The 41134-nt window shown below is 65.0% G+C and carries 36 protein-coding genes and 1 other RNA gene; 28 read left to right on the top strand and 9 right to left on the bottom strand.

Annotated features, from left to right (window positions below):
* The 3 genes from K678_RS08820 to K678_RS08815 form a co-directional block, all read right to left on the bottom strand.
* Nucleotides 1-1322, bottom strand: a 1322-nt coding sequence (locus tag K678_RS08820) for an ABC transporter permease (protein ID WP_331270949.1), incomplete at its 3' end; no start/stop codon positions are given.
* Nucleotides 1322-1891, bottom strand: a complete 570-nt coding sequence (locus tag K678_RS19475) for an ABC transporter permease (protein ID WP_051185881.1) — start codon at nucleotides 1889-1891, stop codon at nucleotides 1322-1324. The genes K678_RS08820 and K678_RS19475, both read right to left, overlap by 1 nt.
* A complete protein-coding gene (locus K678_RS08815; RefSeq protein WP_021132113.1) occupies nucleotides 1888-2577 on the bottom strand; it encodes an ABC transporter ATP-binding protein in 690 nt (229 codons plus the stop codon). Before K678_RS08815 ends, K678_RS19475 begins: the two co-directional genes overlap by 4 nt.
* Before the next feature lie 335 nt (nucleotides 2578-2912).
* On the opposite strand from K678_RS08815, the gene K678_RS08810 reads away from it, so the two are divergent.
* The 19 genes from K678_RS08810 to K678_RS08730 all read left to right on the top strand — a co-directional run bounded on the left by K678_RS08810 (nucleotide 2913) and on the right by K678_RS08730 (nucleotide 19889).
* Nucleotides 2913-5720 carry an ATP-dependent DNA helicase gene (locus K678_RS08810; RefSeq protein WP_039852585.1) on the top strand — a complete coding sequence of 936 codons (2808 nt, stop codon included), beginning with the start codon at nucleotides 2913-2915 and terminating at the stop codon, nucleotides 5718-5720.
* Between the two features lie 205 nt (nucleotides 5721-5925).
* Nucleotides 5926-6057, top strand: coding sequence for a hypothetical protein (locus K678_RS19750; RefSeq protein WP_269210510.1), 132 nt, complete (start codon nucleotides 5926-5928; stop codon nucleotides 6055-6057).
* A 119-nt stretch (nucleotides 6058-6176) separates the two neighbouring features.
* On the top strand, nucleotides 6177-6389 hold the full coding sequence (locus tag K678_RS08805) for a hypothetical protein (protein ID WP_231376237.1): 213 nt from the start codon (nucleotides 6177-6179) through the stop codon (nucleotides 6387-6389).
* 3 nt (nucleotides 6390-6392) lie between these two features.
* The gene (locus K678_RS08800; protein ID WP_021132110.1) at nucleotides 6393-6719 is read left to right on the top strand and encodes a cell division protein ZapA; all 327 of its coding nucleotides are present in this window, start codon (nucleotides 6393-6395) and stop codon (nucleotides 6717-6719) included.
* Nucleotides 6720-6734: 15 nt separating this feature from the next.
* A non-coding RNA gene (gene ssrS / locus K678_RS18180) (6S RNA) lies at nucleotides 6735-6892 on the top strand.
* 19 nt (nucleotides 6893-6911) lie between these two features.
* Nucleotides 6912-7505, top strand: coding sequence for a 5-formyltetrahydrofolate cyclo-ligase (locus K678_RS08795; protein WP_021132109.1), 594 nt, complete (start codon nucleotides 6912-6914; stop codon nucleotides 7503-7505).
* Nucleotides 7502-8317, top strand: a complete 816-nt coding sequence (locus K678_RS08790; RefSeq protein WP_021132108.1) for a TIGR00282 family metallophosphoesterase — start codon at nucleotides 7502-7504, stop codon at nucleotides 8315-8317. The genes K678_RS08795 and K678_RS08790 overlap by 4 nt, the downstream gene beginning before the upstream one ends.
* A gap of 137 nt (nucleotides 8318-8454) precedes the next feature.
* Complete coding sequence (locus K678_RS08785) at nucleotides 8455-9207, top strand: YebC/PmpR family DNA-binding transcriptional regulator (RefSeq protein ID WP_021132107.1); 753 nt, start codon at nucleotides 8455-8457, stop codon at nucleotides 9205-9207.
* Nucleotides 9208-9237: 30 nt separating this feature from the next.
* The gene (gene ruvC, locus K678_RS08780; RefSeq protein ID WP_021132106.1) at nucleotides 9238-9738 is read left to right on the top strand and encodes a crossover junction endodeoxyribonuclease RuvC; all 501 of its coding nucleotides are present in this window, start codon (nucleotides 9238-9240) and stop codon (nucleotides 9736-9738) included.
* Complete coding sequence (gene ruvA, locus K678_RS08775; RefSeq protein WP_021132105.1) at nucleotides 9735-10367, top strand: Holliday junction branch migration protein RuvA; 633 nt, start codon at nucleotides 9735-9737, stop codon at nucleotides 10365-10367. Before ruvC ends, ruvA begins: the two co-directional genes overlap by 4 nt.
* Nucleotides 10364-11407, top strand: a complete 1044-nt coding sequence (gene ruvB / locus K678_RS08770) for a Holliday junction branch migration DNA helicase RuvB (RefSeq protein WP_039852580.1) — start codon at nucleotides 10364-10366, stop codon at nucleotides 11405-11407. Before ruvA ends, ruvB begins: the two co-directional genes overlap by 4 nt.
* Entirely contained in the window at nucleotides 11407-11823 is a 417-nt protein-coding gene (ybgC, locus tag K678_RS08765) for a tol-pal system-associated acyl-CoA thioesterase (protein ID WP_021132103.1), read from the top strand. Before ruvB ends, ybgC begins: the two co-directional genes overlap by 1 nt.
* Nucleotides 11824-11829: 6 nt before the next feature.
* Entirely contained in the window at nucleotides 11830-12555 is a 726-nt protein-coding gene (tolQ, locus tag K678_RS08760) for a protein TolQ (RefSeq protein WP_021132102.1), read from the top strand.
* Nucleotides 12555-13004: a protein TolR gene (tolR, locus tag K678_RS08755; RefSeq protein WP_021132101.1), complete on the top strand. Its 450-nt coding sequence runs from the start codon at nucleotides 12555-12557 to the stop codon at nucleotides 13002-13004. The genes tolQ and tolR overlap by 1 nt, the downstream gene beginning before the upstream one ends.
* An 8-nt stretch (nucleotides 13005-13012) precedes the next feature.
* Nucleotides 13013-13969 carry a TonB C-terminal domain-containing protein gene (locus K678_RS08750; RefSeq protein ID WP_021132100.1) on the top strand — a complete coding sequence of 319 codons (957 nt, stop codon included), beginning with the start codon at nucleotides 13013-13015 and terminating at the stop codon, nucleotides 13967-13969.
* Nucleotides 13966-15312 carry a Tol-Pal system beta propeller repeat protein TolB gene (gene tolB / locus K678_RS08745; RefSeq protein ID WP_039852578.1) on the top strand — a complete coding sequence of 449 codons (1347 nt, stop codon included), beginning with the start codon at nucleotides 13966-13968 and terminating at the stop codon, nucleotides 15310-15312. Before K678_RS08750 ends, tolB begins: the two co-directional genes overlap by 4 nt.
* A gap of 163 nt (nucleotides 15313-15475) precedes the next feature.
* Nucleotides 15476-15973 carry a peptidoglycan-associated lipoprotein Pal gene (gene pal, locus K678_RS08740; protein WP_021132098.1) on the top strand — a complete coding sequence of 166 codons (498 nt, stop codon included), beginning with the start codon at nucleotides 15476-15478 and terminating at the stop codon, nucleotides 15971-15973.
* Nucleotides 15974-16165: 192 nt separating this feature from the next.
* Nucleotides 16166-17119, top strand: a complete 954-nt coding sequence (ybgF, locus tag K678_RS08735; RefSeq protein ID WP_021132097.1) for a tol-pal system protein YbgF — start codon at nucleotides 16166-16168, stop codon at nucleotides 17117-17119.
* 211 nt (nucleotides 17120-17330) lie between these two features.
* On the top strand, nucleotides 17331-19889 hold the full coding sequence (locus tag K678_RS08730; RefSeq protein ID WP_021132096.1) for a penicillin-binding protein 1A: 2559 nt from the start codon (nucleotides 17331-17333) through the stop codon (nucleotides 19887-19889).
* A gap of 120 nt (nucleotides 19890-20009) precedes the next feature.
* Here K678_RS08730 and pyk read toward each other — a convergent pair whose 3' ends face one another.
* Nucleotides 20010-21452, bottom strand: a complete 1443-nt coding sequence (gene pyk / locus K678_RS08725) for a pyruvate kinase (RefSeq protein WP_021132095.1) — start codon at nucleotides 21450-21452, stop codon at nucleotides 20010-20012.
* Nucleotides 21453-21566: 114 nt separating this feature from the next.
* Between pyk and K678_RS08720 the strand changes: the two genes are divergently transcribed.
* Nucleotides 21567-22037, top strand: a complete 471-nt coding sequence (locus K678_RS08720; protein ID WP_021132094.1) for a hypothetical protein — start codon at nucleotides 21567-21569, stop codon at nucleotides 22035-22037.
* Here K678_RS08720 and K678_RS08715 read toward each other — a convergent pair.
* Nucleotides 22015-22242 (bottom strand): hypothetical protein, encoded by a 228-nt coding sequence (locus K678_RS08715; protein WP_021132093.1) that lies wholly within the window; start codon nucleotides 22240-22242, stop codon nucleotides 22015-22017. The two genes, K678_RS08720 and K678_RS08715, sit on opposite strands and share 23 nt — an antisense overlap.
* 316 nt (nucleotides 22243-22558) lie before the next feature.
* Between K678_RS08715 and K678_RS08705 the strand changes: the two genes are divergently transcribed.
* Nucleotides 22559-23404 (top strand): hypothetical protein, encoded by an 846-nt coding sequence (locus K678_RS08705; RefSeq protein WP_021132092.1) that lies wholly within the window; start codon nucleotides 22559-22561, stop codon nucleotides 23402-23404.
* A 165-nt stretch (nucleotides 23405-23569) separates the two neighbouring features.
* Here the strand turns inward: K678_RS08705 and K678_RS08700 are convergent, their stop codons facing one another.
* From K678_RS08700 to murA, 3 genes are all read right to left on the bottom strand, one after another.
* Entirely contained in the window at nucleotides 23570-27205 is a 3636-nt protein-coding gene (locus K678_RS08700; RefSeq protein WP_021132091.1) for a vitamin B12-dependent ribonucleotide reductase, read from the bottom strand.
* Nucleotides 27206-27324: 119 nt separating this feature from the next.
* Nucleotides 27325-28245, bottom strand: a complete 921-nt coding sequence (gene rarD / locus K678_RS08695; protein WP_021132090.1) for an EamA family transporter RarD — start codon at nucleotides 28243-28245, stop codon at nucleotides 27325-27327.
* A 215-nt stretch (nucleotides 28246-28460) separates the two neighbouring features.
* Nucleotides 28461-29759, bottom strand: coding sequence for a UDP-N-acetylglucosamine 1-carboxyvinyltransferase (gene murA / locus K678_RS08690; protein WP_021132089.1), 1299 nt, complete (start codon nucleotides 29757-29759; stop codon nucleotides 28461-28463).
* Nucleotides 29760-29912: 153 nt separating this feature from the next.
* Between murA and K678_RS08685 the strand changes: the two genes are divergently transcribed.
* Complete coding sequence (locus tag K678_RS08685) at nucleotides 29913-30578, top strand: hypothetical protein (RefSeq protein WP_021132088.1); 666 nt, start codon at nucleotides 29913-29915, stop codon at nucleotides 30576-30578.
* A 103-nt stretch (nucleotides 30579-30681) separates the two neighbouring features.
* On the opposite strand, the gene nifJ is transcribed toward K678_RS08685, so the two are convergent.
* Nucleotides 30682-34272 (bottom strand): pyruvate:ferredoxin (flavodoxin) oxidoreductase, encoded by a 3591-nt coding sequence (nifJ, locus tag K678_RS08680; RefSeq protein ID WP_039852568.1) that lies wholly within the window; start codon nucleotides 34270-34272, stop codon nucleotides 30682-30684.
* 307 nt (nucleotides 34273-34579) lie between these two features.
* On the opposite strand from nifJ, the gene K678_RS08675 reads away from it, so the two are divergent.
* From K678_RS08675 to K678_RS19030, 6 genes are all read left to right on the top strand, one after another.
* Entirely contained in the window at nucleotides 34580-36556 is a 1977-nt protein-coding gene (locus K678_RS08675) for a lytic transglycosylase domain-containing protein (RefSeq protein ID WP_021132086.1), read from the top strand.
* A complete protein-coding gene (locus tag K678_RS08670) occupies nucleotides 36553-37242 on the top strand; it encodes a haloacid dehalogenase type II (protein ID WP_051185880.1) in 690 nt (229 codons plus the stop codon). Before K678_RS08675 ends, K678_RS08670 begins: the two co-directional genes overlap by 4 nt.
* Nucleotides 37243-37247: 5 nt before the next feature.
* Nucleotides 37248-37595, top strand: coding sequence for a hypothetical protein (locus tag K678_RS08665; protein ID WP_021132084.1), 348 nt, complete (start codon nucleotides 37248-37250; stop codon nucleotides 37593-37595).
* A 76-nt stretch (nucleotides 37596-37671) separates the two neighbouring features.
* Nucleotides 37672-39513: a dihydroxy-acid dehydratase gene (gene ilvD / locus K678_RS08660; RefSeq protein ID WP_021132083.1), complete on the top strand. Its 1842-nt coding sequence runs from the start codon at nucleotides 37672-37674 to the stop codon at nucleotides 39511-39513.
* Nucleotides 39514-39522: 9 nt separating this feature from the next.
* Nucleotides 39523-40392, top strand: coding sequence for a bacteriohemerythrin (locus tag K678_RS08655; RefSeq protein WP_021132082.1), 870 nt, complete (start codon nucleotides 39523-39525; stop codon nucleotides 40390-40392).
* Nucleotides 40389-40550, top strand: coding sequence for a hypothetical protein (locus K678_RS19030; protein WP_196802559.1), 162 nt, complete (start codon nucleotides 40389-40391; stop codon nucleotides 40548-40550). The genes K678_RS08655 and K678_RS19030 overlap by 4 nt, the downstream gene beginning before the upstream one ends.
* Nucleotides 40551-41134: the final 584 nt, after the last annotated feature.

Raw genomic sequence — 41134 nt, 5'->3', positions numbered from 1 at the left:
TCGCCGACCGACAGGCCAAAGCCCTTGGCAACGGCGCGGTCGACCGAGACCAGCGGTGGGCCGTTATAATCGGACGGCCACCATGTCCCGGCCACCAGACGGGTGCCGGGCGGCGGCACGATCGCGGTGGACAGGCCGCGATCGCCCCGGGCCGCCCAGGCGACGTCGGGGGCGATGTGGGCGGCCTCGACCGGGACGCCCTTGATCGCGGTCAAGCGGCCCCGCACCATCGGCGCGGTCTCCAGTGTCGCGGTGGGATCGGCGGCGGCGACGGTCTGGCGCAACGGCTCGACCTGATCGGGCTGGACGTCGATAAAGAAATAGCTGGGGGCGATCCGGGGCAGGCGACGGCCGAACTGGTCGGCCAGATTGCCCTCGACCAGGGCAATCGTCACCAGCACCGACAGACCCAGCCCCAGCGACAGCACCATCCCCACCACCGCCGAGCCGGGCCGGTGCAGGTTGGACAGAGCCATCCGCCAATCCGGTCCGATCAGACGGCCATGGTGCTGGGTCAGCCTTGCCGCGATGTGAGACAGCGCCCAGGCCAGGGCACGGAACAGGGCCAGGACAGCGATGGCGATGACGACGAATCCGGCGGCCAGCGGCTTGCTCCCCGACGACAGCACCGTCAGCGCCGCCAGTCCGACCGAAGCCAGCCCCAGCGCCAGCAGGGTGGGGCGGTCGGACCACAGCGAGGTGCTTGCCCCGTCCGGCGCGATCCGCTGGCGAAACAGAAGCGCGGCGGGGATACGGCGGGCGCGGCCAAGCGGAGCCAGGGTGAACACCAGCGCCGACAGCACGCCAAATCCGGCGGCGACGATCAGCGGAACCGGGAACAGCCCGGCCTTGGCGGGGAGGGGGAGGGAGTCTCCGGCAAAGGCGATCGCCAGCGGCACCAACGCGGCTCCGGCGGCCAGTCCGATCACAATGCCGATCAGGGCCATCAGCCCGACCAGCAGCAGATAGGTCAGCAAGATCAGCCGGACGGGGGCTCCCAGGCATTTCAGGGTGGCGATGGTGTCGGTGCGGCTGTCGAGATAAGCGCGGACGGCATTGGCGATGCCGATGCCGCCGACCAACAGCGCGGTCAGCCCGACCAGGGTCATGAAGGCGGCTACGGTGTCGAGAAAGCGGCCCAGACCGGGTGCCGGTTCGGCGGTGTCGCGAATTTGCCAGGGGGCGTCGGGAAAGCGCTCGGCCAGATGGCGGCGTAGATCGCTGGGGTCGTTGCCGGGGAACAGCGCCACCCGCAGCGTATGGCGGATCAGGCTGCCGGGCCGGATCAGCCCGGTCTCGCCCAGGGCCTCGTCGGCGACCATCAGGCGGGGCCAAATCCCATCGCATTGGCAATGCGGTCGGGTTCGCGCACCAGGATGGCGCGGACCTCAAGCTCGGCATCACCGAGATGAAGGCGATCGCCGGGCGCCAACCCCAGCCGGGTCAGCAAATTGGGGTCGGCGACCGCGCCCCAATGGCCGTCGCGCAACGCCAGCGCCTCGGCCAGCGGCTGGGCAGGCGACAGGTCGACCTGACCGACCAGGGGATAGGCGGCATCGACTCCCTTGACCTCGACCAGGGTACGGTCGCGGTTGTTGTCCAGGCTTGCCATCCCGCGCATTTCGATCCCGGCGGTCACCGCTCCGACCGAGGATAACAGCGCGACCTGTTCGGGTGTCGGCGGCTGGGCCGGTTGGGCAAAGGCGAGATCGCCGCCGATCAGGGTGCGCGATTGCTCGGACAAAGCGGTTTCGAACGCGGCGCGCAGGCTCCCGGCGGCGGCGATTGCGGCAACTCCCAGGGCCAGACAGGCGACCAGCAGGCGAAAGCCCTTGAGGCCGCCGCGCACGTCGCGCCGGGCGAAGCGCAAGGCGAGGCGCAGCGTGCTCATGCGCTGATCCGACCGTCTTCGACCCGGACGGTGCGATGGCAGCGCGCCGCCAGCCCGTCATCGTGGGTGACCAGAATCAAGGTAGTGCCAAGACGGGTGTTGAGGTCGAACATCAACTCGATGATCGCCCGTCCGGTCGCGCCGTCGAGATTGCCCGTCGGCTCATCGGCCAGCAACAGGCGGGGACGGGCGACGATGGCGCGGGCCAGCGCCACCCGTTGCTGCTCGCCGCCCGACATCTGACCGGGATAGTGTCCCTGGCGGGCGGCCAGACCAACGAGGTCGAGCGCGGCGGCGGCGGCGTCGAACGCATCGCGCCGTCCGGCCAGTTCGAGCGGCACCGCGACGTTTTCCAGCGCGGTCATCGTCGGGATCAGGTGAAAGGCCTGGAAAACGATGCCGATATGGTCGCGGCGCAGCCGGGCCAGCCCGTCTTCGTCCAGGGTGGCGAACTCCTGCCCGGCGACGGCGACCCGCCCCGAACTGGGCCGTTCCAGCCCGGCCAGGATCATCAGTAGGGTCGATTTGCCCGATCCCGAGGGGCCGACGATGCCCAGACTTTCCCCGGCGGTAACCGATAGATCGATCCCGCGCAGAATATCGACTTGGCCCGCAGCACCGTTGAGGCTGAGAGTAACCTTGTCCACAACGACAAGTGGCTGGTCGGCAAGGGTGGTCTCGGTCATGGCGGGGAGGGTGCTTTCGAAACGGGACGGACGTTGTTCGGATATGGGACTCGCACCGCGAGAGTCAATCGACCCGGAGTGAGCGCCCGGTGCGTTGCCGAATATCATCGACTTGGGGGCTATGCGCCCCCAATCCCCGCATCGGAAGGCTCCGCCTCCCGAACCCTCCCTCTCATTGAAAATAAACAGATGGGGAGGCTTGGAGGCGATGCCTCCAAATCGGTCTGGGCGATAGCCCAGTTGAACAACTGGCGTACCCTGCGCCCTGCATTTGAGGGGCATATACCCCCGGTAACCACGGTGACAAACCGGGAACATCCGGGTAGTGTCTGGGGATGACACCTTCTCCCCGCATCCTCATGCCCCAGGTTCCGGTGCTGGTCGCCGGGCTGCGCGGCTCCGTCCTGCTTGAACCCGATGGCGAGTGTCTGCGCCTGTCGCCTGCCCAGGCGGCACAGCGGGCGCGGGGCGACATGCCGCTGGTCTGTCACGGCCCTTCGGTGGCGGCGCGGCTTCGGATCGAATCGTTCGAACGCTATGACATCTTGGAATTGTTCGCCTTTGTCCGTCCGGCGCGGTTCTGCCTGCCGACGCCGCGCGGGGTGGCCGAGGCGCTGGGTCTGGTCGCCCCACTCGATCCCGAGGACGAGGCCGAGACGCTGCGGGTTGCCTGTCGCCGCCTGCTGGAAGATTTGTCGGCGGGTCTGGCGGTTGCCTCGGCACGGCGGGTCGCCGAAGTGCGCGGGCTGGCCTGGATGATGGCGCGCGGCGGCTGGAGCTGGGGCGCTCCGGTGCTGGCGGCGCTGGGAGTCGAAGGCGAGGGCGGACGGGGTGTCGCCGCGATCCGGGTGTGGGAGCGGCTGCCGGAATGGAGCGAGTCCGCTCCCGAGCCTCCGGCCGGAAGTCTGCCGGTCGCCCCGGCCGAGGCGCGGGCGCGGCTGGCGTTGATGCTAGGCGAGGGGGCGGAGCAGCGCTCGGGGCAGGCCGATTACGCTTCGGCGGTGTCGCAGGCGTTCCTGCCCCGCGACGAGGCGGGCGACCCGCATCTGGTGCTGGCCGAGGCCGGGACCGGCACCGGCAAGACCCTGGGCTATATCGCTCCGGCCAGCCTGTGGGCCGAACGCAACGGCGCGCCGGTGTGGATTTCGACCCACACCCGCAATCTGCAACGCCAGCTTGATGTCGAACTCGACCGGCTCTATCCCGATCCGGCGGAAAAAGCCCGCAAGGTGGTGATCCGCAAGGGGCGCGAGAATTACGTCTGCCTGCTGAATTACGAGGAATTCGCCCTGCGCGACAATGCCCGCGCCGCAATCGCGGTCGGGCTGGTGGCGCGCTGGGTCGGCGCGACCCGCGACGGCGACATGGTCGGCGGTGACTTTCCCGGCTGGCTGGTCGATCTGCTGGGGCGTGGTCCGACCCTGGGACTAACCGACCGGCGCGGCGAGTGTGTGTTCTCGGCCTGCTTCCATTACCGCAAATGCTTCATCGAGCGGGCGGTGCGCCGTGCCCGCAAGGCCGACATCGTCGTTGCCAACCATGCCCTGGTGATGATCCAGGCGGCCTTGGGCGGGCTGGACGATGGCGCGGTGCCGACCCGGCTGGTCTTTGACGAAGGCCACCACGTTTTCGATGTCGCCGATTCGGCTTTTTCGCTGCATTTGACCGGGCAGGAAGGGGCCGAGATGCGGCGCTGGCTGCTGGGGCCGGAAGGCGATGGCGGCCGGTCGCGGGCGCGCGGGCTTTACCGCCGCGCCGAGGATCTGGTCGGCGGATCGGAAGAGGCGGCGCTGGCGCTTGATCAGGCCTTAGCCGCCGCCCGGCTGCTGCCCGGACCCGGCTGGGTGCAGCGGCTGGCAGTCGAGGAACCCCAGGGTCCGGCCGAAAAATTCCTCGCCCAGGTCCGTCGTCAGGTGATGGCCCGCTCCGAAGCGCCGGATTCCCCCTACAGCCTGGAAACGCCGACCCGGCCGCCGGTCGAAGGGCTGGCGGCGGCGGCGATTGATCTGGCGACGGCGCTGGTCGGACTGGAGCAGCCGTTGCAGGTGCTGGCCAAGGCCCTGGCGGCGCTGCTCGATGACGAGGCGGCGGAACTCGACAGTTCGACCCGGTCGCGGATCGAGGGGATTTGCCGGGGTATCCAGCGCCGAGTGGTGATGCCGCTGGCGGGCTGGAAGAACATGCTGGCGACGATTGCGACCGATCCGGCCAGTCTCGATGCCGCTCCGGTCGTTGCGGCGGGAGAGGAGGGCGAGGCCGCCCCGGTTTATCCCGACCGTTACGTCGATTGGCTGGCGGTCGAGCGGTTCGAGGGGCGCGAGATTGATATCGGGCTGCACCGCCACTGGCTCGACCCGTCGTTCCCCTTTGCCCGCGCGGTGATGGCTCCGGCCCACGGGGTGGTGATTACCTCGGCGACCCTGCGCGACGGCTCGGGCGAACCCGAGGCCGATTGGCGCGCCGCTGAACGTCGCACCGGCGGCTCTCATCTGCCCGGCCCGCCGCTGCGGGCGGCGGTGACCTCGCCGTTCGATTATCCCGCCAGTACCCGCGTGCTGATCGTCACCGATGTCCGCAAGGACGACATGGATCAGGTGGCGGCGGCCTATCGCGAGTTGTTCCTGGCGGCAGGCGGCGGTGGGCTGGGCCTGTTCACCGCGATTTCGCGGCTGCGCGAGGTGCATCGTCGCATCGGCGGGCCGCTCGAAGATGCCGGTCTGCCGCTGCTGGCCCAGCATGTCGATGCGATGGACAGCGCCACCCTGGTCGATATCTTCCGTGCCGAACAGGAATCCTGTCTGCTGGGCACCGATGCGATGCGGGACGGAGTCGATGTGCCCGGCCGCTCGCTGCGGCTGATCGTGTTCGACCGGGTGCCGTGGCCGCGTCCCGACATCTTGCACCGGGCCCGGCGCGATTGCTTCGGCGGCCGGTTCTATGATGACCGCATCACCCGGTTGCGGCTGAAGCAGGCGTTCGGGCGGCTGGTCCGCCGCGCCGACGATCACGGCGTGTTCGTGCTGCTCGACCCGATGATGCCGTCGCGGCTGTTCGGAGCTTTTCCCAAGGGCGTGGTGCCGGAACGGGTCGGTCTGGCCGAAGCGGTCCGACGCACCGCCGCCTTTCTCGCGCCTCGGGGATAGGGTGTATTTTCTAGGGTCATCACCCGTTATGTCTATTGAACCGCTCCGGATGTTTTTCTACCATTGCGGATTAACGCAGCGGTCCTGATTTCGAGGTTGACGCTGCAAAATCGTTGCGGCGTTTGAGATTATGAACTTCACAGACGAGGAATGTTCGTTCCAAACCGTCTCGGAACTTGAGTGGGGGGCAAGCGTAGAGGGGGACATGTCGCGTCTGTCCAGCCTGGCCAAGGAAATTTTGCGCTGCCGCAGACGACGCGAATGCCGCGATTCCGATTGCTGCACCATTCTGGGGGCGGGCATGTTGGCCAGATCGGGGTGCGGCACCGATCTGTGAGGCCAGGACTCGGTCCGGCGCGAGCAAGGCGCGTTGACTTGCCAGGACTTCGGCCATACCCTCGGGACCAATCCGAACGGAAAGGGAAACCGGGCGTGGAACAGCGTCGGGGAACGGGCTTGCAACGAACCGAAGAAGCGATGCAGCGGTTGGGGGCGGCCATTGATCGCCTGGAAGGGGCCGCGGCGCGGGTCGGCGCGGGAGATCTTCTGCTGGCTGGCGAGCTGCGCGAGTCCCGCGAGGATTACGAGCGCCTGGACGAGACTGTCCGCATCGTCGCCGGTCGTCTTGACGACACCATCGACCGTTTGCGCGGCCTGCTGGAGGAATAAGGTTTGGCCGTCGTCACCATCACCATCAATGGCCGTCTGTACGATATCGCCTGCGAGGACGATCAGTCCGCTCGGGTTCAGGCGCTGGGGCGCGAAATCGACACCCGCGCCCAATCCTTGCTGTCCTCCGTCGGCGTCGTCAGCGATTCCCGTCTGCTGGTGATGCTGTGCCTGCTGCTGGCCGATGAATTGTCCGACGCCCGCGACAACGTTTCCGGACTGGATCGGGTTGCCGCCGCGACCGATGATGGCGATGCCCGACTGGCGGCAATTGTCGAGCAATTGGCCGGGCGTATCGAGGCCATTGCGACCCGTCTGGAAAGGGCCTAGTCTGCCACTGGGAGCGGTTTGCTGCGCGGTGCGTCAGACAGCCTACGTCCCTGGGGCCAATAACGACCTCTCGGGGGCTGTCCCTGCCGGAATCGTGGTTCCGGCATATGGCCACCCACCTGCGTAAGCAGGCCACAGAGGACATGCACGTCAACGGCCGAGGTGGCGCCGCTCCCGCTTGAAGCTTCTTTCATGACGTCTTCTTCTTTCCCTGACTCTTCCCTGAAACAGTCCCTGCGCCGCGAGGCGCTGAGGCTGCGTCGTGCCGAATCCGACCGGCTGGGTCCGGCTGCCGCCCAAGCGGTCGCCGCCCGGGCCGATCATTTGACCGTCGGGGAAGGGAGTGTGGTCGGCGGCTATTGGCCGCTGCCGGGGGAACTCGATCCCCGCCCGCTGATGGAAGCCCTGGCCGCGCGCGGGGCCGCCCTGGCCCTGCCGGTGGTGGTCGCGCCCGATGCGCCGCTGGCCTTTCGCGGCTGGAGTTCGGGCGACCGGCTCGAGTCCGGACCGCACGGCACCGTCCACCCCACTCAGGCCGCGCCGCTGCTGGTTCCGACCCTGCTGCTGGTGCCTTTGCTGGCGTTCGACGCAAAAGGGTTCCGTCTCGGCTTCGGGGGCGGCTACTATGACCGCACCCTGGACGCGTTGCGCCGGGGCGGCGGCGTGGTTGCCGTCGGTCTGGCCTTTGCCGCCCAGCAGAGTCCGGCTTTACCGTCGGACCCGTGGGATCAGCCGCTGGACATCGTCTTCACCGAGGAGGGATTGCTCACCGTGGTGCGCGCATGAGATTGCTTTTCCTGGGTGACGTGGTCGGCCGCGCCGGCCGTGACGCCATTTTGGCGCGGATGAAGGACATCCGGGCTCGTCTGTCGCCTGATTTCGTTGTGCTGAACGGCGAAAACGCCGCCCATGGCTTCGGACTGACCCCCAAGGTCTGCGACGAATTCTATGCCGCCGGGGTCGATGTGGTGACGCTGGGCAATCATGCCTGGGACCATCGCGAGATCCTGCCTTATATCGATTCGGAACCCCGGCTGTTGCGGGCGCTGAACTTTCCCGCCGGGACTCCGGGCAAGGGAAGCGGGGTCTATGCCCTGGCGCGGGGGCGACGGGTCGCGGTGATCCAGGTGATGGGGCGGCTGTTCATGGACCCGCTCGATTGCCCCTTCGCCGCGCTGGAACGCGAATTGACCCGGCTTCGGATGGGACCGGGCGGGGTCGATGCGATCATCGTCGATGTCCACGCCGAAGCCAGCAGCGAGAAGATGGCGCTGGGGCACGTCCTGGACGGTCGGGTCAGTCTGGTTGTCGGCACCCATTCCCACATTCCCACCGCCGACGCTCAGATTCTGCCGGGCGGCACCGCCTATCTGACCGATGCCGGGATGTGCGGCGATTATGATTCGGTGATCGGGATGAAAAAGGGTCCGGCGATCCATAAATTCGTCCGCAAGGTGCCGGGTGAACGGTTGTCGCCGTCCGAAGGCCCCGGCACGATCTGCGGGGTGATGGTCGATACCGATGATCGCAGCGGACAGGCGGTTCGGGTCGCGCCGTTGCGTCTGGGGCCCAGGCTCCAGGAGTGTTGGCCGGGATAAACAAGTGGTCGGCGCATGCGCGGGTCTTGCCATGTCGTCGGCTTTGGCGTAATCGGGGCATCGCGGTCGTCGCCCGCCACCGCTCGTGGCGTGGGCACGGCCCGTTCTCCATTTCATCAGGGGACTCGCACGGGACCATGGCCGGTCATTCGCAGTTCAAGAACATCATGCACCGCAAGGGTGCCCAGGACGCCAAGCGCGCCAAGATCTTCACCAAGCTGATCCGCGAATTGACGGTGTCGGCCCGATCGGGGCTTCCCGATCCGGCGTCGAATCCACGTCTGCGCGCGGCAGTGATGGCGGCGCGCGGGGCCAACATGTCGAAAGACACCATCGACCGCGCGATCAAGCGCGGCAGCGGTGGCGGCGACGACACTAATTACGAGGAAGTCCGCTACGAGGGCTATGGTCCCGGCTCGGTCGCGATCATCGTCGAGGGTCTGACCGACAACCGTAACCGCACCGCGTCGGAAATCCGTTCGGCCTTCACCAAGAACGGCGGCGCGCTGGGCGAAACCAACTCGGTGTCGTTCATGTTCGACCGTGTCGGCGCGATCCGCTATCCGCTGGCGACCGGCACCGCCGACCAGATGTTCGAAGGTGCGCTCGACGCCGGGGCCGACAATGTCGAGACCGACGACGAGGGGCACGAGATCACCTGCGCTCCCGACGATCTGGCGGTGGTGCGTGACGCGCTGGAAGCCCGGTTCGGCACCCCGGAATACGCCCGCCTGGACTGGAAGCCCCAGACCGCGGTGCCGGTGTCCGACGAAGATACTGCCAAGACGCTGATGAAGTTGCTGGAAGCGCTGGAGGACAATGACGACGTCCAGCGGGTTCAGGCCAATTTCGAGATTCCCGACGCGATCATGGAACGCCTGGGCGGCTGATCCGCCACGGCCCACGGGAGACTTCAGGCTATGAGGGTGCTGGGTCTCGACCCGGGCTTGCGCCAGACCGGCTGGGGCATCATCGATATGACCGACAACCGTCTGCGCCACGTCGCCGACGGTGTCGTTCGTTCGGATGCATCCCTCAGTCTGGCTGAGCGTCTGGTCCAGCTCCATGACGGTATCGCCGCGATCCTGGCCGCCTTCTCGCCCGAGGAGGCGGCGGTCGAGGAGACCTTCGTCAATAAAAACCCCGAAAGCACCCTGAAGCTGGGTCAGGCGCGCGGCATCGCCTTGTTGGTTCCTGCCCGCGCCGGGCTGATGGTGGGCGAGTACGCGCCGACCCGGATCAAGCAGGCGGTGGTCGGCACCGGCCGTGCCGCGAAGGAGCAGGTGGGGATGATGGTTCGGACTCTGCTGCCCGGTTGCCTGGCCGAAACGCCTGATGCCGCCGATGCCTTGGCGGTCGCGATCTGCCATGCCCACCATCTCGGCACCCGCCACCGCCTCGACCGGGTGGTGCGGTCATGATCGCCCGCCTGCGCGGAACCGTCGATTCGGTCGGCGAGGATTGGGCGGTGATCGATGTCGGCGGTGTCGGCTATCTGGTGTCCTGCTCGGGCCGGACCCTGGCCCGGCTGACCCCAGGGAGCGGGGTGAGCCTGCTGGTCGAGACCCATGTTCGCGAAGACGCGATCCAGCTTTACGGGTTCGCCGAAAGCGGCGAGCGCGACTGGTTCCGCCTGTTGACGACGGTGCAGGGGGTGGGGGCGCGCGTGGCGCTGTCGATCCTGTCGGTGCTGCCCCCCGATCAGTTGCTGCGGACGCTGGCGGCGGGGGACAAGGCCGGGCTGACCCGGGCCAACGGCGTCGGGCCAAAGCTGGCGCTCAGGATTCTGACCGAACTGAAGGACAAGGCGGGCGGCATCGCCAGCGTTGCCCCCGGCACCATCGCCAGCACCGGGACGGGGGGAAGCTTTGCCCCTCCGGCCGCCGGACCGATCGAGGATGCGGTGTCGGCGCTGGTCAATCTTGGCTATCGCCGCCTTGAAGCGTTCGAGGCGGTCGGACTGGTTGCCGCCGAATTGGGCGAGCAGGCCGAGGTGCCCGCTTTGATCGGCGCGGCGCTGAAGCGGCTGGGACGGGACATGCTGCGATGAGCGAGCCTCGCGTGGTTTCTCCCCAGCAAGCAGCCGAGGATAGCGAAGCGTCGGTGCGGCCGCTGATCCTGGACGATTTCATCGGCCAGCGCAGTGTCTGCGACAATCTGAAGGTGTTCATCGACGCGGCGCGGGCCCGGGGCGAGGCGCTTGACCATGTGCTGTTTCACGGCCCGCCCGGTCTGGGCAAGACGACGCTGGCCCAGATCGTCGCGCGTGAACTGGGGGTGGGGTTTCGGGCGACCTCGGGTCCGGTGATTCAGCGGGCGGGCGATCTGGCGGCGCTGTTGACCAATCTGGAGCCGCGCGATGTTCTGTTTATCGACGAGATACATCGCCTTAATCCTGCCATAGAGGAAGTCCTTTATCCTGCGATGGAGGACTTTCAGCTCGATCTGATCATCGGCGAAGGTCCGGCGGCGCGGTCGGTGCGGATCGATCTGCCCCGCTTTACCCTGGTCGGAGCGACGACCCGGTCCGGTTTGCTGACCACGCCCTTGCGCGAGCGGTTCGGGATTCCGTGCCGGATGAATTTCTATTTGCCCGAGGAAATGGAAGCGATCGTGCGGCGTGGAGCCGGAGTTCTGGGATTGGCGATGACCGAGGACGGGGCCGGGGAAGTGGCCCGCCGTTCGCGCGGGACGCCGCGCGTGGCCGGGCGGCTGTTGCGCCGGGTGCGCGACTTCGCCACCGTCGCCGGGCGTCTGCCGGTCGATGCCCAGATCGCCGATGCCGCGTTGCGCCGCCTTGAGGTCGACCGGATGGGGCTGGACGCGATGGACCGCCGCTATCTTGGCCGGATCGCCAGTGATTATGCGGGTGGCCCGGTGGGCGTCGAGACCCTGGCCGCGGCGCTGTCGGAAAGCCGTGATACGCTGGAAGAGGTGGTCGAACCCTATCTGCTGCAACAGGGCCTGCTGCAACGGACGCCGCGCGGCCGGATGCTGTCGGCGAGCGGCTATCGCCATCTCGGACTGACGCCGCCGCGCGAGCTGCCCGATCAGCTTGATTTGCTGACCGATCCGACGGAGGAGGTCTGATGCCGCGCCATCTCCACCCGGTTCGGGTGTATTACGAGGATACCGATGCCGGGGGCATCGTCTATCATTCCTGCTATCTGAATTTCGCAGAGCGCGCCCGGACCGAGATGGTGCGCGAGCTGGGAATCAGCCAGCAGAGACTATTGCAGGACGGCACCGCCTTCGCCGTTCGCCGCGCTGTCGTTGACTTTTTGCGGCCGGCGCGGCTGGACGACCTGCTGACGGTCGAGACCGAGTTACGGTCAATCGGCGGGGCCAGTCTCGACTTAGACCAGACCATTCGGCGCAACGACGATGGCACGGAATTAGTGCGCATCGAAGTCCGCCTGGGATATATCACCTTGTCGGGCAGGCCGACGCGGCTTCCGGCCGCGATGCGCGACCTGTTCGGGACTTGGATCAGCGAAAGGCAGTAAGATATCATGGATCCAACGCAGACGGCGGCGGTCGCGGGTGCGGCCATGCAGCATGACCTCTCGATGTGGGCGCTGTTCATGCGCGCCGACATTATCGTTAAGATGGTAATGCTGGCGCTGATCGGCGCCTCGTTCTGGTGCTGGGCGATCATCTTCGACAAGATCATGAAGGTGCGTCAGCTTACCCAGCGCGCCGATCAGTTCGAGGAATCGTTCTGGTCGGGCGGCTCGCTCGAAGAATTGTACGACCGGATCGGCTCGCGTCCGCTCGACCCGATGTCATCGGTGTTCGTCGCCGCGATGCGGGAATGGCGCCGTACCGCCGCCAAGGGGCTGGCCGACCGCGACACCACCCGAGCCAGCCTGCCCCAGCGGATCGACCGCGTGATGAACGTGACGCTCGGCCGTGAGATGGACTTGCTGGAACGCCGCCTGGGCTTCCTCGCCTCGGTCGGCTCGACTGCGCCGTTCGTCGGCCTGTTCGGCACCGTCTGGGGCATCATGAACAGCTTCCAGTCGATCGCGGCGACCAAAAACACCTCGCTTGCCGTCGTTGCTCCCGGCATCGCCGAGGCGCTGTTCGCCACCGCTCTCGGTCTGGTCGCGGCCATCCCGGCGGTTATCGCCTATAACAAAATCTCCACCGATCTCGACCGCTACGGCAAGCGGCTGGAGAACTTCGCCGGCGAGTTCGGCGCGATCTTGTCGCGTCAGCTGGAGGAGAAGATCTGATGGGCGCTTCGGTCGGCAATCGACGGGGCAAGGCTAAATTCCGGCCGATGGCCGAGATCAACGTCACCCCGATGGTCGACGTGATGCTGGTGTTGTTGATCATCTTCATGGTGACGGCACCGTTGCTGACCGCCGGGGTCCAGGTCGATCTGCCCAAGACCCAGGCGACGCCGCTGAAAGGCGACGATACGCCGCTGTCGGTCACGGTCGACGCCCATGGAAAGATCTGGATTCAGGAAACCGAGGTCAAGCTGGAGGATCTTGCCCCCCGCTTGCAGGCGATTACCTCGCAAAAGCCTGAAACCCGGATCTTTGTCCGCGGCGACAAAACCATCGATTACGGTCGGGTGATGGAGGTTATGGGGGTGCTGAGCGCCGCCGGCTTCCCCAAGGTTGCCCTGGTCACAGAGGTCCGGGGCGCCGCCGACGGCGCCAAGGCGAAACGCTAGGGCGCGTCATGGAAATCCGGCGGGAAAGCTATATCTATTCCGGCCTTCTGCACTTCTTCGTGGTGCTGTTGGCGATTTTCGGGCTCCCTCAGTTCTGGCGTGAACCGCCGATCGAGGAGACCCCGATGGTCGTCGATATCGTGCCGATCGGGGCCAAGACCAATCCGCCCCCCTTGCGCGACGATAAGCCCCAGCCCGAACCGCAGAAGACCGCCGAACCGACGCCCGAGCCGCCCAAGCCCGAGCCGGTCAAGCCTGAACCCAAACCGACGCCGCCGCCGCCGTCCACTCCGGCTCCGGCTCCGCCGCCACCGCCTCCCACCCCGACACCGCCGCCGCCCAAGCCCGAGCCGAAGCCCGAGCCTGAACCCGCGCCGGTGCCCAAGCCCGAACCACGTCCCGAGCCCAAGCCCGAGCCGCCGAAGCCGCAACCGCGTCCCGAGCCGCCCAAGCCGCAGAAGGACGTCAAGGACGAGCTTGATTCGCTGTTGAAGTCGGTCGACAAGAAAAAGCCGCAACAGCCGCAGGACGAACTCGACAAGTTGCTGAAATCGGCGGAGAAGCTGAACAAGCCGTCAACGCCCGAGACCAAATCGGCGACGCAGCCGCAACCGCAATCGGTGCGCGGGTCCAGCATGAACAATGCCAACGAGCCGGTCTCGATGACGGAAAAGGACGCGATCCGCGCCCATGTCGAGCGGTTCTGGAACGTTCCGGCCGGAGCCAAGGATGCCGACAAGCTGATCGTGCTGGTCCGGGTCTCGGTGCTGCCCGATGGGACGGTCACCGATGCCCAGATCGTTCCCGATGCCGTTCAGATGATGAACCCGTATTATCAGGCTGCCGCCGACAGCGCCCGTCGCGCCGTTCGTGCCGCCAGCCCGTTGCCGATTCCGGCCAACAAATACGATCAGTTCAAAGATTTCACTCTCGCCTTCAACCCGAAATTCGCGGCAGGAAGATGATATTCATGTCTCGCATCCGCTTGCTGGCGGCAGTGGCCGTCACTCTGATCCTCGGTCTGGCGAGTTATCCCAGCCCGACCCATGCCGAGGTGCGCATCGACATCACTAACGGACAGATGCGTCCCTTGCCCATCGCGATCCCTGATTTCATCGGGGCCGGTGGCCAGGAAAACCAGGTCGGGCGCGACATCGCCCGCGTGGTGTCGGCCGACCTGGAACGGTCGGGTCTGTTCAAGCCGATCGACCCCCGCGCATTCATCCAGACCGCGGCGTCGCTGCAAATCCAGCCGCGTTTCCCCGACTGGAAGGCGATCAACGCCGAAGCCCTGGTCCAGGGCAAAACCGAAATCGGACCGGATGGCCGCATCCGGGTCGAGTTCCGGCTGTGGGACGTGATGTCCGAAGCCTATATGACCGGCTGGACCCTGTCCTCGTCCCCCGCCGACTGGCGGCGGCTGTCGCACAAGGTCGCCGACGCGATCTATAAGCGCGTCACCGGCGAGGATGGCTATTTCGACACCCAGATCGTCTATGTCGCCGAATCCGGTCCGAAGAACGACCGCAAGAAGCGGCTGGCGATCATGGATCAGGACGGCGAGAATCACCGTTTCCTGACCGAGGGCGGCGAACTGGTCCTCACGCCCCGCTTCTCGCCCAGCGCCCGCGAAATCACCTACCTGTCCTATTTCAAGGGCGTGCCGCGGGTCTATATCTTCAATCTCGACACCGGACGGCGCGAGGCCCTGGGCAATTTCCCCGGCATGACCTTCGCGCCCCGTTTCTCGCCCGACGGCAACAAGGTCATCTTCAGCATGGCCGAGGACGGGAACACCGAAATCTACGAGATGAACCTGCTGACCCGGAGCAAGACCCGGCTTACCAACAATCCGGCGATCGACACCGCCCCCAGTTATGCCCCCGACGGTGCGCAGATCGTGTTCGAATCCGACCGTGGCGGTGGGCAGCAGCTTTACGTGATGGGCGCGGGCGGCGGTGGAGCCAACCGCATCAGCTTTGGCGACGGACGCTATGCGACTCCGGTGTGGAGCCCGCGCGGCGATCTGATCGCCTTTACCAAGCAAAAGGGTGGGCGTTTCTTCATAGGTGTCATGCGTCCCGACGGTTCGGGCGAACGACTCCTTGCCGAAGGCTTCCTGGTCGAAGGTCCGACCTGGGCCCCGAATGGTCGTGTCTTGGCGTTTTGGCGTGATTCTCCCTCAGATGAGCGGGGGCGTGGTCAATCCGTCCGTCTCTACACGATTGACCTGACCGGCGTGAACGAACGGGTGATGTTAACACCTGTTGATGGATCGGACCCTGCGTGGTCCCCCTTGATTCCCTAGGATTATGTTAGTATAGTCCGCGCCGATTAGGGTTTGTTCCTCATGACGCCGCGCCCAATGTGGTCGGCGTCATTTTGGAAGCTTGCCGACCCCCGTCGGCAGTGCTCTCTAAGGCTCAATCTTGGAATTCAATTCCCGTCGCATTGAGGGGGAGTCCTCAAATATGAAACTGCGTTTCCTCAGCATCGTTGCCGCTGCCGCCCTGGTCGCGGCTTGCGAATCCGCCCCTGAAAACACCGGCGCCGCTTCTGGCGGTGGCGTTTCCGCTCCGCCGCCGGCTCGTACGGCTCCGGCTGGTATCGTCAAGGGCTCGAAGGAAGACTTCATCGCCAACGTCGGCGATCGGGTTTTCTATGATCTCGATAAGTCGTCTCTGCGGGCCGACGCCAAGGCTACCCTGGACAAGCAGGCTGCCTGGCTGAAGACCTACCAGAACTACTCGTTCACCGTCGAAGGCCACGCCGATGAGCGCGGCACTCGCGAGTACAACCTTGCCCTGGGCGAGCGTCGTGCGAATTCCGTGCGTGAATACCTGATCGCGAACGGCGTTGCCGCTTCGCGCATCAAGGTCGTCAGCTACGGCAAGGAGCGCCCGGTTGCCCTCGGCTCGAACGAGGCGGCCTGGTCTCAGAACCGTCGCGGCGTGACCGTCCTGAACTAATCAGGATATCTCACGACGTGTGAGTAAGGGGGCGCCCGCCGTCCGTCTGGTCCTGGACCGGCGGGTCGGTCGGGCGCCTTCCCTTTTTTACCTCTTCGTTCCGCCATCGCCCGGTTTGCGATGGTCTGTCCCGGTTCCGGCCCGGGCTTCGCCCTGCCGCGAGCGCAACGTCTAAAACAGAGGTCGGATCCCTTGCGACGCCATCTCCTCTTCTCCGCCTTGTCCGTTTTGATCAGTGTCGGCGTGGTTCCGGCGACGGCCCTGGCGCAAAGCGATGGCCGAGGCTATGGCGGCACCGTGATCCGCTCCCCGGCGATGGGAGGGGGCGTGATCTCCTCTTCCGGTTCGGACGCGCCGTTGCCCGGCAATCAGGCCTCGCGGTTGGAAGACCGCATCAACGAACTCGAAGACCTCAACCGCCAGTTGACTGGTAAGGTCGAGGAAGCCAATTTCAAGGCATCCCAGCTCGCCAAGCAGCTTGAGCGGATGCAGGCCGACGTCGATCTGCGCTTCAAGGAGCTTCAGGAAGGTAAAGGCGCCCAGGTGTCGATGCCCGCCGCTTCGGGCGGTGCCGCCGCCGTTCCGCCGCCGCCCGCGACGACGACGTCCGGCGCGCCGGTGCTGATCCCGCCCAAGGGCGCGGTGGCTCCGGGGAGCAATGCCGCCAGCAATTCCGGTCCGGCCCCTGGGCCCGCGCTGCTCGGTCAGATGCCGGCGACCAAGGCGACGACGGCTCCGGCCGCGCCCGCCGCGCCGAAGGACCCGCAATCGGCCTATGACGAGGCCTATGGGCTGGCGCAGAAGGGCGATTACGACGATGCCGAGCGCGCCTTCCAAACCTTCCTGAAGACCTACCCGACCCATTCCCTGGCCGGAAACGCCCAATATTGGCTGGGCGATATCGCCTTTTCCCAGCGCAAGGATTTCGCGCTCTCGGCACGGTTGTTCGGCGAGGCCTACAAGAAATATCCCAAGCACAGCAAGGCGCCGGACATGCTGTACAAGCTGGGCGCGTCGTTCGGTCAACTCGACATGAAGGATCAGGCGTGCCGGGCCTATGCCCTGCTGTTCGCCGAGCATCCCGACATGCCCGACCGGGTCAAGCGCGCCGCTGGGGCCGACCGCCAGCGTCTGGGGTGCAAGTAACACCGACCTTTTTGTAACGAACATCCGCTCGCCGATGTCTGGCTGCCCTTACGGTGCAGTCACCCGGCGAGAGGATTTGAAGACGGCGGGCCACATCATCGGCCCGCCGGTTTAAGGGGGCGGTGCCCCCGCGCCTGTTGGGCATCTTCCCCAGGCGTCACCACCCGCAAGGACCGGCCGCCCGCGCCGGCTGCCGGAGGTTCCGTTTCCGATGTTCCGTTTTTTGCTCGGCATCATCAGCCTCGTCTTGCTGCTTGCTATCACGGCGACGGGTGGGGTGCTGTTCGCGTTCTGGCATTTTGGGCGCGATCTTCCCGACTACCACCAATTGGCCAATTACGATCCGCCGGTGACGACGCGGGTCTATGGCGGCGACGGTCGGCTGGTGGCGGAATACGCGGTCGAAAAGCGCGTCTTTGTCCCGCTTCCGGCGATTCCGCAGATGGTGAAGGATGCCTTCCTCTCCGCCGAGGATAAGAGCTTCTATACCCATCCCGGCATCGACCCGATCGGCATTGCCCGCGCCATCGTCGTCAATATCCGCAATAAGGGAATCGGGGCCGACCGCCGCCCGGTCGGGGCATCGACGATCACGCAGCAGGTGGCGAAGAACTTCCTGCTGACCAACGAGGTGTCGATCGAACGCAAGGTCAAGGAAGCGATTCTGGCGCTTCGGATCGAGCGAGCCTTTACCAAGGATCACATCCTCGAACTCTATCTCAACGAAATCTATCTCGGCTCCGGCTCGTATGGCGTGGCAGCGGCGGCGCTCAATTATTTCGACAAGGGGCTGGACGAACTGACCCCGGCCGAGGCCGCTTATCTGGCGGCCTTGCCCAAGGCTCCCAACAATTACAACCCGTTCCGTCATCCTCAGGCGGCGAAGGAACGCCGCGACTGGGTGCTGGGCCGGATGGCCGAAGACGGCAAGATCACCGCGTCGGAATACCAGATCGCCCTGGCCCAGCCGCTTGAGGTTCGCTCCCGCAAGGAGATGCAGGCGACTCAAGGCGCCGATTACTTCGCCGAGGATATCCGCCGCGAGCTTCAGGCTAAATATGGCGAGGCTGCGCTCTATCGCGGTGGGCTGGTGGTGCGTGCCTCGATGGATGCCGAGCTTCAGGCGATGGGTACCCGGGTGTTGCGCCGTGGTCTGTCGCAGTACGACCGTCGTCACGGTTGGCGCGGCCCGGTCGGCCATGTCCCCGCCGGAACCGATCCGGTGCGGGCATTGGCTGGATTGCAGCGCCCCGGTGGGGCCGAGGATTGGGAACTGGCAATCGTCACCGGCCTCACCGATAGCGAGGCGGTGTTGAGCCTTGCCGACGGCCATGCCGGTCATCTGCCGATCGGCGAACTGAAATGGGCTCGCCGGGTGCAAGACAAGAACGGTATTGGCCCGGTGCCGCGCCGTCCTGGCGATATCCTCACTGTGGGCGACGTGATTCTGGTCGAACCGATCGGCAAGGGCGACGACGGCAAAGCCTATGGCCCCGCCACCTATACCCTGCGTCAGGTTCCCAAGGTCGAAGGCGCGCTGGTCGCGATCGATCCGCATACTGGCCGTGTCCTGGCGATGATCGGCGGCTGGTCCTATGGCAAAAGCCAGTTCAACCGCGCCAGTCAGGCGATGCGCCAGCCCGGTTCGTCGTTCAAGCCCTTCATCTATCTGTCGGCGCTGGAAAACGGCTATACGCCGTCGTCCCTGGTGCTTGACGCCCCGATCGCTCTGTCCCAGGGGCCGGGCCTGCCGATGTGGCGGCCGAAGAATTATCACGACGATTACCTGGGGCCGACCACGTTGCGGGTCGGGCTCGAGAAGTCGCGCAACCTGATGACCGTCCGTCTCGCCCAGGCGCTGGGGATGGAAAAGGTCGCCGACATGTCGGCCCGCTTTGGCATCTATGACAATCTGCCCCGCCAATTGGCGATGGCGTTGGGGGCGGGTGAGACGACGCCGCTGCGCCTCACCGCCGCCTATGCGATGCTGGTCAATGGCGGCAAGAAGCTGCGGCCGACTCTGATCGACCGTATCCAGGATCGCAACGGCAAGACCATTTTCACCCACGATCTGCGCTATTGCGACGGCTGTTCCGCCCCGCGTTATTCCGGCCAGGACATGCCGACCTTGCCCGATATCCGCGAGCAGATGGTTGATCCGGTCTCGGCCTATCAGATGGTCAGCATTCTCGAAGGCGTCGTCCAGCGTGGGACCGGCAGATCGGTCAGTGCAGTCGGCAAGCCGTTGGCGGGCAAGACCGGCACGTCGAACGATTCGAACGATGTCTGGTTCGTCGGCTTTTCGCCCGATCTCGCTGTCGGCGTGTTCGTCGGCTTTGACGATCCCGCCTCGCTGGGGCCAAAGGAAACCGGCGGTTCGGTCGCCGCGCCGATCTTCCGCGATTTCATGATGGAAGCGTTGAAGGACAAGCCGGCCACGCCGTTCCGGATGCCTTCGGGGGTTCGTCTGGTCCGGGTCGATCCCCGCACCGGCCGTCCGACGATGCCGGGCGAAGCAAAGGCGATCTACGAAGCGTTCAAGAGCGCCGACCGGATGCCCGGCGACGAGGAAGGGGTTCTGGAAGGCGACGGGTCCGCCGATGGCGGCTTCAGCTTTGCCCCCTATCTTGGTGCCGAGGAAGGGGCCAGCCCGACCCAGATGGAAGCCGTGCCGGGAGCCAATCCGGCGTTGCCGACCTCTCCGCTTGATCCGTCGGCTCCGGTCACCACCGCGCCGTCGGCGGCTCCGGCCGCAGGCGGGCTGTACTAAATAAACAACCGCAGCGGGGAGGGGCGTCGCCTCTCCCTGTTCCGGCGCAAAGGAAAGGCCCTTCTCCGTGTAGGAGAGGGGCCTTTTTTATCGTTCTTGCCGACGCGGATTTACGACGTCTTAAGTCGCCGGTAACGGTTCGATTTCGGCCACCCTCAACATGTTGGTGGTGCCGGACAGACCGAACGGAACCCCGGCTGCGATCACCACCCGGTCGCCCGGAGCGGCGAAATCCTCGCTTTGGGTGACGTCGATCGCCTTTTGCACCATTTCGGTGAAGCTGCGGACGTCCTTGGCCATGATCGAATGGGCTCCCCACACCAGGGCCAACTGACGCGCCACTTCGATATCCGAGGTCACCGACAGAATCGGCTGTTCCGGCCGTTCGCGGGCTACCCGCAGCGTGGTCGAGCCCGACGAGGTAAAGGTAACGATCGCGGCGGCCTTGATCGTGTGGGCGACCTGACGGGCGGCGGCGCTGATTGCGTCGCGGGAGGTCGGGTCGGGTTCCAGGCGCGAGGCGGCGGCGATCACCGCGTAATGTTCGTCCTGTTCGACCTGCTTGATGATGCGGTTCATCATCGTCACCGCTTCGACCGGGAATTCGCCGGACGCGGTTTCGGCCGACAGCATCACCGCGTCGGCTCCGTCATAGATCGCGGTGGCGACGTCCGACGCTTCGGCGCGGGTCGGCGAGGGGGAGTGGATCATCGAATCCAGCATCTGGGTCGCGACCACCACCGGCTTTCCCGCCTGACGGCAGGCGCGCAGGATTCGCTTTTGCAGGATCGGCACGGTCTCGGGCGGGCATTCGACCCCGAGGTCGCCGCGCGCCACCATCACTGCGTCCGAGAGTTCAATGATGTCGTCGAGATGCTCGATCGCCGACGGCTTTTCCAGCTTCGACAGCAGCCGCACCCGCGAACCGACATGGGCCGACACCAGACGGCGGGCTTCGGCGACGTCGCCCGGGCGCTGGACGAAGCTAAGCGCGATCCAATCGGCGCCATGTTCGACCGCGAATTCGAGGTCGCGCAGATCTTTCGGCGTCAAGGGCGAGATCGGCAGCATCACGTTGGGGACATTGACGCCCTTGTGGTTCGACAATTCGCCACCGACCAACACCCGCGTCATCGCGAAATCGTCGCCGTGATGCTCGACCCGCAGGCGGAGGCGGCCATCGTCGAGCAGCAGCTCGCTCCCGGCGCTGAGGGCCGCGAACACTTCGGGGTGGAGCAGGGGGGCGCGCTCGACCGTTCCCTTTTCCGGGTTCATATCGAGGCGGAAGGACGCGCCGGTTTCGATCCGTACCCGGCCATTGACGAAATCGCCGACCCGTAGCTTCGGCCCCTGAAGATCGGCGAGGACGGCGATTGGACGCCGAACCTTCTCCTCAAGCGCGCGGATGATGTTGATGCGCTCCCGATGGTCGGCATGACTGCCATGGCTGAAATTGAGGCGGAACACGTCGGCACCGGCAACGAACAGGCTTTCGATCGCCTGTGGTGTCGATGACGCCGGTCCCAGTGTGGCAATAACCTTGGCATTCCTGTTCCGTCGCATCGATAGTCCCTATTCTTCAAATCGAATTTCGCCCCACCATAACAAAGGTGGGTAGGGTAGGATATCCCAACCCGGTTAAGGAATTGCGTCGAAACGGGGACAGCGAACGAAGAAATGACGATATCGAAGCGCTTTGTTCTGGTCTGTCTTGCCCTGGTGGCCGCAGCCGCCGGTCCCGTTGCCGCAGAAGAGAAAGTCGGCAGCCGTATTTTTGTCGAGACCGCGTTCCCGCCCACCACCGCCGAGTTGAAGGCGGCGCATAAATGGGCTCCCGAACTGTTCAGCGAGGCCGAAGCGGCCGGGCGGCCGGTCACGGTGCGGGTGGCGCGGTCGGGCCGCACATTGATGATCAGCCTGGAATCCGTGGCGATCTGCGACCGGGTGCGCGCCTGTCCATTGCTGGTGTTTCGGGACATCACAAAGTCGCCGGTCTATCGCGGCGGGGCGTTCCAGAACCTGATCCTGGATTACCGCGACGGCTCGACCTGGCTGATTTTACGGGTGTGGGACAGCGTGACCGAATGCCGCATCTCTGATGTGGCCAAGGCGATCTGCCGCCCGGTCACCCCGCCCAGCGGTCCGTGATGACGGCAAACTGCCACCACCTTCCCCGCATGACCGCTGCGTCGGGGAAACGATCATCCCCGAAATATATCGGTCGACCGGAGGCCAGATGCTCCTTGGCGACATCGCTGGAATCGTTCGCCAGCGCCTGAGTGAAGGCGGCCATGAAACGGCATTCCTCGGCCTCGGTCATGGTGTCGAGTGCCGAAAAATCAAGCTGGCCCATGATCCACGCCTCCGATATCCGACGAGTGTAACCTCCCGCAGCCCGTCCGGGTCAATTCCCTCTTTCCCCAGGCAACCGGGCGGCGGTTATGCCATCGTTGCGACGCTGGCGCTGCCCTGGACCCACCGTTCCGATGGATCGGTGAACGGATAATCGACACCCCAAAAATTGTCTTCGGCAACAATCGCCCCTTGGCGAAGCCGACACCCTCTCCAAGCAACAACCAATACGAAAAAATACGTATAGATTTGCTCCCTGATTTTGGAGCACGCTTTGGTGGTGACGCAGAACGCGATCCCAATCAATGGAGAATACCATGGTCGACTCAATCCCCAGCTCCGCCAACTCCCTCATCGACTTCGCCGCGCAGCTTGCGGACCAACGCAAGGCGGCCACCAGCGACGGCAGCACCTCTTCGGACAATGGTTCGTCGGATATTGCGCGAAAAAAGCTTGTGAAGCTTGACGCCGCTTCCCTTGCCGCCTTTGGCACCCTTGTTCCCACGATCCCGGGCGATGAAGAAATAAAGCGGATGTCCAAGCTTTCGGATTTGATGAGACTTAAAGGGGAGAAGTTTAAGCTTGAAGGGGAGAAGGGTAGGCTTGAGGGGGAGAAGAATAAGCTTGAATGGGAGAGGAATAATATTGATAGATTGGCCGATCGTGACCGGAAACACTATGAATTTCTTAAAAAACGTGCGGCTCTGTCTCCTGAGCGGATACAGTCTGTTACCGGTGCCGAGGCAAAGCGGGTGTGGGAACTGGCCCGCCAAAATGCCCGCGAAGGTGGACATTTTGCCTTTCCTCCGCCAAAAGAGGCAACCTATATTTTGATGGCAGAGGGATTCCAATACAATATTGGGGGCGATGGGACGATCACTCGGCGAAAGGAAGGGGTTCCCACCCCTGAAGAACACGAATCGATCGTTGCGGAGATAAATAAAATACGCACACAAGGTGTAGGTATTGATGCGGAACGCGCCAAGCGATACAGCGAAATTGACGCTGAAATCAAACAATTTGACAATGAAATCAAACAATTTGACGCTGAAAGCAAAAAAATCGACGCTGAAATGAAAAGTCTAAAAGCAGAGCTCGGGGTCACCGACGATTCCTGGCGGAACGAGTTGAAAACGAGAATGGGACTTTCCGTTACGGCGTAATCTTCCCAGGTCCTGTTGATGAGAGGCGGCCCGTTGCATTGAGGGACCCAAGAGAGGAAAGAACGGTCCCTCAAAATCGGCTGCGGCACGCTCTCGCTTCGTTCGGGCCATGCTATGCCGCGCACCGGCCAAACTATGGTGCGCGACATAGTTATACTTGCTGGATCAGCTGCACCCAGTGGTGCCGCCGCAGGTGTCGCATTTCAGGCAGGTGCCGTTGCGGACCAGGGTGAAGTTGCCGCATTCGGGGCAGGCGTCGCCTTCATAGCCCTTCATCCGGGCGGTGCGGATTTGCTCGGCGCGGGCGTCGAACTGTTCCAGCAACGCGTCAGCATCCTCGTCGGCGGTCAGCGCCAATGCGGGCGGAGCCAGCAGCATTTCCCCGCTGGCATCGGCGGTCAGCGCGGTTTGAACCGCCCGCTTGGGGAACTTCGAACGGACATAGCCGGTCGAGGCGACCCGCTTGACCACCTCAAGCTGACGGGCCGAAGCGCGGGGGTCGAGCTGACCTTCGGCGGCACCGCGTCCGACCGTGTCGGGGGTCAGATCGGCCGGTTCAACATGGGCGAGATCGTTGCGGCCAAGATACGAGATCGCCAGTTCGCGGAAGATGTAATCAAGGATCGAGGACGACATCTTGATCGTCTCGTTGCCTTCGACCATCCCCGACGGTTCGAACCGGGTGAAGGTGAAGGCTTCGACGAACTCTTCCAGCGGCACGCCATATTGCAGGCCGACCGAGATCGCGATCGCGAAATTGTTCATCATCGCGCGGAAGGCGGCGCCTTCCTTATGCATGTCGATGAAGATTTCGCCGAGGCGGCCGTCTTCGTATTCGCCAGTGCGCAGATAGACCTTGTGCCCGCCGACCATCGCCTTTTGGGTATAGCCCTTGCGGCGGTCGGGCAGCTTGGTCCGGCGGCTGACCAGACGTTCGACCAGCTTTTCGGCGGCGATCCCGGCCCGCGTCGCCGCCGGGGCGTCGGCAATCGCCTCGGCCAGATCGCCGCCATCGTCGAGCAGGGCGGCCTGGAGCGGCTGGCTCAGTTTCGAGCCGTCGCGATAGAGCGCGTTGGCCTTCACCCCCAGCCGCCACGACAGCAGATAGGCCTCCTTGCATTCCTCGACCGTCGCCGAGTTGGGCATGTTGATCGTCTTCGAGATCGCGCCGGTGATGAAGGATTGAGCGGCGGCCATCATCCGGATATGGGCTTCGACCGACAGCAGGCGGGTGCCGGTGCGGCCGCACGGGCTGGCGCAATCGAACACCGCCAGATGCTCGGGCTTCAGGAACGGCGCGCCTTCCAGCGTCATCGCCCCGGTGACGTGAAGGTTGGCGGCCTCGATCTGCTCGCGGGGGAAGCCCAGCCAGCCCAGCAGGTCAAAGCCGGGATCGTCCAGCTTCGCCGCCGGGATACCGAGCGTCTTGGTGCAAAACTCTTCGCCCAGGCCGAACTTGTTGAAGACGAACTTGATGTCGAAGGCGGATTCCAGCTTGGATTCCAGCGTCGCCAGGGTGGCGGCGTCAAAGCCCTTGGCGGCCAGGCTCTCGTGATTGATGAACGGCGCGTTGGTCAGCGTCGCATGGCCGACAGCGTGGCGGACGATTTCGGCGATGTCGCTCTCGCCATAGCCCAGGGTGCGCAGCGCCTCGGGCACCATCCGGTTGATAATCTTGAAATAGCCGCCACCGGCCAGCTTCTTGAACTTGACCAGGGCGAAATCGGGCTCGATTCCGGTGGTGTCGCAATCCATCACCAGACCGATCGTGCCGGTCGGCGCGATCACCGAGACCTGGGCATTGCGGAAGCCGAACCGCTGGCCCTTCTCCAGCGCAACATCCCAGGCGCGGCGGGCGGCGGCAACCAGGGTGGCGTCGGGGCAATTGGCGGCATCCAGCGGCACCGGCGGCACCGACAGGCCTTCGTAGCCACTGCCCAGGCCATGGGCGGCGCGGCGATGGTTGCGGATCACCCGCAGCATCGAATCGCGGTTTTGCGGGAAGTCGGCGAACGCGCCCAACGCTTCGGCCATGTCGGCCGAGGTGGCATAGGATTCGCCGGTCATCAGCGCGGTGATCGCGGCAATCAGGGCGCGGCCATGCTCGCTGTCATAGGGGATGCCGTCAGCCATCAGCAGGCCGCCGACATTGGCGTAGCCAAGGCCCAGGGTGCGGAAGCGATAGGACAGTTCGGCGATGCGATCGCTGGGGAACTGGGCCATCAGCACCGAGACTTCCAGCACCATCGTCCACAGCCGCACCGCGTGACGGAAGCCCTCGATATCGAACTTGCCGTCGGGACCACGGAAGCACAGCAGGTTCAGCGAGGCGAGGTTACAGGCGGTGTCGTCGAGGAACATGTATTCCGAGCACGGATTCGACGCGTTGATCCGGCCTGAGTCCGGGCAGGTGTGCCACTCGTTGATCGTGGTGTCGAACTGGATGCCGGGATCGGCGCAGGCCCAGGCGGCTTCGCCGATCTGCTCCCACAAATCGCGTGCCTTCAGCGAGCGGATCACCTTGCCGGTGGTGCGATGGGTCAGCGCCCAATCGGCATCTTCGGTGACGGCGGTCAGGAAGGCGTTATCGACCCGGACCGAATTGTTCGAATTCTGGCCGGACACGGTCAGATAGGCTTCGGAATCCCAGTCGGTGTCCATCACCGGGAAATCCATCTTCGAATAGCCCTGGCGGGCGAACTGGATTACCCGCTGGATATAATTCTCGGGGATTTCCGACCGCCGCGCGGCCAGGATCGCCGCCTTCAACTTGGCGTTGCGCTTGGGGTCGAAGCGGGCATCGTCCTTGACCGCTCCGTCGGCGCGGCAGGCCTGCATCACCTCGGTCAGGTGGCGGGCGGCCAGACGCGACCCGGCGACCAGCGCGGCGACCTTCTGCTCTTCGCGCACTTTCCAGGCGATGAAGGATTCGATGTCGGGGTGATCGACATCGACCACCACCATCTTGGCCGCGCGCCGGGTGGTGCCGCCCGACTTTATCGCTCCGGCGGCACGGTCGCCGATCTTTAAGAAGCTCATCAGCCCCGACGAGCGCCCGCCGCCCGACAGCTTTTCCCCTTCGCCGCGCAGGCGGGAGAAGTTGGTGCCGGTGCCCGAGCCGTATTTGAACAACCGGGCTTCGCGCACCCACAGATCCATGATGCCGCCGTCATTGACCAGATCGTCGGCGATCGACTGGATGAAGCAGGCGTGGGGCTGGGGATGTTCGTAGGCCGAGTCAGATTGCACCAACTCCCCGGTGCGGTAATCGACATAGGAATGGCCCTGACCCGGCCCGTCGATGCCATAGGCCCAATGCAGCCCGGTATTGAACCATTGCGGCGAGTTCGGCGCGGCCATCTGGCGGGCCAGCATGTGGGCGAGTTCGTCGCGGAAGGCCAGCGCGTCGTCCTCGGTATCGAAATAGCCGCCTTTCCAGCCCCAATAGGTCCAGGTTCCGGCCAGCCGGTCGAACACCTGACGGGCGGTGCGCTCACCGACGAAGCGCTCGGCCTCGGGCAGCGCTGCCAGCGCGACAGGATCGGGCTCGGAGCGGGACAGCCAGCCCGGCACGCCGTCCTCGGCGACCGGGCGGGTCGCCGCCGGAACACCGGCCTTGCGGAAATATTTCTGGGCCAGAACGTCGCTGGCCACCTGCGACCACGCCGCCGGGATTTCGATGTCGGCGGCGGAGAACACCACCGATCCGTCGGGGTTACGGATCTCGCTCGATGCCGTGCGGAAGTCGATCCCCGCATAGGCCGACTGGCCGGCTCGGGTGAAGTGTCGCTGGACCCGCATGGCTTTTCCTTCGTGTGGTGGGGGGCCGGGTCCAAGCCCCGGCGGGGGCCATCCTATGACGGATCGTCCCCGCCGATCAATATTTATGTTATCCCCAGGCTTTTGCACACAACATAAGGTTAAGACTGTGTGACGCGGCGCGTGTGATGCCGCCAACTTTCCAGTGAATACAGGGCGATGGACCCCCAGATGCAGGCGAAGGTGACCATCGTGTGCGGGCCCGGCATCTCGCCGAAGACGAAGATTGCCAACAGGAAATGGCCGGTCGGCGCGAGGTACTGAAAGAAGCCTAAGGTGGCATAACGCAGCCGGAGCGCGGCGGCGGCGAACCACAGCAGGGGGAAGGCGGTGACCGGCCCGCCCGCGATCAGCGCCGCCGCCAATTCGGGCGAACCGCCGAACAGCGGGTCTCCTGCCGTCGCCCGCCAGACCAGATAGGCCAGCGCCAGCGGAGCCATCAATCCGGTTTCGATCGTCAGCCCGGTCAGCGGTGCGACCGCCGGGAGCTGCTTGCGCAACAGGCCATAGATGCCGAACGATGCCGCCAGCAGAATCGCGACCCAGGGCGGCTGATCACCGGCCAGGACCGGCTCGGCCACGCCTGCGACCGCCAGAGCGACGGCCAGCCATTGCAGCGGCCGCAGTCGTTCCTTCAGCACCAGGACGCCCAGCGCGACATTGACCAGCGGATTGAGGAAATAGCCCATGCTGGCTTGGAGGATGTTACCGCCGGACACCGCCGCGATGAACACCAGCCAGTTCAGGCTGATGCACAGGGTCGAGGCGGTCAGCACCAGCAGGCGCCGCTTCGAACTCACCAGAATCCGCAATTCGTCGAAACGGCGTTCGCGCCAGATCAGGACGACAACGAACAGCAGCGACCACAAAATGCGGTGGGCGAGAACTTCGGCGGGCGGCACGGTTGCCACGAGCTTCCAGAACGCGGGGAACAAGCCCCACGAGCCATAGCAGGCCAGAGCGAAAAAGACGCCTTCGCGGGTGCGGGCGGACGAATCGGGGGGAGTGGAGGGGACCATCATCGCACGATGCCCGAGCCGTCAGCGGCCTCGCAACCCCTCCTTGGTCATATCGACCAAAAAGTGACCGATCGGTATCATTTGGCCGGTCCCGAAGGGCAGGGGGAGGGCCACAGGCTGCGGAAATGCATAGTCCCGAAGCGATGGCCGTGTCAGGGTCAGGCACGGCCATGACGCGGGAGGTGCGGCGGGAAGGCCGTCCGCCGCACGCACCGCCGCTATTCGGCGGCGCTCCCCTTCAGACGTTCGATATGGGCCCCGCAAGCGGCCAGCTTTTCTTCGACCCGCTCATAGCCACGGTCGAGGTGATAGACCCGGTTGACGATGGTCTCGCCCTCGGCCGCCAGCGCGGCCAGGATCAGCGAGACCGAGGCGCGCAGGTCGGTCGCCATCACCTCGGCACCCGACAGGCGGGGGACGCCGCGGACGATCGCCGACGCGCCATGCACGTTGATCCGCGCCCCCATCCGGGTCATCTCGGGGACGTGCATGAAGCGGTTTTCGAAAATCGTTTCGGTCATCATCGATGCGCCGCTGGCGGTGGCCATCAACGCCATCAATTGGGCCTGCATGTCGGTGGGAAAGCCGGGATAGGGCTCGGTCATGATGTCAACGCCGCGAATTTCGCGGCCTTCAGCGCAGACTCTCATTCCGCGCGCGGTCGGCTCGACCAGCACGCCCGCCTCGACCAGAACCTTGGTCACCGCGTCCATCAGATCGGGCCGCGCGCCCACCAGTTCGATATCGCCCCGGGTGATCGCGGCGGCGATGGCATAAGAGCCGGTCTCGATCCGGTCCGGCACCACCGAGTAGGTCGCGCCATGCAGCCGATCCACACCTTGGATCCGCAAGATGCTGCTGCCGATGCCCTCGATCTTCGCCCCCATCGCCACCAGGCAATGGGCCAGATCGGCGACTTCGGGTTCGCGGGCGGCGTTCGAGATCACCGTCTCGCCCACCGCCAGGGTCGCGGCCATCATGATGTTCTCGGTGCCGCCGACGGTGACTTGGGGGAAGACGATATTGGCGCCCTTCAGCCGTCCTTCGACGCTGGCGACGATATAGCCGCCTTCCAGCGCGATCTTGGCCCCCATCTGCTCCAGCGCCTTGAGGTGCAGATCGACCGGACGGGTCCCGATGGCGCAGCCGCCCGGCAGCGAGACCCGGGCCTGACCCGCCCGCGCCAGCAGCGGACCCAGCACCAGCACGCTGGCCCGCATCTTGCGCACCAGATCATAGGGCGCGGTGGTGTTGCTGATCGTCGCGGCGGTGAGGTCGAGCACCCGGCCGGTATGGCCGCCATCGGCCGAAGCGCCGTTCAGCAGCATCTCGACCCCATGCTGGGCCAGCAAATTGGCCATCGTGGTGATATCGACCAGATGAGGCAGATTCGACAGTGACAGGGTTTCGTCGGTCAGCAGACAGGCCGGCATCAACGTCAAGGCGGCGTTCTTTGCCCCACCGATGGTGATCGCTCCCCGAAGCGGCGTGCCGCCGATAATGCGGATCCTGTCCATGATCTGAGTCTGTTCCTTGACGAAAGCGGGATGAGCGAGACGCCCCGTTTAGACCCCGCCCCGATTCCGGTCAAGAGCGGCGACGGGGTGAGGCGGATTCCGCCATCGGTGTTCCGGCTGGATCGGGGGGCGTGGTTCGGGTAAAAGCCCGCTATGATTCTCACTCCGCTCGATCACGCCACCCTCGACCGCCTCGCCGCCGATTTCAATCGCGCCCTGGCCGACGATCCCCTCTCCTGTCGGGTCTTCGCCCGCGTCACCGCGCAGCGTCCCACCGGCGACCTGCTGACTCTCTCGACCGATCCCGACCAATTGGCCCAGGCGGTCGATCTGTGCCGTCGCTTCGGTTTTGGCATTCTCGACATGGCCCCGTCCGATCATTTCACCTGGGACGGCCATTCGGTCGCGATCCGGATCGAGCCCAGCGTGCTGGTCCACGAGGTCGGCCATTACCAATTGGCCGCCCCGGCCCGGCGCAAGGTCTATGATTTCGGCCTGGGTGCCGGTCCCGAGACCGGCCGCAAGGAAGAAGCCGACGCGGTGCAGAGCCTGTTCCTGCCCGAACGCGATGTCGAGGAAGGGCTGTGTTCGCTGCTCGGCATTCTGTGGGAAGCCGAACTGGGCCATCCCGCCGTACTGGCCTTCCTTGAGCAGAACTGGATGGAAGGCGGCGCCAGTCTCCACAACGTCGCTCATTTCCGCAAAGTGGTGCGGTGGCTGGCGGAGATGGGCCTGATCGATGGCGACGGCCGCCCGACGATGGGTGTCCGCGAAGAAGGCGACGAGACGTTTTTCGCCCGCTGGTACGCCGAAGGCTGAGCCTCGGACTGGCGGCGGGTCCGTCCCGCCGATCCGCACTGACCTAACAAAAACCCCCTCTTCCATCGCTGGAAGAGGGGGTTTCCGTTTTAAGACTTACCGATTACTCGGCGGCGTCGCGACCGGTCGGCGCTTCGGGCAGGCCGGCGAAGCGGCGCAGCAGGGCGAAGCGGCGCTTGATCGCGTCTTCGGCGTTGTGGACCAGCCCCTTGTACCGCTCGGGGTCGGCACGCTCGACCATCTGGAACCGGGCCTCGCCCTTCATGAAGTCGGCGAGGTTGGTGGACGGATCCTTCGAATCGAGGGTCAGCGGGTTCTCGTCGCTGCCGAACTTGCGCGGGTCCCAACGGAACAGCGGCCAGTATCCGCTCTCGACCGCCATCTTCTGCTGGTCGAGGCCGTGCGACAGGTCGTAGCCGTGGGCGATGCAGTGCGAGTAGGCGACGATCAGGGAGACGCCGGGATAAGCGACGGCATCCTGGAAGGCGCGCACGGTCTGCACGTCACGGGCACCGAAGGCGACATTGGCGACGTAAACGTCCCCATAAGCCATCGCCATCATGCCGAGGTCTTTCTTCGGCAGCGACTTGCCGGCGGTGGCGAACTTGGCCGAGGCCCCGATCGGGGTGGCCTTCGATTGCTGGCCGCCGGTGTTGGAATAAACCTCGGTATCCATCACCAGGATGTTGATGTTGCGGCCCGAGGCGAAGATGTGATCGAGGCCACCATAACCGATGTCATAGGCCCATCCGTCGCCACCGACGATCCAGACCACCTTTTCCGCCAGATAATCGGCGACCTGTTCGAGGCGGCGGGCCTTTTCATCGTTGAGACCGGACAGGATGCGGCGCAGTTCCTCGATGCGGACGCGCTGTTCGGCGACGGCAACTTCGGTGTCCTGAACGGCGTGGGCGATCTCGGTGACCAGCCGCTCGGGCAGCTTACCTTCCAGCGCCAGGGCGGAAAGCAGCAGCTTGGCATGTTCCTTGTGGCTGTCGAGGGCGAGACGGAAGCCGAAACCGAATTCGGCATTGTCCTCGAACAGCGAGTTGGCCCAGGCCGGACCGCGCCCTTCGGCGTTCTTGGTATAGGGGGTGGTGGGCAGGTTGCCGCCATAGATCGACGAGCAGCCGGTGGCGTTGGCGATCATCAGCCGGTCGCCCCACAACTGGGACATCAGCTTCAGATACGGGGTCTCGCCGCAGCCGAGGCAGGCACCCGAGAACTCGAACAGCGGCTGGAGCAGCTGCGCGGTCTTGACGGTGGGAGCCCCCAGCTTGGCCTTGTCGACTTCGGGCAGGGTCAGGAAGTAATCCCAATTCGCCACTTCGGCTTCCAGCAGCGGGGTCTTGTCTTCCATCCGCAGGGCACGGCGGGACGGGTCCTTCTTGTCCTTGCCGGGGCAGACCTGGACGCAGAGGGTGCAGCCGGTGCAATCCTCGGGCGCGACCTGAAGCAGGTAGGTCTGGCCCTTGAACTCGCCGCCACGATATTCGGCGTGCTTCAGGCTGGCCGGAGCGTTGGCGATAGCCGCTGGCTCGACCACCTTGGCGCGGATCGCGGCATGGGGGCAGACCATCGCGCACTTGTTGCACTGGATGCAGGGCGCATCGTCCCACACCGGGATTTCGGCGGCGATGTTGCGCCGTTCGAAACGAGCGGTGCCGGTCGGCCACACGCCGTCAACCGGGAAGCACGACACCGGCAGCAGATCGCCCTGGTTCGCCAGCATCATCGCGGTGACCCGCTTGACGAAATCGGGCGAATCGTTGGGAACCAGCGGCGGACGGGTGCGGTTGGCGGTGACGTGTCCGGGGATGGTGACCGACTGGAGGTTCTCCAGGGTGCCATCGACGGCGGCGTAGTTCTTGGCGACCAGCTTTTCGGACTTGCGGCCGTAGGTCTTCTTGATCGCGTCCTTGATGTGGCCGATCGCTTCGTCGCGCGGCAACACCCCGGACAGGGCAAAGAAGCAGGTCTGCATGATGGTGTTGATGCGATTGCCCATCCCGGCGGCCAGCGCCACCTTGCGGGCATCGATCACATGCAGCTTGAGATTCTTCGCGATGATCTCTTCCTGCACCTCGCGGGGGAGGTGGTCCCACACCTCGTCCTTGTCGTAGGGCGAGTTGAGCAGGAAGGTGGCACCCGGCGCGGCATAGGTCAGCACGTCATACTTGTCGAGGAAGACAAAGTGGTGACAGGCGACGAAATCAGCCTGATCGAGCAGGTAGGCCGACTGGATCGGATCGGGGCTGAAACGCAGGTGCGAGATCGTGATCGCGCCCGACTTCTTCGAATCGTAGACGAAGTAGCCCTGGCCCTGGAACCCGGCATTTTCGGCAATGATCTTGATCGAGTTCTTGTTGGCACCGACGGTGCCGTCAGCGCCCAGACCGAAGAACACCGCACGCTTGACGCGGGGCTGCTCGATGCGGAAATCGGGATCGATCGGCAGCGACAGGTGGGTCACGTCGTCATTGATGCCGACGGTGAAGTGCGGCTTCGGCGACGCCTTGGCGAGTTCGTCGAACACCGCCTTGACCATCGCCGGGGTGAATTCCTTCGAGGCCAGACCGTAACGGCCGCCGATCACCACCGGGTCGGCGGCGCCGGTGGCGCGCTGGCCCGAGGCCTTGGCTTCGTGCAGGGCGGCAACGACGTCGAGGTACAGCGGCTCGCCGATCGCGCCCAGTTCCTTGGTGCGGTCGAGCACGGCGATCGCGCGGGTCGAGGGCGGCAGCGCCGAAACGAACGAATCGACCGAGAAGGGACGGAACAGCCGAACCTTCAGCACGCCGACCTTTTCGCCCTTGGCGGCCAACGCGGCGACGGTTTCGTGCGCGGTCTCGGCACCGGAGCCCATCAGCACGATCACGCGTTCGGCCTCGGGGTGGCCGTAATAATCGAACAGACGATAGGCCCGGCCGGTCAGAGCGGCAAAGCGGTCCATCTGCGCCTGGACGATGCCGGGGCAGGCGGTGTACCAGCCGTTGCGGGCTTCCTGCATCTGGAAGAAGGTGTCGGGATTCTGCGACGTGCCGCGGATGGTCGGATGATCGGGCGACAAGGCGCGGGCGCGGTAATCGGCGATCGCGTCGGCATCCAGCAGACCGAGCAGGTCTTCGTCGGTCAGTTCCTCGATCTTCGACACTTCATGCGAGGTGCGGAAGCCGTCGAAATAATGCAGGAACGGAACCCGCGACAGCAGGGTCGAGGCATGGGCGATCGCGGCGAGATCGTGGGCTTCCTGAACCGAGCCCGAGGCCAGCATCGCGAACCCGGTCTGACGACAGGCCATCACGTCGGAATGATCGCCGAAGATCGACAAGGCGTGGGTCGCCAGGGTGCGGGCGGTGACGTGCATGCAGAAGCTCGTCAGCTCACCGGCGATCTTATACATGTTCGGGATCATCAGGAGCAGGCCCTGACTGGCGGTGAAGGTGGTCGACAACGCGCCCGCCTGCAACGCACCGTGGACCGCGCCAGCGGCGCCGCCTTCGTGCTCCATCTCGGCAACTTCCGGGATCTGGCCCCAGATATTTTTGCGGCCCTCGGCTGCCCATTGGTCAGACAGTTCGCCCATTGTCGAAGACGGGGTGATCGGATAGATCGCCGCCACCTCGCTGACCCGGTAAGCTACCGACGCGCAAGCCTCGTTGCCGTCGACCGTGATCAAAGCCCTCTCTGTCATTTCTTGTCCCGTTTGTTTGCACAGCCTGTCCGCGCGACGACGCCCGGAATCAGGCGAGGGTCGCAAGGGTCGGCAGAATAGTCAACGCGGTTGCAACAAAGCAAGTCCCTTACATAAACCCCAACCGATTCGCAATATTGTTGCGGATGGTTGCCTCTGACGGAAGGGGGGGTCCCCTTCGGGCAGAAGGGCTTTTACGCCGGGAGCACGCCCTTAAACTCGGCATTGTCGGGCGCTTCGGCTTGAAACCTTGGGCCTCGCGCCCTTAGAATACGCCCCCCACCGGAATGTCTGGTCAAGGTCTGCCGTGAACCCCTCTCTTGCCGCCCTGCTGATTGCCGTCGGCCTTGCCGCCGGTTTGCCTCTCGCGGCGGCCGAAATGTCGCCGGGCGAGTACGCCATCGCCCGCCAAGCGGTGGCGGCGGCGAAAAAGGACAATCTTGACGAAGCGTTGCGGCTGGCGCGTCAAGCCCGTGATCCGGTGCTGACCCGGCTGGTCACCTGGGTCGATTACGCTTCCGGCGGGACCGATGCCGATTTCCGCAGCCTGTCGTCGTTTGTCGCCGCCAATCCCGACTGGCCGCTCTTGTCGCAGATCACCCGCAAGGCCGAGGCGGCGATCACCGCCGCGACGCCCAATGCCGAGGTGATCCGCTGGTTCGACGCGCATCCGCCCACCACCGCCGACGGGGGCATGGCCTATGCCCGCGCCCTTGTCGCGGTGGGCCGTGCCGAGCAGGCGTTGTCGGTGATCCGCCAGACCTGGGCCGATCAGAGCTTTGGTGCCCAGCAGGAGCGGCAGTTCCTGATGGTGTTCGGCGAGCAATTGCGGCCCGAGGATCACTGGCGCCGTCTTGATCGCCTGCTGTGGGACCGCCAGGAGGCGTCGGCACAGCGGATGCTGAGCAAGGTCGATCCGGCCCATCGTGCCGTTGCCAATGCCCGTCTGGCCCTGCAATCGGGCAAAGGCGCGCCCGAGCCGCTGGTGGCGGCGGTGCCGCCCTCGCTGCGCGACGATCCCGGCCTGATCTACGAACGGGTGCGCTGGCGGCGTCAGCACGATATGGATGAAGAGGCGATCGACCTCTTAACCCATCCCTCGCGCAACAAGGTTCGCCCCGATCTGTGGTGGCAGGAACGGGCGATTCTGGCCCGACGCGCCTTGCAAAAGGGATTGGTGTCGCGGGCCTATCAGACCGCCGCCGATCACGAGCTGGAGGGCGGAACGGCTTATGTCGATGCCGAATTCCTCGCCGGCTGGATCGCGCTGCGGTTCCTCGACGACCGCGAGACCGCGCTCAATCACTTCATCCGCCTTCACGAATGGGCCAGCCATCCGATCGCGCGGGCCCGCGCGGCCTATTGGGCCGGACGCGGCTATGAAAGCGTCGGCGATCTCCGGGCGCGGGACTGGTTCACCCGTGCCGCCCGTTATCCCACCACGTTTTACGGTCAGTTGGCGGAATCGCGGCTGGGCGACCATCACTGGCCGCTGCCCGACGATCCCCAGCCGACCGAAGAGGACGTCACCCGTTTCAACAGCCGCGATACCGTCGCGGCGGCGCGGATGCTACTCGATCTCGGCGAAGACGAGTTGCTGCGCTCGTTCTTCATCCGTCTCAACGATACCGTCCAGACCCCGGGCGAGCGGGTTCTGGTGGCGCGGCTGGCCAGTCGCAAGGGCCGCAACGATCTTGCCCTGCTGGTGGCGCGCCGTTCCGACCGCGACGGCGTCACCCTGGTCGAGGCGGGGTGGCCGGTGCCGCGCTTTGCTCCCGATGACGTCACCCCGGAAAAGGCTCTGGTGCTGGCGCTGATCCGTCAGGAAAGCGGCTTCATGCCTGAAGTGGTGTCGCAGGCCGGGGCACGTGGGCTGATGCAGCTTCTTCCCACCACGGCGGCACGGGTGGCGCGGGCCAATAACGTCAAATTCCATCCCGATCTGCTGGACAATCCCTCGGTCAATATCCGCCTGGGCTCGGCCTATCTTGAAAATTTGATCAATTCGTTCGATGGGTCGTACATGCTGGCGCTGGCGTCCTACAATGCCGGGCCGGGGCGGGCGCGGCGGTGGATTCGTGAAAATGGCGATCCGCGCGATCCCAACATCGATGTCATCGACTGGATCGAAATGATTCCGTTCGGCGAAACCCGCAATTACGTCCAGCGGGTGATGGAAAGCGTCGCGGTCTATCGTCGTCGTCTGGGGCAGACCGCCGGTCCGACCCTGGAATCCGATTTGAGGCGCTGGTCGCGCCGCACTGACTCGGAGGCGTCCCCATGATGGCTCATCCCGCGTTCGCCTCGGTCCGCGCCTGTGTGTTCGATGCCTATGGCACCTTGCTCAATCTGGGCGATCTCTCGCGCGGCTTTGCCGACGCGCTGGGCGACAAGACCGTTCCGGTGATGGATTTGTGGCGGCGCAAGCAGCTCGAATATAGCTGGCTGCGGACCCTGATGGGGCGGCACGCCGATTTCTGGGAGGTGACCGGCGACGCGCTCGATTACGCGCTGGCGAGCTTTGGGCTGGACGATCCGGCCTTGCGCGAGCGGATGATGGGGGCGTGGCTGACCCCGACCGCTTATCCCGAGGTTCCCGCGATGCTGGACCGGCTGCGCGCCGCCGGGTTGAAGACCGCGATCTTGTCGAACGGCTCCGCCCCGATGCTGGAGGCGGCGGTTGCGTCCGCCGGTGTGGGCGACCGGCTGGACGCGGTGCTGTCGGTCGAGGCGGTCGGCCGCTACAAGCCCCATCCCTCGGTTTACGCGCTGGCGGTCGATCACTTTGGTGTTACCCCCGGCGAAATCTGTTTTGTGTCCGGCAATGGCTGGGATGTTGCCGGTTCCGCCTCATTTGGATTCAAGGTCGCCTGGGTGAACCGGGCGGGTGCGCCGCAGGAGCGGCTTCCCACCGGCCCGGACGCCGTGCTCACGTCCCTGGGCGACCTTCCCGACCTTCTTGGAGCTTGAAGATTATGGACGATATGGAAGCCGCCATCGAACGCGCCGAGCTGAGAGCCGAGCTTGCCGCCTTGCGTGCCGAGGTGGATACGTTGCGCGCCGAGTTGGAAGAGATGCACGCCGACGCCGATCTGGAAGCCTGTCACGTTGCCGGTCTGACCGCGCAATTGAAGGCGCTGATCGCCGAGGGCGATGCCTGCCCCAACAAGGCGGCGCATCCGCTGCTGGCGCGGGAAACCTTCACTCATGCCCGTACTGGCGAGCCGATCACCAAGACCGGTGCCTTTCCGCTCTATCGCGAGGCGTTCGACGCCGAAGCTCGCCGCCTGGGGATCGAGAATCCTGAAGAGTTGCGCGCCTGAGCGACGTAATCTGACTTACAAATCCGGGCGGCTCGACGATGGAGCCGCCCGGCTCCCGTGAAAGGATCGTACTGTCATGCCTGTCTATCGTTCCCGCACCTCCACCCATGGCCGCAATATGTCGGGTGCCCGTGGCCTGTGGCGTGCCACCGGAATGACCGATGAGGATTTCGGTAAGCCGATCATCGCCGTGGTCAATTCCTTCACCCAGTTCGTGCCCGGTCACGTTCACCTGAAGGATCTGGGGCAGATGGTGGCGCGCGAGATCGAAAAGGCGGGCGGCGTCGCCAAGGAATTCGATACCATCGCCATCGATGACGGGATCGCGATGGGCCATTCCGGGATGCTGTATTCGCTGCCGTCGCGCGATCTGATCGCGGATTCGGTCGAGTACATGGCCAACGCCCACTGTGCCGACGCGCTGGTCTGCATCTCGAACTGCGACAAGATCACTCCCGGTATGCTGATGGCCAGTCTGCGCCTCAACATCCCGACCATCTTCGTCTCGGGCGGGCCGATGGAAGCGGGCAAGGTCACGGTGGGCGGCAAGACTCACGCCGTCGACCTGATCGACGCGATGATCAAGGGGGCCGATGCTTCGGTCTCGGACGAAGACGCGATGGCCTACGAGCGCGGCAGCTGCCCGACCTGCGGCTCCTGCTCGGGGATGTTCACCGCCAATTCGATGAACTGTCTGATCGAGGCGCTGGGTCTTGGCCTGCCCGGCAACGGCACCATCGTCGCCACCCATGCCGACCGCAAGGAGCTGTTCCTTGAGTCCGGCCGCCGTATCGTCGATCTGTGCAAGCGCTGGTACGAGCAGGACGATGCCAGCGTTCTGCCCCGCTCGATCGCGACCAAGGCCGCGTTCGAAAACGCGATGACGCTCGACATCGCGATGGGCGGCTCGACCAACACCGTGCTGCATCTGCTGGCGGCGGCGCAGGAGGCCGAGGTCGATTTCGGCATGGCCGACATCGACGGGCTGAGCCGTCGCGTTCCCTGCCTGTGCAAGGTCGCTCCCAACGTTGCTGACGTTCATATCGAAGACGTTCACCGCGCCGGGGGCATCTTCGGCATTCTGGGCGAACTCGACCGCGCCGGTCTGATCCAGCGCGATTGCCCGACCGTTCATGCCGCCAGCCTGGGCGACGCGATCGAGCGTTGGGACATCCTGCGCAGCGAAGACCGTGCGGTGCACACCCTCTATCGTGCCGCGCCGGGCGGGTTCCGCACCACCCAGGCGTTCGGTCAGAACCGTCGCTGGGCCTCGCTTGATACCGACCGCGCCAAGGGCGTGATCCGTTCGGCCGAGCACGCTTTTTCGAAGGATGGCGGGCTGGCGGTGCTGTTTGGCAACCTGGCCGCCGATGGCTGTATCGTCAAGACTGCGGGCGTTGACGAAAAGAACCTGACCTTCACCGGCCCGGCGGTGATCTGCGAAAGCCAGGAAGAGGCGGTCGCCAAGATTCTCGGCGGCGAGGTCAAGGCGGGCGATGTCGTGATCGTTCGCTATGAAGGGCCGAAGGGCGGGCCGGGGATGCAGGAGATGCTTTACCCCACCAGCTATCTGAAGAGCATGGGGCTGGGCAAGGTCTGTGCCCTGATCACCGACGGACGCTTCTCGGGCGGCACGTCGGGCCTGTCGATCGGCCACGTTTCGCCCGAAGCGGCCGAAGGCGGCACGATCGGGCTGGTCCAGTCCGGCGATATCATCGAGATCGACATCCCCAACCGGCGCATTGCCGTTCAGGTCGAGGATGCCGAGCTTGAGGCGCGGCGGGCGGCGAAGGGGACGGGAGCCTGGAAACCGGCGAACCGCGACCGGGTGGTGTCCCCGGCACTGCGTGCCTATGCGGCGATGACCACCAGCGCGGCGCGTGGCGCGGTGCGTGATGTGTCACAAGTGGAGCGTTAAGGCGGACGCATGAGCGGCATCCACTGGAGCGAGATGATGAGTGTTGGGGTTCCGATTCTGGATGCGGATCACCGCATCCTGATCGGCCTCATCAACCATCTGCATCGTTCGATCGGGGATGCCGAGGAATATGCGGCGGTCGGCAGCGTGCTGCGGTCGCTGGAGGAATACGCCGCCAACCATTTTGACCGCGAGGAACGGATGATGTTGGCGGGGCGGTTTCCCGCGCTCGACTCGCACCGTCGGACCCATGCCGGGTTTGTCGGGCAGGTCGAGCAACTCCAGCGCCGCTACGAGGCCGATCACACCAGCGTTTGCGCCCGCGATTGCCTGACCTTCCTCAATCGCTGGCTGATCGACCATATCTGCACTTCGGACATGGGCTATCGCACTAGTCTGATCGGCCATCGCGAAGCATTGGAGGCGGGGGGCGTCGAGCCGTTGGTCGACAGTGCCCCCTTGCCCGATGGCGAACCCAATGTCGATTGGCGGCGGCTGAAGGTTCTGGTGGTCGATGACAACCTCAATTTCCGCGAGATTCTCTCGACGATCCTGGAAGCCACCGGCGTCTGCGACGTGACGATGGTGGAGGGCATTGAAGCGGCAGAGGCGGCTCTGTCGCGCGGTGGCTTCGGTCTGGTGATCTCGGACTGGCATATCGGCGACCAAAGCGGTCTTGATCTGGTCCGCTGGATTCGGGCCGCCGCCGCCCCTGTCGCGGCGGTGCCAGTGCTGATGCTGTCGGCCTACGAAGGTCTGGAACGGCGCGATGTGGCCCTGGCCGCCGGGGCCGACGATTTCATGTCCAAGCCGATCGCGGCGGGCAGTCTGCTCGATTGCCTTGCCCGGCTGGTTTCGCAAAGTCGGGCTCGGTCATGAGCGAATCGTCCGCCCGTCAGGCCCGTCAGGCCGAAGCGTTGCGGGCCAATCTGGCCCGACGCAAGGCGCAGAGCCGCGCCCGCGCCGATGCGCCGCCGCCTGCGCCGTCGGACGAAACAGGCCCGGTCTCCTCCGACTCCCCGCCTCCCACCGAATAGGTCGGGGCGATGAAATGATACCGGCCAATCCGCGATTTGGATCCATTGGCCGGTATCTAGCCGCCATTGCGGCGGCGGCCAAGCGAGCGGAGGCGAGCGCCCGGCGAGGGACAATACAACCGGCCAAGTCAGTGACGCTAGTTAACACAAACCTGTCGAATCGGATCGTAACGATCACGATGCGGGGATTGTGTGCGAGCAAATCGCTGGGGTCAAGGGAAACGCGAAGTCATCGCACTTAAGCCGCTCATCACGGAGCGGCTTAAGGATGGCATCACTATCCGTCAAATCTGGATTGAGCTGAACGGTGCGGGACAAGTCTCGATCACCCTTCGTAACTTCTATGCTCAAGTCCAGAAGCTGATCCTTCTTACTTCGCCCTCCGCCAGAATGCGGTCGCGCCAGGGTCAGCTTCCTGCTCCCCTCTCCCTTTCCCGATCCACATCGCTGATCGCTCCGGTCCCACCGGCGGAGGCAGCCGTCACCCGAGCGGACGGCGACCCCCATTTCCCAACCTTTACTCTTAATAATCGTCCAGACCTCGACGGGGACTGGTGATGGGAGCGCGCACCCATGCAAGTTGA

The organism is Magnetospirillum fulvum MGU-K5, assembly GCF_000442515.1.
Lineage (GTDB): Bacteria > Pseudomonadota > Alphaproteobacteria > Rhodospirillales > Magnetospirillaceae > Phaeospirillum > Phaeospirillum fulvum_B.
The sequence above is the reverse complement of the archived record's forward strand: the minus strand, read 5'-3'. Positions and strand labels throughout refer to the sequence as shown.

Coding starts and splice junctions, on each gene's coding strand:
- K678_RS08785 (WP_021132107.1), top strand. CDS start 8,455: ATGGCCGGTCATTCGCAGTTCAAGAACATCATGCACCGCAAGGGTGCC.
- ybgC (WP_021132103.1), top strand. CDS start 11,407: ATGCCGCGCCATCTCCACCCGGTTCGGGTGTATTACGAGGATACCGAT.
- ruvA (WP_021132105.1), top strand. CDS start 9,735: ATGATCGCCCGCCTGCGCGGAACCGTCGATTCGGTCGGCGAGGATTGG.
- ruvC (WP_021132106.1), top strand. CDS start 9,238: ATGAGGGTGCTGGGTCTCGACCCGGGCTTGCGCCAGACCGGCTGGGGC.
- ilvD (WP_021132083.1), top strand. CDS start 37,672: ATGCCTGTCTATCGTTCCCGCACCTCCACCCATGGCCGCAATATGTCG.
- K678_RS08715 (WP_021132093.1), bottom strand. CDS start 22,242: ATGGGCCAGCTTGATTTTTCGGCACTCGACACCATGACCGAGGCCGAG.
- K678_RS08815 (WP_021132113.1), bottom strand. CDS start 2,577: ATGACCGAGACCACCCTTGCCGACCAGCCACTTGTCGTTGTGGACAAG.
- K678_RS08730 (WP_021132096.1), top strand. CDS start 17,331: ATGTTCCGTTTTTTGCTCGGCATCATCAGCCTCGTCTTGCTGCTTGCT.
- K678_RS08750 (WP_021132100.1), top strand. CDS start 13,013: ATGGAAATCCGGCGGGAAAGCTATATCTATTCCGGCCTTCTGCACTTC.
- K678_RS19030 (WP_196802559.1), top strand. CDS start 40,389: ATGAGCGAATCGTCCGCCCGTCAGGCCCGTCAGGCCGAAGCGTTGCGG.
- pyk (WP_021132095.1), bottom strand. CDS start 21,452: ATGCGACGGAACAGGAATGCCAAGGTTATTGCCACACTGGGACCGGCG.
- murA (WP_021132089.1), bottom strand. CDS start 29,759: ATGGACAGGATCCGCATTATCGGCGGCACGCCGCTTCGGGGAGCGATC.
- K678_RS08700 (WP_021132091.1), bottom strand. CDS start 27,205: ATGCGGGTCCAGCGACACTTCACCCGAGCCGGCCAGTCGGCCTATGCG.
- K678_RS08685 (WP_021132088.1), top strand. CDS start 29,913: ATGATTCTCACTCCGCTCGATCACGCCACCCTCGACCGCCTCGCCGCC.
- K678_RS08790 (WP_021132108.1), top strand. CDS start 7,502: ATGAGATTGCTTTTCCTGGGTGACGTGGTCGGCCGCGCCGGCCGTGAC.
- K678_RS08720 (WP_021132094.1), top strand. CDS start 21,567: ATGACGATATCGAAGCGCTTTGTTCTGGTCTGTCTTGCCCTGGTGGCC.
- nifJ (WP_039852568.1), bottom strand. CDS start 34,272: ATGACAGAGAGGGCTTTGATCACGGTCGACGGCAACGAGGCTTGCGCG.
- K678_RS19750 (WP_269210510.1), top strand. CDS start 5,926: ATGTCGCGTCTGTCCAGCCTGGCCAAGGAAATTTTGCGCTGCCGCAGA.
- tolB (WP_039852578.1), top strand. CDS start 13,966: ATGATATTCATGTCTCGCATCCGCTTGCTGGCGGCAGTGGCCGTCACT.
- K678_RS08665 (WP_021132084.1), top strand. CDS start 37,248: ATGGACGATATGGAAGCCGCCATCGAACGCGCCGAGCTGAGAGCCGAG.
- K678_RS19475 (WP_051185881.1), bottom strand. CDS start 1,891: ATGAGCACGCTGCGCCTCGCCTTGCGCTTCGCCCGGCGCGACGTGCGC.
- ruvB (WP_039852580.1), top strand. CDS start 10,364: ATGAGCGAGCCTCGCGTGGTTTCTCCCCAGCAAGCAGCCGAGGATAGC.
- tolR (WP_021132101.1), top strand. CDS start 12,555: ATGGGCGCTTCGGTCGGCAATCGACGGGGCAAGGCTAAATTCCGGCCG.
- tolQ (WP_021132102.1), top strand. CDS start 11,830: ATGGATCCAACGCAGACGGCGGCGGTCGCGGGTGCGGCCATGCAGCAT.
- K678_RS08655 (WP_021132082.1), top strand. CDS start 39,523: ATGAGCGGCATCCACTGGAGCGAGATGATGAGTGTTGGGGTTCCGATT.
- K678_RS08705 (WP_021132092.1), top strand. CDS start 22,559: ATGGTCGACTCAATCCCCAGCTCCGCCAACTCCCTCATCGACTTCGCC.
- pal (WP_021132098.1), top strand. CDS start 15,476: ATGAAACTGCGTTTCCTCAGCATCGTTGCCGCTGCCGCCCTGGTCGCG.
- K678_RS08810 (WP_039852585.1), top strand. CDS start 2,913: ATGACACCTTCTCCCCGCATCCTCATGCCCCAGGTTCCGGTGCTGGTC.
- K678_RS08670 (WP_051185880.1), top strand. CDS start 36,553: ATGATGGCTCATCCCGCGTTCGCCTCGGTCCGCGCCTGTGTGTTCGAT.
- K678_RS08795 (WP_021132109.1), top strand. CDS start 6,912: ATGACGTCTTCTTCTTTCCCTGACTCTTCCCTGAAACAGTCCCTGCGC.
- rarD (WP_021132090.1), bottom strand. CDS start 28,245: ATGATGGTCCCCTCCACTCCCCCCGATTCGTCCGCCCGCACCCGCGAA.